Origin of the sequence: Tenacibaculum soleae, assembly GCF_001693415.1 — a bacterium.
Lineage (GTDB): Bacteria > Bacteroidota > Bacteroidia > Flavobacteriales > Flavobacteriaceae > Polaribacter > Polaribacter soleae.
In genome coordinates, this window is record NZ_MAKX01000001.1 from 807158 (window position 1) to 864828 (window position 57671).

Below are 57671 nucleotides of genomic sequence, written 5' to 3' on the forward strand. Positions count from 1 at the left end.
TCATTGGTTAATTGCCCAATCCAAACATTATCTTTTAGTGTTAAAAAATGTTTTGAGTTTAAATAGTTTTCCCAAATTTGCTCAGGAGAACTCCCTAAGGCTGAAACCGAAGCAAAAGAGGTTATAGAAATTGGTTCTTTCATAATTGAGCTATGTTATTCTAAACTTATTTTAGCATCATCTTAAAATGATTGATAATATCTCAGCAAAAATAATAGTTAAATCAACGATTACGAAGAAAATAAAATAATTATATTGTCATTAAAATTTTTAAATGATGCGTGAACAAAAACAAAAAAGTTGGTTTGGTAGAAATTGGGGATGGGTAGTGCCTGTTGGTGGTTGTGGCTGCGGATGTATTGGACTTATTTTATTATTTGTTTTTGGTATTGGTGCTGCGTTTTTTGGTATATCTGAAATAATTACAAATGCCACACCGGTAGAGCATGCTATTAAACAAGCTGAAAAAAACAAGAAAGTACGTAGTTTTTTAGGGGAGCCAATTGAAAAATATGGAATCCCATCAGGAAATATATCAATAAATAATAATGATGGAGATGTTGATTTTTCCATTCCGATTTCGGGACCAAACGGAAAAGGAACATTAATTGTTCGTGGTATAAGAACTAATGGCGAGTGGATTTATGAAGATTTATACGTGCGAATTAAAGAAACACACGAAGAAATTAATTTATTAGCACAAGAAAAGGTTTTAGAAGATATCTAAAACCTTTTCGATTGTTGTGTATACTTTTTGTAACTGCTCTTTTGTAATTACATAAGGTGGTTGAATATAAATGGTGTTTCCTAATGGTCTTAAAAACACGCCATCATTCATAAAGTGTTTTAATAATTGATCACGTAAAGTACCGTAACGACCAGAGTTACTTTTTAAATCGATTGCTAAAATTACACCTTTACACCTTGTTGTGGTTACTTTTGGATGCTTTTTAATACGCTCTTCAAATGTTTTATGAGAAGTTATAATAGTTTTAATACTTTCTTGAATCGCTGTAGTTTGTAGTAATTCTATACTTGCTAAAGCAGCGCTACAGGCAATAGGATTAGCAGAGTAGGTATGGCAATGAAAAAAACCTTTTGCAATATCATTGCTTAAAAAATTACTGTAAATTTCTTCGGTACAAGAAGTAATTGCCATCGGAACTAAACCAGCAGTTAAAGCTTTACTTAAGCAGATAATATCTGGTTTTGTAGTAACTTCATCTGATGCAAAATGATTACCTGTTTTACCGAAACCTGTCATTACTTCATCAGCAATCATTAAAATATTATTCCCTTTGCAAAACTTTAAAATCTCGTTTAAATCTGCTGCTTCATGAATTTTCATTCCGGCTGCTCCTTGCACTAACGGTTCGTAAATAAAACCTGCAATATCATTTTCTGCAACGATTTTTTCTAACTGATTTAAAATTTGTTGATTATTTTTCCCGTTCGGGACAGGAATACGCTCAATTTTCATTAAAAAATCTTCAAAAGGCCCGTTGTAAGCTGATAAGCCAGAAACCGACATCGCGCCGAAAGTATCACCATGAAAACCATCTTCAAAAGCAATAAAAGTAGTTCGTTTTTCGCCTTTATTAAAATAGTATTGCAAAGCCATTTTAATAGCTGCTTCAACAGCAGTTGAACCATTATCGTTAAAAAAGATTCGGTTTTGATTTTCTGGAAGAATTTTAATTAATTCTTCGGATAATTTTACGGCAGGTTCGTGTGTAAAATCACTAAACATTATTTGATCTAATGTTTGCATTTGTTGGTAAACACGATTGGTAATAAAATCATTACAGTGTCCAAACATACAGGTGTACCAAGACGAAATAGCATCGATATACTCATTGCCATTTTCATCGGTTAAAATACATCCTTTAGCTTTTACAATTCCTAAACTATCAGGATGCGTTTGGTGTTGTTTTAACGGATGCCATAAATGTTTTTTATCTCTTTCTTGAAGTGTCATACTTTTATTTTTTTCGTTTTACTGATAAAAAGTTCAGTTAGGCGTTTATAAATTTAGTAGCTTTTCTTTAAAAAGTTCAGCATATTCTTTTACTACATTTTTATCAAAGTAAGGTTCTTCATCAATACGACCAATTACTGTAACGTTAGTCATTTTTTTGATGATTTCTTCTGTGGTTTTATGTTCATCTCCAGAGAAAATAATAGCAATATCAAAGCCTTTTTCTTGTAATAATTTTACGGTTAACAAAGTATGATTAATGCTGCCTAAATAATGACGAGAAACAACAATTACTTTATAGTTGAGTTTGATAATGTCTAAAATTGTATCGGAATTATTTAACGGAACCAGTAATCCGCCGGCGCCTTCTATAACTAAATTGTTGTTAGTTTTTGGTTCGTTAATTTTTGATAATTCAACTGTAACTCCGTCTATTTCTGCAGCAGCATGCGGACTCATAGGTGTTTTTAAAGCATAGGAGTTTGGATGAATTACTGTTTTTTTATTAGAAATAAACTTTTTAATTTTATGAGAATCGGAATCCTCTAATTCACCAGCCTGTATAGGTTTCCAGTAATCGGCTTGTAAAGCTTCGGTTACAATTGCTGAAGCGACAGTTTTTCCTACCTCAGTAGAAATTCCAGTAATAAAATATTTTTTCATTTAAAAGATTGTTTTGCAATCGTTACAAATTAATTTTCTGCTTTCAAAAAAAGGAAACAACATGTAAAAAAAACTTTTTCGTTGTGTTGGGGCAACTAACGTTTTAGAAGAATTGCAGTTTTTACAGTAAATAGCTTCTCCGTTTTCATTTTTTTCATAAGTTCTAATTTCATTGTAAATAGTCAACGCTTTTTCTAAATCATCATTATGTACTAATAGTTTTACACCTCCAATTGCTTGACTTATTAAAGGGTCAGAATCAATTGTTTTTTCATCCATCAATAAAGTTCTGATATCATCAGAATCTAGTCTAGACTTAACAAGATGAGCTTCGGTAGAATATTCAAAAACGGTTAAAATAGTGTAATTATCGCGCATTGTATTTTTAAACAAAAATAGCAAGATGTTCTAAAATATTGGTAATTTCTTGTCTAGAATTGTATGAGTGTAAACAAAAACGTAATCGTTCTTCTCCTTTTTTAACGGTTGGCGATAAAATTGGTTTTACATTAAATCCTTTTTCTGAAAGCTGCTTTGCGATTAATTTTACGTTTTTATTACCAGAAATAATGCAGCAATGAATAGCAGAATTACTGATAATAAAATTTAGGTTTAGTCTTTTTACTTCTGATGTAAAATGCAGTATGTTTTGTTGTAGTTTTTTAAATTTTTCAATACCTGTTGAACCTCTAAATTCTGTATAAACACACTTTATAGTGGCTAATGCGTGTGGAGATAATCCTGTGGTATATATAAAACTACGGGCAAAATTTATTAAATACTGTTGTAGTTCTTTGCTTCCTAAAATTGCAGCACCATGGCATCCAAAGGCTTTACCAAAGGTTACTATTCTTGCAAAAACATCCGTTTGTAAATTTAATTCTTGAATCAATCCGAAGTTAAAAACTCCTAAAGCATGTGCTTCATCAACAATTAAATAGGCATTGTTTTTTTTACAAATCGCTACTAAATTAATTAAGTCAGGAGAATCACCATCCATTGAAAAAACCGATTCTGTAACTACATAAATATGCGCGTCTTTTTGTTGAACTCTTTTTAGAATTTCCTTTAAATGAGTTAAATCATTATGTTTAAATTTATAGGCTTTTGCATTTGATAATTTTATACCGTCGCGAATAGAGGCATGAATAAATTCATCATACAAAATGATATCGCCACGTTGTGGTACAGCTGAAAAAAAACCAATATTAGCATCGTAACCAGAATTAAAAATTAATGCTTTTTCTGTTTGATGAAAAGTTGCTATATCTACCTCAAGAGTATTATATAATTGACTATTCCCAGAAAGTAATCTTGATCCAGATGCGCCATTAATAGTTAAGTGATTGTCAATTAAAAACTGATGTGTTTTGTTAAATAGTATTTCATTTTTTGAAAACCCTAAATAATCATTCGAAGAAAAATCAATTACATTGTTTTCTTTACCAAGTAAACGCAGTGCTTGATTTTTTTTACGCGCTAGTATTTTTTGAGTAAGTTTTTTGGGAAATTGCATAGTGTAAAAATACAAAAAGACCTACATGAATGTAAGTCTTTTTTGCTCCTCTTCAAGGACTCGAACCTTGGACCCTCTGATTAACAGTCAGATGCTCTAACCAACTGAGCTAAAGAGGAATGTTCATATAGAACAAATATGTAAAATGTAGCAATTATCGGCTGCTACGTTGCCTTTAGCATTTTAGCTCCTCCTCTTGGACTCGAACCAAGGACCCTCTGATTAACAGTCAGATGCTCTAACCAACTGAGCTAAGGAGGAATTTAAAACGTAATTGTTTTAAAATGCGAGTGCAAATTTAAGGGCTTTTTTTGTATCTGCAAATTTTTTTTGATAAAAAATTAAATTAAAAACGTTTTCTGCTGATTTATAAAGCTTTATTTTGATAAAAAAATAAAAATAAAAAAAGTTATACCTATTAATATCATAACTTGATGCTTTAAAATAAGCATGAAAAAAAGTTTTATTTTTGGTAAAAGTTGTATTTTTGTATCTATTATTCTTATTGATAGAAAAGCATAACAAGATATATGGACAAGTTTTCGTTCTTAAACGCAGTACATACCAGTTTTATAGGTGATTTATACGAACAGTATCAAAAAAATCCTGATGCAGTAGAACCAAGTTGGAGAAGTTTTTTTCAGGGATATGATTTAGCAAACGAAAATTATTCGTTGACTGATGAAGAAATTTCTGTTGAAATACCTGAAGAAGTACGTAAAGAATTTTTAGTAATTGATTTAATAAATGGTTACCGTACAAGAGGACACCTTTTTACAGAAACAAATCCAGTTCGTGAGCGTAGAAAATATACGCCTTCATTAGAGGTTGAAAATTTTGGGTTAACAAAATCAGATTTAACAACCGTTTTTAACGCAGGTGAAGTTTTAGGAATCGGTGCAAAAACATTAGCCGAAATAATTAAACACTTAAAAGCTATTTTTTGTGATAGTATTGGTGTTGAATATATGTATTTGCGTAGCCCAGAAGAATTAAAATGGTGGCAAAACCGTTTGAATAAAAATGGAAATCAACCAAAATATGATGTTGAAGCTAAAAAATATATTCTCACCAAGTTAAACCAAGCATCAACTTTCGAAAGTTTTTTACAAACAAAATACGTAGGTCAAAAACGATTTTCAGTTGAAGGAGGAGAAACGTTAATTCCAGGAATGAGTGTTGCACTTCGTGATGCTGCCGAAAAATATGGTGTGGAGGAATGTGTGTTAGGAATGGCACACCGTGGTCGTTTAAACACTTTGGTAAATATCTTTAAAAAACCTGTTCGCGATTTATTTAGCGAGTTTGAAGGAAAAGATTTTGAAGATCAAGATATTGATGGAGATGTAAAATATCACTTAGGGTTAACCTTAAGTAAAGCCTATAAGGGCGGACAAAAAATGAAGATGAATTTGGTGCCAAATCCATCACATTTAGAAACTGTAGATGCAGTTGCTGAAGGTATTGTTCGTGCAAAGGTAGATTTAGATTATAAGGGCGATAACGCAAAAATAATGCCTATTTTAGTGCATGGTGATGCGGCTATTGCTGGTCAGGGAATTGTGTATGAAATGGCACAAATGATGACCTTAAACGGATATAAAACAGGAGGAACCATTCATGTGGTGGTAAATAACCAAGTTGGTTTTACAACCAATTACTTAGATGCACGTTCAAGTACTTATTGTACTGATGTAGCTAAAGTAACATTGTCGCCAGTATTACACGTAAATGCAGATGATGCAGAAGCGGTTTGTCATGCAATGGAAATGGCTGTTGAGTATCGAATGAAATTTAAAAAAGACATTTATATTGATTTATTAGGATATCGTAAATACGGGCATAACGAAGGTGATGAGCCTCGTTTTACGCAACCTAAATTATATAAAGCAATTTCTAAGCATAAAAATGCGAAAGAATTATATGCTGCTAAATTAATTGAAGAGGGAAGCATTTCAGCAGATTATGTAACGGAAATTACCGCAGAGTTTAAAGCGCATTTAGAAGCTGAATTTACAGAATCTAAAAAGAAAACGACTTCTAAAATTCAAGAATTCATGCCAGAAGTTTGGGATGGGTTTATAAGAAAGCAATTACAAGACATGCTGCAACCAGTAGATACAACATACTCGGTTGAAGCGTTAAAAGATATAGCAAAAGTAATTTCAACAACCCCTGAAGGATACAAATTTGTACGTAAAGCAGAACGTATTTTACAAGGACGTAAAAAAATGGTTTTTGATCAGAACTCTTTAGATTGGGGAACTGCCGAAAATTTAGCATACGGTACCTTGTTAGAAGAAGGTTTTAATGTACGTATTTCAGGTGAAGATGTAGAAAGAGGAACTTTCTCGCACCGTCATGCAATTATGCGGGATGAGGAAACCTTAGAGCGTGTAAATTTATTAAACACCAACCCGAAAAATAAAGGTGAAATGACTATTTTCAATTCACACTTATCTGAATATGGAGTTTTAGGATTTGATTATGGGTATGCCATGGCTGCACCAAATACGTTAACTATTTGGGAAGCACAGTTTGGTGATTTTGCCAACGGAGCACAAATTGTATTTGATCAATACATTTCATCGGCAGAAGCTAAATGGAAATTGCAAAATGGATTGGTAATGTTATTGCCTCATGGATATGAAGGGCAAGGGCCTGAGCATTCATCAGGAAGGATAGAGCGTTTTTTACAGTCGTCAGCAGTTGATAACTGGACGATAGCAAATTGTTCTACACCTGCAAATATGTATCACATATTACGTCGTCAGATGAAACGTGATTTTAGAAAACCTTTAGTGGTTTTTACACCAAAAAGTTTATTGCGTTTACCAAAAGCGGTAAATCCGATTGAAGATTTAGCAAACGGATCTTTCCAAGAAGTTATAAACGATACTGTTGATGCTTCTAAAGTTAAAAAAATGGTTTTTTGTACTGGTAAGTTTTACTACGATATGTTAGAAGAACGTGAAAAACTAGGAAGAGAAGATGTTGCTTTAATTAGAATAGAACAATTATTTCCATTACATTTAGATAAAATTAAGGAAGTAATGGATCTATATCCAAATGTAGCACGCTATGTTTGGGCACAAGAAGAGCCTAAAAATATGGGGTCTTGGAGTTATGTGTTAGAGCGTTTTGAATTGGCAAAGTTAGAATGTGCGTCGAGAGATTATAAATCGGCACCAGCAGCTGGTTCAAGTACAAGATATAAGCAAAGACATCAGCAAGTATTAGACAAGGTCTTTGATTAATACGATAAAAAGTAAGTGCATGCGTTAGGGATTGAAACGGCATCCTTTTTTGCAGCCAATTCGAGTGAATTTGTGAAGAATGAACAAATTTGTATCGAGAATGCAGCAAAAAAGATATAGTGAAAAGCCCGCCCGAACGCCCAAATAAAAGAAATAAAATATTTCAGAATAAAAAAAAAGAAACATGAGTGTTTTAGAAATGAAAGTTCCTTCTCCGGGAGAATCGATTACAGAAGTAGAAATAGCAACTTGGTTAGTGGAAGATGGTGATTATGTTGAAAAAGATCAGCCAATTGCCGAAGTAGATTCTGACAAAGCAACGTTAGAATTGCCTGCGGAAGAAAGCGGAATTATCACTTTAAAGGCTGAGGAAGGCGATGCTGTTGAGGTGGGCGCTGTAGTTTGTTTGATTGATATGAGCGCAGCAAAACCTGAAGGTGGCGCATCAGCTGAAACCAAAAAAGCAGAAGCTCCAAAAGCTGAAGCTCCTAAAAAAGAAGAAGCTAAACCTGCAACGTATGCAACCGGAACAGCATCACCTGCAGCTAAGAAAGTTTTAGCTGAAAAAGGAATGGATGCTGCAAGCGTGAAAGGAACAGGAAAAGATGGGCGTGTAACGAAAGAAGATGCTGTAAAAGCGGTACCTTCTATGGGAACGCAACCTGCAAATGGTTCGCGTGGTACGGAGCGTAAAAAAATGTCAATGTTACGTCGTAAGGTAGCACAACGTTTAGTTGCTGTAAAAAGCGAAACAGCTATGTTAACTACGTTTAACGAAGTAAACATGCAGCCAATTTTTGATTTACGTAAGGAGTATAAAGAAGATTTTAAAGCGAAGCACGGTGTTGGGTTAGGATTTATGTCTTTCTTTACTTTAGCTGTTGTTAGAGCGTTAAAAATGTATCCTGATGTAAACTCTATGATTGATGGAGATTTTCAAATAAAACACGATTTTCAAGATATATCTATCGCAGTTTCTGGTCCTAAAGGATTAATGGTACCTGTAATTAGAAATGCCGAAAATTTATCGTTTAGAGGTGTTGAAAGTGAAGTAAAACGTTTGGCTTTACGTGCTCGTGATGGTCAAATTACAGTTGATGAAATGACTGGAGGTACGTTTACTATTACGAACGGTGGTGTATTTGGATCAATGTTATCTACACCGATTATTAACCCTCCACAAAGTGGAATTTTAGGAATGCATAATATTGTTAATCGTCCGATGGCAGTAAATGGAGAAGTCGTTATTCAGCCAATTATGTATGTTGCCTTATCTTATGATCATCGTATTATTGATGGTCGTGAGTCTGTTGGATTTTTAGTGGCTGTAAAAGAAGCTTTAGAGAACCCGATGGAATTGTTAATGGACAACAATCCTAAAAAAGCATTAGAAATGTAGTTTTCTATTAATAAAGTATAAATTGGAAAGCCTACGCATTTTTGTGTAGGCTTTTTTATTAAAAAAAATAAAGAAAAATGAATTTGTCTAAAGATTTTTGGGAGAATAAGTATAAGGCTAATAAAACGGGTTGGGACTTAGGAGAAGTTTCACCGCCTTTAAAAGCTTATTTTGATCAGTTAGAAGATAAGGAATTAAAAATATTATTTCCAGGAGGCGGTAATTCCTATGAAGCGGAATACCTTTTTAACAAAGGTTTTAAGAATGTTTTTGTGGTAGACTTAGCTGTAACTGCGTTAAATAACATAAAAAAAAGAGTGCCGCTTTTTCCTGAAAATCAACTAATTTTAGGTAACTTTTTTGATTTAGATACAACTTTTGATTTGACAATTGAGCAAACTTTTTTTTGTGCATTAAATCCTGATTTGAGAAAGAAATATGCTCAAAAAATGAATGAAATATTAAAAGAAAACGGAAAATTAGTGGGACTTCTTTTTAATGCCAAATTAAATGAAGATCACCCTCCTTTTGGTGGGGATAAAGCAGCGTATATAACATATTTTAAACCGTATTTTACTTTTAATGTTTTTGAAAAGTGTTATAATTCATACCATAACAGGCAAGAAATGGAATTTTTTATAAAGTTTATAAAACGTAAATAACAATTCGTTTAACTTAGTTATAGATTGAAGAATAATCTAATTACCTTTTAATCGTTCCCATAAATCAGATACTAATTTTTTACCATCACGTTTATCTTTTGGTTCTTCAGTGAATAGTATATCTCCTGAATTATCAACTGTTATTTTATATTTAAAAACGAAATTTTCGGCTTTTGGTTTCATACTTAAAAGACCAAATCGTAAATCGTTAAAATAAAGCTGATCGTCCTTTTTATTGATGGTAAACCAACCTTCAGAAATTGAGATCATACGCTTAACATTTTTGTCTTCAGTAAGACTTTCTAATAAATTATGATTCTTTGAGTATTTTGTAAAAGTAATAGGCTGCGTATCAAAAAATGAATAATTACCCAATAAAAAAGAATCTTCAGTCTGTACGTTAGCACTCCAAAGTATAGTATTTAAAGGTGAAGGTCTCGTATCAATTTCTGAGTAAGCAATATTTTGATTTTTTAAAGCTGTTTCAAATTGATTAAAGGCTATCCATTTTAATAGTAGTGTAAGTACTAAGTAAGAGGAACTAATTATTAATCCCATTTTATTATAAAAACGACGTTTTTCAGAAGTGCGTTTTTGTGTCATTGCAAAAATTAAAAACACTAAAAAAGGCAAAGTATAAAGAGGATCGATAACAAAAATGTTTTTAAAAGCTAACCGTATATCAAAAGGCCAAAATAATTGCGTTCCCCAAGTGGTATGTGCATCTAAAATAGGATGTGTTACAAATGATAAGAAAAATAGTAATGTCCAATTTTTAAAATCTTTATACTTTTCATAACGTGAAACAATCCAAGCAAAAATGGGTGCAAAAAGTACTGAAAACACAATAGAATGAGTAAATCCTCTATGTATATAAAGTGCCGTTACTTTGTCTGTGAAAAATGATGCAAGAACATCTAAATCGGGAATAGTACCTGCAATAGCACCATATAACATTGCTTTGTTTCCAATTTTTTTGCCTAAAACGGCTTCGCCAACGGCAGCTCCTAGTACAATTTGAGTTAATGAATCCATAGGTTACAAAAATAAACGAAGCAGGTTAAATAGTGTATAGAAGTTCAGCTAAGTTTTTTGTTAAACTTTATGACAATGGGGACTTTTACTCAAATAATCTTTATAGAAAGCAAATCAGATGGTAACAAATGTTACTAACAATTATTTATTATGCAGCTAAGTTTGCAGTAACTTAATTGAACTGTAGCATGAATAATAAAGTATTAATACTGTTTTTTATATTATTTACTCTTTTAGCAAAAGCACAAGAGATAATAGTTATTACTAAAGAAGATGTTATATCTAAAGTAAAAGAGAATAACGAGGCTATTAAAATGTCTCAACAAGATTTTTTAGGAGCAAAAGCAGATTTTAACCAAACAAATGCGGTGTTTTTACCAAATATTACAGCAAGTCATACAGGTATTTCAACTACAAACCCATTAATGGCATTTGGCTCTAAATTGAATCAAGAAATTTTAACACAGAATGATTTTAATCCAGTTTTGTTAAATGATCCTAAAAGAACTCAAAATTTTGCAACAAAATTAGAAATTCAACAACCATTAATAAATTTAGATGGTCTTTATCAAAGAAAAGCTGCCAAATCTAAAATGGAAGCAATGTCTTTAAAAACTGAACGCACGAAAGATTATTTGTTATTAGAGGTAGAGAAATCTTACATGCAATTACAACTAGCATATAAAGCAGTTGGCGTGTTAGAGAAAGCTTTAAAAACTACAATGACTAATAAAAAAATGGCTGATAACCGTTATGAACAAGGTTTTTTACAACGTACAGATGTTTTAAATATAGAAGTACGAGTTACAGAGGTTAAAAACCAGTTGCAAGGGGCAAAAAGTAATGTACAAAATGTATCAAACTACATTTCATTTTTAATGAACGATAAGAGTTATGTTGTGTATAAACCTACTGATAATTTATTAGTTACTAGTTTTAATATTGATGAAAGAGTCATTTCAGAAAATAGGGCAGACATAAAAGCGATGCAGCTAGCTTTAAAAGGATACGAGGCAATGAATAAGGCTGATAAAATGACTTTTTTACCACGTTTAAATGCTTTTGGAAGTTATGAAATGTACGATGATAAGGTGTTTAGAGGTAGTGCAAATGGTTATCTGGTTGGAGCACAATTAAGCTGGGATATTTTTAAAGGGGCAAAACGTTTTGGAAAAATACAAAAGAGTAAAGCTGAATTAGAGAAATCTAAGTTAGCGTACAATCAATATGTGTCTAAAAGTAACTTAGAACTAAATAAAGTAAAACGTCAATTAGTAGATGCTAAAAATAAATTAACATTAACAGCTTTAGCAGTTGAGCAGTCTAAAGAGTCTTTAAGAATTAGAAAAAACAGGTTTAAAGAAGGTTTAGAAAAAACAGCTGATTTGTTACTAGCAGAAACTCAGTTTTTGCAAAAAGAATTAGCGTATAATCAAACTGTTTTCGAATACAATTTTACACAAGTGTATTTAGAATTTTTAACTAAAGAATGAAAATAGTTGACAGTAAGCAGTTGCAGTTTTTAGTAAAATAATCTTAAAAAAAAATGTCTGGTTGAGCGCAGTCGAAACCTAAAATTATAAACAAACTATAAAATGAAATATATATATACAATTCTAATTTTATCTGTTGCATTAACATTTGCAAATTGTGGTAAAGAGCATAAAGAAGAAGCTGTAGATAATTCTCCACCGATTAAAGTTCAAGTGAGTAAGATTACCGAAAGCAATAATGGTCAATTTTTATCAGTAAGTGGAAAAATACAAGCTGTAAATAGTGCCGATTTAAGTACTAGAATTATGGGGTACGTTAAAAAAGTACATGTAAATGTTGGTGATAAGGTTAAAAAGGGGCAGTTGTTAGTTTCTATTAATAATACTGATTTACAGGCTAAAAAAGCACAGATAAAAGCAGGGATTTCACAAGCTAAAACTGCTTTTAATAATGCTGAAAAGAATTACAATCGTTTTAAAAATTTATTCGCAAGTACGAGTGTTAGTCAGAAAGAAATGGATGATATGACTGCTAATTACGAAATGGCAAAAGCGGGTTTAGAAGCTGCAAAACAGCAAAGGAACGAAATTAATGCTCAGTTTGCTTATTCGAATATTAGAGCTCCTTTTACAGGTGTTATTACAAGTAAGAATATAGAAAATGGTGATATGGCAACTCCTGGTGTTCCTTTAATTAGTTTAGAAACGCCTAAGTATTTTGAGGTAATAGCAATGGTTCCTGAAACAGAGATATCACAAATTAAAAAAGGATTAGCAGTTACTGTTTTAGTTAAGTCAATTGCTAAAACTGTTAAAGGAAAAGTAAGCGAAGTAAGTATTTCTGCTAAAAATACAGGAGGTCAGTATTTAGTAAAAATAGCGTTAGAGAAAACAGCTGTGAATATTTTATCGGGTATGTTTTCTACGATTCAGTTTCCTGTAAAAAGGAAAGTAAAAACGTCATTGGTATTAATTCCTAAAAAAGCAATTGTTAAAAACGGTCAATTGTCTGGTGTTTATACAGTAAGTCAGCGTAATACAGCGTTGTTGCGTTGGTTGCGTTTGGGAAGAGTTTATGGTAATAAAGTTGAGGTTTTATCAGGTTTAAATTCTAGTGAATCGTACATAGTTTCTGCTGAAGGAAAATTATTTAATGGAGTTAAAATAAGTGTTCAGTAGACGGTAGACATTGAACAGTAAGTTGATCGTCTTGAAGGAATAGATTAAGAATAGTAAAGAATTGCGTTAGGGATAGTAGTGAAAATCCTTTTTATGTCAGTTCGAGTGAATTTGCCTAAGCAAATTTGTATCGAGAACTGCGTAAAAAGATTGAAACGGATAGCCTGTTAAAACGCCCAAAAAAATATAAAAAAATGAAAGAAGGTTTAGCAGGGAAAATTGCAAAAGTCTTTATTGGGTCTAAGCTTACGGTGCTTTTAATGATCGTTTTTATGGTTATTGGAGTGTACAGTTCGTTTTTAATACCAAGAGAAGAAGAGCCACAGATTGATGTGCCAATGGCGGATATTTTTGTTGGATATCCAGGAGCGAGCCCTACAGAAGTTGAGTCTAGAGTTGTAAAGCCTTTAGAAAAATTAATTTCTAATATTAAAGGTGTTGAGTACGTGTATTCTACATCGATGAACGAAAAGGCAATGGTTATTGTGCAGTTTTATGTGGGTGAAGATATTGAGCGTTCGTTTGTAAAATTGTACAATGAAATTAATAAACATATGGATCAAATGCCAAAAGGTGTTACGTTTCCATTAGTGAAAACACGTGCGATTGATGATGTACCAATGTTGGGGTTAACTTTGTGGAGCGAGCATTATGATGATTTTCAGTTAAATCAAATGGCGCAAGAACTAGAGTCGGAAATTAAAAAGATAAATGATGTTTCTATTACGCATAAAATTGGAGGAAGAAATCGTCAGTTAAGAGTAGTTTTAGACAAGGATAAATTGGCTGCAAGCGGATTAGATTTCTTATCAGTTTCAGAAATGATAAAAGCCAACAACACCCAGTTAAGATCGGGAAGTTTTGATAAAAACGATACGGAGTTTTTAGTAAATACAGGTAAGTTTTTAACTTCTGTTACTGATGTTGAAAATTTAGTGGTTGGTGTGCAGCAAAATCAACCAATTTATTTAAAACAAATCGCTACAATTGTTGATGGCCCTGAAATACCTCAAAATTATGTGTCTTTAGGTTTTGGAAAAGGAAGTGTAAAATCATCCGATTACGAATCGGAATATCCTGCAGTTACTTTATCTGTAGCGAAAAGAAAAGGGGCAGATGCAATGAAAATTGCAGAATCGATTTTAGCAAAAGTAACACGTTTACGTACTACTTTAATTCCTGACGATGTACATGTAGAAGTTACTAGAAACTACGGAGAAACTGCATCACACAAAGTATCTGAATTATTATTGCACCTTATTGAGTCAATCATAGCGGTTACTTTAGTCGTTATGTTGGCAATGGGCTGGCGTGGTGGATTGGTTGTGTTTTTATCAGTGCCAATTACGTTTGCTTTAACATTGTTAAGTTACTACATGTTAGATTATACGTTAAACCGAATTACGCTTTTCGCCTTGGTTTTTGTAACAGGTATTGTGGTAGATGATTCCATTATTATAGCCGAAAACATGCACCGACATTTTAAAATGAAACGTTTGCCTTTTAAACAAGCAGCTTTATATGCGATAAATGAAGTTGGGAACCCAACAATTTTAGCAACATTTACAGTAATTGCTTCTGTTTTACCAATGGCTTTTGTATCTGGTTTAATGGGGCCTTACATGGCGCCAATGCCTATTGGAGCCTCGATAGCAATGATTTTGTCATTATTTGTTGCTTTAACGATTACACCTTATTTAGGATACATTTTTTTACGTGAAAAAGATAAAAAGAGTAGTGTAGAAAAGGTTGAGAAACCATTAGAAGAAACATTTATTTACAGAATTTACAATAAGTTTGAAAGGCCTTTATTAGAGAATAAAATAAAAAGGTGGTTGTTTTTAGGAGGAACATTTGTTGTGTTAATGGTAACAATGTTATTGTTTTTTACAAATTCGGTTGCAGTTAAAATGTTACCTTTTGATAATAAAAACGAGTTTCAAGTAGTAATTGATATGCCAGAGGGTACAACTTTAGAACGTACAGCGGTTGTTACACAAGAAATTGCTCAGTATTTGGCAACAAGACCAGAAGTGGTGAATTATCAAAATTATATTGGTACTTCTGCTCCGATAACTTTTAACGGATTGGTTCGTCATTACGATTTGCGTGGTGGATCTAACATGGCTGATATTCAAGTAAATTTGGTTGATAAAGGAAAACGAACGATTCAAAGTCATGGTATTGCAAAATTACTACGTCCTGAAATGCAAAAAATTGCAGCAAAATACAATGCAAATGTAAAATTGGTTGAGGTACCACCAGGACCACCGGTTTTATCAACAATTGTTGCTGAGGTTTATGGACCTGATTATAAAGAGCAAATTAAAATAGCGAATAGCGTTCAGAATATTTTAAAAAACACAGCAGATGTTGTGGATATTGATTGGATGGTTGAAGATGATCAAACTGAATATCAATTTGAAATAAACAAAGAAAAAGCAATGTTGTATGGAGTTGCACCACAACAAATAGCATATACCATGAATATGGCATTGGCTAACAGCCCAATTACGAGTTTGTATGATGAAAATGCTGTAAGTCAGGTTGGGTTGATTTTGAGCTTGGATGAAAAAGAAAAATCGACCATTTCTGATATTTCACAATTAAAAATAAAATCGAAACAGGGTAACATGATTTCTATTGGAGATTTAGTAGATATTACTGAAACTGTAAATGCAAAAAGTATTTTTCGTAAAAATCAAAAGCGAGTTGTGTATGTAATGGCTGATATGGCAGGTGAATTAGAGAGTCCAGCCTATGCAATTTTAGGAATGGAAGCGAAGTTGAAAGAAATTAAACTTCCTGAAGGTTATAAATTGAACGAAATGTATTTAGGGCAACCAGATTTTGAGGATGATTATACCGTAAAATGGGATGGTGAATGGCAAATTACACTAGAGGTTTTTAGAGATTTAGGAATCGCTTTTTTAGGAGCAATTATCTTGATTTATATTTTAATTGTTGGTTGGTTTCAAAATTTTAAAGCACCAATTGTAATGATGGTAGCAATACCGTTATCGTTAATAGGAATTATTTTAGGGCATTGGATGATGGGCGCATTTTTTACAGCAACTTCATTTATCGGTATGATTGCTTTAGCAGGAATTATGGTGCGGAATTCCGTTTTATTAATAGACTTTATCAATTTACGATTAGCTGAAGGAATTCCGTTAAAACAAGCGGCAATTGAAGCAGGTGCAGTACGTACAACGCCTATTTTATTAACTGCTGGTACTGTTGTAATTGGTGCTTTTGTAATATTATTTGATCCGATTTTTCAAGGTTTAGCAATTTCGTTAATGGGCGGAACTATTGTGTCAACGGTATTAACATTATTGGTTGTGCCATTGGTGTATTATATGATTGAAAAGAAAAATTATAAATAGTGTTGATTATAAATTAAAAACTAAATAAGATGTTAAATAAATATTTTAGAATTATCGTTGGTTCTTTTGTTTTACTAAGTGTAATATTAACGGTTTATGTAAATCCTAATTGGATGTGGTTTACTGTGTTTATTGGCTTGAATTTAATTCAGTCAGCATTTACAAAATGGTGTTTGTTAGAAACCATTTTGATGAAAGTGTTTAAGATCCAGAAATAGGTTTCTGTTAAAAGGATTTTTTATAAACAATACCCCTATGCGTTTTGTATAGTGGGTATTTTACAAAGTTACTTTTAGTTAACTTCGTCGCATTGAATTTTATTAAAAGTTAATATATAATGAAAAATTCCTTAACTTTAATAATACTTTTTTTTTCGAATCAATTGATTGGACAAGAAATTGTCAGAATGAAAGATACTTATATTGACGGAAACCTTGTTTATAAAGTGGTTAATGATAGTCTTTTTAACGGGATTTCTAACCATAAACGAAAAAATGGGGATCTTGTTTATGAAGAAGAATTTAAAAATGGAGTTATTCTATTAAGTAGAATGTATTTTAATGGGAAAAAGAAAAGAGTTTCTAATGAAATAATTTACAATTCAACTAAACCATATGTTATTTCAAAAGAAAATTTATATAATTTAGAGAGTGAAGTTTTTAGAATTATAACTTATAATAATGATGGAGTGAAAATTCTTGTAGAGCAATTTAAGAAAGGTAAATTAATTTATAGTTGTCAATATTCAGGAAAAAAGAAGCACGGAATTGAACTTGGTTATAGTGAGAGCGGTGAGCTATTAATTCATAGTTGTGAATATAAAAAGGGAAAAAAAGATGGAGAAGAACTATGTACTGATAAAGAAGGGAAAAAGATAATACGTAAATATAAAAAAGGTAGGAGAATAAAATAATTATTTCTATTGTTTAAAAATCATATCGATCACTCTTAATTTTAGCAACATGTTATGCTAAAAAAAGTACTTTTACATTTATTAGTAAAAAATTGTAGTAACCTTTTGTGATGATAGAAAATAGAGAATTAGACCTTGCCATTCAGTTTATAGAAAAAACAGATAGAAACCTTTTTATTACGGGAAAGGCAGGTACAGGAAAAACTACTTTCTTACATAAAATAAAAAATGAATCCTTAAAAAGATTAGTTATTGTTGCACCAACAGGTGTAGCAGCAATTAATGCAAAAGGAGTTACTATTCATTCTTTTTTTCAAATGCCATTTGGCCCAATTTTACCCAATCAATTAACCAATAATTCTAATCAACAACGTAAATTTAATAAAACTAAAATTGACATTATTAGATCGTTAGATTTAGTGATTATTGATGAAATTAGTATGGTTAGAGCCGACTTGTTAGACGGTATTGATCAAGTTTTACGAAAATATAAAAACCGAAACAAAGTTTTTGGAGGCGCACAAGTTTTAATGATTGGTGATTTACAACAATTATCGCCCGTTGTAAAACCAAACGAATGGAGTTTACTACAACAACACTATAATTCGGTTTATTTTTTTAGTAGTAAAGCATTTCAAGAATCTAATACGTTAAGTATTGAATTGAAGAAAATTTATAGGCAAGATAACGAAGAATTTATAACTATTTTAAATGAAATTAGAAATGATTCTTTATCAGAAAAGTCAGCTTCAATTTTAAATAAAAGATACAATCCAACTTTCGAACCTAAAAAAAACGAAGGCTATATTACCTTAACAACTCATAATAAAAGAGCCGACACTATTAATACTTCTGAATTAAAAAAATTAAAGAAAAAAAGTGTTTTTTTTAAGGCTGATGTTTCGGGTAAATTCAATGAAAACGCATATCCGAATAATGAAAAATTAGAATTAAAAGAAGGAGCACAAGTAATGTTTATTAAAAACGACAGTTCTCCTGAAAAACGATATTTTAATGGTAAAATAGGAAAAATCACCTTAATCGATGAGGATACTATTTATGTTAAATGCCCGAATGATGATGATGAAATTGAAACAACAAAAGAAACTTGGGAAAACATAAATTATTCTATTAATGAAGAAACTAAAGAAATAAAAGAAGATATTACAGGTTCTTTTTCACAAATTCCATTACGATTGGCATGGGCAATTACCATTCATAAAAGTCAAGGTTTAACTTTTGAAAAAGCTATAATTGATGCCGAAGCTTCTTTTGCGCACGGACAGACTTATGTTGCCTTAAGTAGGTGCACAAGTTTAGAAGGGATTGTTTTAAAAACACAAATTAGTAGTAGTTCGATTATTAATGATAGGACGATAGATTCATTTACTAAAAATGTAAGTGAAAACGAACCAGATGAAAATGTTTTAAGTTTTTCAGAAAAAAAATACCAACTTAATTTAATAGCCGAATTATTTGATTTTAACTCTTTTTTATACCCAACAACAAGGGCAATCGACTTATATTACAAAAATAAAACAAGCTTAAATGGTATTATGATTAACCATTTAGAAATGATAAAGGATAACGGAATAATACCATTATTAAGAGTAGCAAATAGTTTTAAAATACAATTGCTACAACTTTCAGAAAATGCTGATTTGGTTGAAGATAATGAGGCTATAAACGATCGTTTTTTAAAAGCAATTGACTACTTTACAAAACAAACAGAAGAGTTTATTAAAAAACCATTAAGTGGCGTTTCATTTTCAACAGATAACAAAGCACTACAAAAAGATTTAGAGAAGCAAATTTATGCGTTACAAGATTTAGTAACCATAAAATTATTTTGCTTTCTAAAAATGAAAAATGGATTTGAGGTTAAAGATTACTTAAAAGTTAGAGCTGATGCTGTTTTACAGAATGTAGTGAAGCCAAGTAAAAAGAAAATAAATTCATCTAGAGATCCTGTTTTAGCAATTAGTTTACGTGAATTGAGAGATGAAATTCATAAAAAAGAAAAAATTCCTCATTTTCAAATTTTTACCCAAAAAACACTCTATGCTATTTGTGATGCAGTTCCAAAAACGGCACAACAATTATTAAAAGTTGAAGGGATGGGGAAAATTAGAGTACAAAAATATGGTGGTAGAATTTTAGATACTATAAGTAATTATATTAAAAAACAAGGAATTAACGACACAAAAAAAGTAGTTAAAGAAGATAAAATACCAACACGGCAAATAACCTTTAATTTATTTAAAGAAGGATTTTCAGCCAAAGAAATAGCCAGTAAAAGAGGCTTAACAATTAATACGATTGAAAGTCATTTAGCGAGTTTTATTCCTGAAGGAGATATTGATGTTCTTGAAATTATTCCATTAAAAAGATATAACAAAATAGTAAAAGCTGTTGAAAATATTGAGTTTAAAAGCTTGACAGATTTAAAAGAAAAAGTAGCAAAAGATTATAGTTATATGGAGTTGCGAATGGTATTAATGTCTTTAGAAATTTAAATATTATATGAAAAAACGTAAAAACAAGTATTTGTTTTTACGTTAATAATATAAGGATTATAGATAGAGGAGCTTTATAATCCGTTTAAATTCCAGTCATATTCTAAATATGATACTGCAGCATTATCATTTACTTTAACCATTGAGTACTTGTTAATATAATCAACCAACGAAGTTTTAATTGTAAAATCTTCTTGATACCATTCAAACATCTTTGATACCTCAATTTTATTTAATGTTATTTTGTTTTTACTAGGGTCGTTAATAAATTTTTTCATTAATAATTCTAAAGAGCTATTGATGTTTTTAGAAGTGAAAGCAAAGTTTGCAAAGCACGGTCCTGATTTTGAGGCTGCGTTTATAGCAACATGAATTCTTGGGTCGTCATGCCAACGACGTAATATTTTATGTTCAATATAGTCTAACGAATATGTTTTTTTACCAATGACTGCAAAAGGTATTTTCCATGCATTTCTACCTTTACGTTTAATATCAGTAATCTTTTTTAAAGGGAAACTATCTAATATTAGTTTAATCGTATAAGCATTATAAGCGTTAATCCAAAAAGCTTTAGCTTTTGATGCTGACCAATTTTTACCAGGAACTGTTTTTTCTAAATGATTTAAATATAAATCTAATAAAGCACGATTTTTTCGTAATCCTTTATAATCTACATTTCCTTGTTTTGTTACATACGTTTTTAGGAGTGCATTAAAAACATCGGTTTGTGATTGCGATTGAATGCTAATAAATAATAAGCAGAATAGAGTAATTGTTTTTCGCATCTTTTTCTAGTTTTAAATTTTAATTATTTCACTAGTTTTGACGAAGCAGTTTTTAAATCATTACAAAACTTAAGTTTTTTTTAAAAAAATAAAGCTCATTCTATATAGAATGAGCTTTATTTTTAAAGATTTAATAAAAACAGATATTATAAGTCAAATCCGATATTAACGCCTAGTTTATTGGCAATTAATTTATTAATTAGTTTTTTAACTTCTGGTATTTTTACGCTTTCTAAAACAGTATTTGCAAAGGCATACATTAATAAAGCTTTTGCTTCTTTTTGAGGGATACCTCGTTGTTGCATGTAAAATAACGCATCTTCATCTAATTGACCAATAGTGCAACCGTGCGAACATTTTACATCGTCTGCAAAAATCTCTAATTGTGGTTTTGCATTAATTGTAGCTTTATCACTTACTAAAACATTGTTGTTTTGCTGATAAGCATTTGTTTTCTGCGCCTCTTTTTCAACAATAACCTTACCATTAAAAACAGCAGTAGAACGCTCATCATAAATTCCTTTATAATCTTGATGAGACTCACAGTTAGGTTCAATATGATGTACTAAAGTATGATGATCTACGTGTTGTTTTCCTTCAGTAATTGTAATTCCTTTTAAGATAGAATCGATATGTTCTCCTCTTTGATAAAAGTTTAAGTTGTTACGTGTAATATTCCCTCCGAAAGAAAAAGTATGTACAGAAACAATACTGTTTGATTTTTGCTCTATGTAAGAGTTATCTACCAAAGAGGCATTTTTATCATCATTCTGAATTTTATAAATATCTACTGTTGCATCTTTTGCAGCATATACTTCAGTTACCGCGTTTGTTAAAACTGGATTAGAAGTTAAGCTTTGATGACGTTCGATAATTTGTACATGTGCATTTTGCTCGGCAACAATTAAGTTACGAGGTTGTGTCATGGTAGCTTGTTCAGTACCTGTTGTAAAATAAATAATTTGTATTGGTTTTTGTACCTCTACATTTTTAGGAATGTTAATGTAGGCACCTTCATTTGCAAAAGCAGTATTTAATGAAGTTAAATTATCTTGCTCGGCTATTTTATTGAAATAGTTTTCAATAACCGCCTTGTATTTCGGTTTTGTTAATGCTGATGACATTAAACAAACATCAATCGTATCATGTGTAGTTTCTGATAAAAAAGAGCTGTATTTTCCATCAATAAATACAATTTTATAGGTATCTATATCATGGATAAAATATTTTTTTACATCTGCTAACTCGATAGCATTTTCCGAGCTAGGAAAAATACTGTAATCTTGTTTTAATACTGATTTTAAAGAGGTGTATTTCCATGCTTCTAATTTCTTAGTAGGAAATCCTAATTCTTCAAAATTTTGTAGCGCTTTGGTTCTAATATCATGTATATCAGAGTTTACATCTACACCATTTTCAAAAGCTACGTATGATGCAGCTAGTTTATCTTTTAATTCCATTTGTTTTAGTTTTAAAGTTGTAAGTTTTTAAAGTTTTACTTTTTAAACTTTATAACTAAACTAATTCGTTTTTAATCCAATCATATCCTTTTGCCTCTAACTCTAACGCTAATGAAGCATCTCCTGTTTTTACAATTTTACCATCGTGTAAAACGTGTACAAAATCAGGAACAATATAATCTAATAAACGTTGGTAGTGCGTAATTACAATTACTGCGTTATCTTTAGATTTTAATTTATTTACACCGTTAGCAACAATGCGTAAAGCATCAATATCTAAACCAGAATCGGTTTCATCTAAAATTGCTAACTTAGGCTCTAACATTGCCATTTGAAAAATTTCATTACGTTTCTTTTCTCCTCCAGAAAACCCTTCGTTTAAAGAACGTGATAAAAATTTACGATCTATTTCTAATAATTCAGATTTTTCACGAATCATTTTAAGCATATCTTTAGCAGGCATTTCTTCTAAACCTTGTGCTTTGCGCGATTCGTTAATTGCTGTTTTAATAAAGTTAGTTACCGTAACTCCAGGAATTTCAACCGGATATTGAAATGATAAAAACACACCGTTATGGGCTCTCTCTTCTGGCGCCAATTCGCTAATATCTTCCCCATTTAATTCGATAGTTCCGTTTGTAACTTCGTATTCTTCTTTTCCTGCAATAACAGAAGCCATTGTACTTTTACCAGCTCCGTTAGGACCCATTATTGCATGAATTTCTCCTGCTTTAACTTCTAAATTCAATCCTTTTAAAATTGACTTATCTTCTATATTAGCGTGTAAGTTTTCTATTTTTAACATTACTGGTTACTTTTTTAATAGATTTTGTAATTTTTTGAAAGCTATTGGTGAATGTTGAATGATCACCTCAGCATTTTTTTCTTTAGCAAAAGCTTCAAATTTTTGCATGCTTGCTAAAGTTTGTTCAACATTATAGTTGAATGAAGGAACCCTTTTGTTGGCTCTGTTTTCTTCAAAATGATATAAATCTCCTGTTAATAAAATTGGTTTTTCAACTCCAGAAGCTTCAATATATAATACTTGATGACCAATAGTATGACCTGGCATGTATTTTATAACAACAGTACCGTCACCAAAAACATCATAATCACCGTTTAATTTTTGTACATTTTTTAAGGCTGCTATCGCAGGATTTTTTTTAGCTAAAGAATCTCCTGCAACCGAATTGTATTCGTTTTCTTGTATCAACCAAGTAGCGTCTTTCATATAGTTTGCATGCCCAGTATGATCAAAATGCGAGTGAGACATTGCAAAATACTTGAAATCTTCAATTTTAAAACCAATCGATTTTAATTGATTTGCTAAAGAATCGGGTCTTTGTACAGTAAAGGTTCCGTCGCCAGGAGTAACCGCTTCAGGTAATACCAAGTTTTCAGGTAAACCAGCATCCCACATTAAGTTCCCTTTTGGGTGCGATATTACATAATAGGCATCGGTAAACTGTTTTGTTTGACCGGTGTACGTTGTATCTTGCGAAAAAACCTCTAACTTATTTACTAAAATTGATCCACCAACTAATTGAAATAATTTTACTTGGGGCTTTTTAACTTTGTTAGGTACTTCTTTCTTTTCGGTTTTTTTACAACCAATAATAAGGATAGAAAGAGCTATAAATATTATTTTTTTCATTTCGTATCTTTATTAATTATCCTACTGAACCTTCTAAACTAATTTCTAATAATTTTTGAGCTTCAACAGCAAATTCCATTGGTAATTTATTTAGTACTTCTTTACTAAATCCGTTTACAATTAAAGCAATGGCTTTTTCGGTATCAATACCACGTTGGTTACAGTAAAATAATTGATCTTCACCAATTTTACTTGTTGTTGCTTCGTGTTCTATTTGTGCCGATTTATTTTTTGTTTCGATGTACGGAAATGTGTGTGCGCCACATTCATTACCCATTAATAAAGAATCACATTGCGAGAAATTACGGGCATTTTCTGCTCTTGAATTTATCTGAACTAATCCTCTATAAGAGTTTTGTGATTTTCCGGCTGATATCCCTTTTGATATAATAGTTGACTTGGTATTTTTACCCAAGTGAATCATTTTAGTTCCGGTATCAGCTTGCTGATGATTGTTTGTTACGGCGATTGAATAAAATTCACCAACCGAATTGTCACCTTTTAATACACATGAAGGGTATTTCCAAGTAACTGCTGAACCTGTTTCAACTTGTGTCCAAGAAATTTTAGCATTCGTTTCGCATAAACCTCTTTTGGTTACAAAGTTATAAACACCACCTTTTCCTTCAGCATTTCCAGGATACCAGTTTTGAACTGTTGAGTATTTAATTTCAGCATCGTCCATGGCTATTAGTTCAACAACAGCCGCGTGTAATTGATTTTCATCTCTACTTGGTGCTGTACATCCTTCTAAATAAGAAACATAACTACTTTCGTCGGCAACAACTAAGGTTCTTTCAAATTGCCCTGTTCCACCTTCGTTAATTCTAAAGTATGTTGATAATTCCATCGGACAACGAACGCCTTTTGGAATGTAACAGAAAGATCCATCAGAAAATACTGCCGAATTTAAAGCTGCATAAAAGTTATCAGTTGTTGGTACAACGGTTCCTAAATATTTTTTTACCAATTCAGGATGTTCTTGAATTGCTTCTGAAATAGGCATAAAAATAATTCCTTTTTCAGCTAAAGTTTCTTTAAATGTAGTTGCAACAGATACAGAATCCATTACTATATCAACAGCTACATTTGCTAATTTTTTTTGCTCGTCTATAGAAATCCCTAAACGCTTAAAAGTATCTAATAACTCAGGGTCAACTTCATCTAAACTATTTAATTTTGGTTTTTCTTTTGGTGCCGAATAATAAGCAATGTCTTGAAATTTTGGTTTTTCATAGTGAACATTTGCCCACTCAGGCTCTTCCATTTTTTCCCAAACTCTAAAGGCTTCTAAACGCCACTCGGTCATCCATTCTGGTTCGTTTTTCTTTTTAGAAATTGCACGAACTACATCTTCATTTAACCCTTTTGCAAAGGTTTCACTTTCTATATCAGTATAAAAACCATATTCATATTCTTTGGTTTTTAACTCTTCTCTTAAATCGTCTTCGGTATACTTGCTCATAATTGAGTTGTAATTTTATAAACTAAAAGATTCTCCGCAACCGCATGTACGGTTTGCGTTTGGATTGTTAAATACAAATCCTTTTCCGTTTAAACCTCCTGAATACTCTAAGGTAGTTCCTACGAGGTATAAAAAACTTTTTTTGTCAACAACAATTTTTACATTGTTTTCTTCAAAAATTTTATCGTTTTCTCGGGTGTTTTTATCAAAGGTTAAGTCGTATGATAATCCTGAACAACCTCCGCTTTTTACACCAACACGAACGAAATCTGTGGTAGCATCAAAGCCGTCATCAGTCATTAACTCGATAACTTTCCTTTTTGCTGTGTCTGAAACTTTTATCATTGTTTTAAGTGGATTAACGCTAAATAGTTTGCAAATATACAATATAAGTCTCAGTTAATTACATAACTCATCATTGTGTTTTTTGATGGGTTTATTAGAATTTTTGATTATTCTTGAAAATCTAAATTTGTAACAAAATCATTGTCGGTAAGTGAAAATAAAAAGGCTTTTAAGTCGGCTTTGTCTTTTTCAGAAAGATGTACACCGCCTTGATTTACTTTTTTCATTAAAGGATCAATGGTTGAAGAGTTTTTTAATCCGGTAGAATAATGATTGATAACTTCTTCTAAAGTTGCAAAACGACCATCGTGCATGTAGGGTGCGGTGAATTTTAAATTCCTGATTGATGGGGTTTTAAATTTGCCGTTATCGTTAGGGTCGCCTGTAAAAGCGCCTAAACCTAAATCAGTAAAAACAACATCTAAACCGTTATTGTGAAATTGATTGTTTGTCCATAGTGGATTGTTGTCGCTACCATGGCAGTGAAAACAATCACCACGAGTTTCATCCATAAAAACATTAAATCCGTTTTGTTCTTCTGCTGTAAGAGTCGCTTTACCTAATAAGAATTTATCAAATTTTGAGTTACCTGAAATTAAAGTTCTTTCGAATTGAGCTAAGGCTTTGGTAATTAATATAGAATCGATTTTCACATTTCCGAAAGCTTGTTTAAATAGTGTTGGATATTCTGAATGGTCTTGTATTTTTTTAGCAACATTTGTCCATTCACTATGCATTTCTATCGGATTTCGAACAGGTTCGAATGCTTGTCGTTCGAGACTTAATTCTTTACCATCCCAAGCAAAGCGTTCGTCAAAATTCCATGCTAAATTGAATAGAGGCATTGAGTTGCGACTACCTAATAATCCGTCAACACCTTTGCTAAATTGAGCGTTATCGGTAAAAGCTTTTGAAGGATTATGACACGTTGCACATGATTGGGTATTGTTTTTAGATAAGATTTTATCAAAAAACAATTTTTTTCCTAAAGTAATTCCTTCTTTTGTTAAAGGGTTGTTTGTTGGAATTACGGGAGCAATTATTCTTTGTTGAAATAATTCGGGTATTTTTAAAGTTACTGGTACAGGAGTATATAGGTCATTTTTTTCTTCTGTTGATGAACAGCTCATTAAAAGAAAGAACGACAACAGGTATATACTTTTTTTAATCATTTGTGTTTTATTGAGAGATTTTACCTAAACTAAAAACCCCGCTTTTACCATTTTCATACATTGTTTCTTGTGCTTCAAAATCCATCATCAAATCGATGCTTTTTTTATTTAAGTCCCAATCGTTTGGAGATTTAAACCAACCAGCTACATTCATTTTAATTTCAATAGTTGCATCGTTTTTTAGCAATATGAAAGGGGTTATTACTGGTATTGAAGTATCTATAATAGAATCTTTTTCTTTGTCATAGGCTTTAATAGTGTGAAAGTTATATGGTTTTTCGGCTCCTAAGGTATCTTTAAATTTACCATCTAATTGCATAAAATGATAACCGCCACCCATCATATCAGGAACGATCCAGTCAGCTGAATTTAATTTAGGGTGAATGCCACTGATATTATCTTCATTTTTAAACCCGAAAGTAAATAATAATTTATAGCTACCTTCAGATATTTTTTTAGAAAGCGTATGTGTTAAACTATCAGGTTTACTGATGTCTAATAGTTTGTAATTGTTAAACTTTGTGGTGTCTCCAGCACCATCAACAAGGCTAATGCGAGAAATTAAATAACGCAACCTACTTAATGTTAATTTACTTCCTGTTTTATTTAGAAATTCAGTATTTCCGATGTCTGACTTTTCAATTTTAGTACCATCCCAATTTTGGGTAAAATTGATTTTTACACTAACTTCTTTAATTAACTCATCGTTGTCTGAACTACAAGAAAAAAGAAATACGCTTAAAAAAAATACAATATACTGTTTCATTTTTATTTTAATTTGATAATTAGTAGGTCTGAAAAACCTTTGTTTGTTGTTATATCTTGATTGTTGCTACTACTTTCGCCAACGGCAATAATTTCGCCATTTGTTAATTCAATGGCATCGTAGCAAAAATCTATTTCGGTGCCACCCACGGTTTTTTGCCAAAGTAAGTTTCCGTTAGCATCAATTTTAAGAATTAAAGCATCATTTTGCCCTTTGTTTGTAAATCCATTATCTGCACTTCTTGAACTTCCTGAGATTAGAAAGCCACCATATAAGGTTTTATGAATAGAACGACCAACATCAAAACTATTACCACCGTAATTTTTTTGCCAAAGTAAATTACCTTCAATATCTATTTTGATAGCCCAAAGATCTGCCCCTCCATTATTTTGAGTCACATCTTTATTGGTGCTACGAGTGTCGCCAATAATTATAAAATTACCATCGTTGGTTGGTGTAATTGCTCTTGCTTCGTCAATTTCATCACCACCAAATGATTTTTCCCAAAGTAAGGTTCCTGTTTTGTTGATTTTTACAATCCAAAAATCGTAGCTTCCTTTGTTGTTGTTAATATCTACGTCGTTACTATCAGATGAACCAACCATAAAATAACCATCAGTAGTTTCTGTTACTCCGTAGCAAGTATCGGTATTGGTTCCTCCAAAATATTTTCGCCAAATGATATTTCCATTAGTGTCTAATTTAATTCCCCAATAATCACCACCAGCATGTCTTGCTGCTGAGCGGGCATTCCCTAATCCTCCAGATGCGGTTACGTCTAAAATACTACCAATAAAATATCCGTTATCACTTGTTTGAATTAAACAGAGACCTTGATCCGTTCCAGAAAAACCTGTAGTTGTTTTCCATAAAATGTTTCCTGTAATATCGGTTTTTAAAATCCAAACATCTTCAAACCCGTTATTAGAATTTAGATCGCCGTCGTTACTTTTACTTTGCCCGATAATTGCATATCCGTTATCATTGGTTTTAATAATTTTGTGTGCCTTTTCATCTTTTGAACCTCCGTATGTTTTTTGCCATTGTAATTGGTCGTTAGCGTCAAATTTTAACAACCAAAAATCGTATTGAATTGCTGTTTTTGTTGTGGTAACATCTCCATCAATACTTTGTGTAGATCCTAAAACAAGGTATCCATTATCAGAAGTTTTAAGGATGCTTTTTCCGCTTTCATTTTTTGTGCCTCCAAAAGTTTTTACAAAGTTAACTTCGGGTACTTTTGCTAATGCCGGAAACTCTATTGTATCTTTATTACAATTAAAAAATGTTACTAAAACTAAAGTAGCTAAAAGTTTTTTAAGCATTTATTGTTTTTTAAGGATAAATAAGCCTTTGTTAATATCGCTTACTACTATTTTACCGCTATTAAAATATGGATAAACGTTCCAAACACCATTAAAATTAGCGCCATCGTTATTTGTATAAGTATCGAAGTAACCTATTTCTGAAATGTTTTTACTTTCAATACTTGAAATATCAATAAAACGTACACCTGCTGTGTAGTTTGCTAAATAAAAAATGTCGTCTTTTATATAGCCGTTATGATCTATTGCATCAGTAGGGCCTGTATAAATGAAGTGTTCTTTCGGGTTGTCTAAATCAGTAAAATCAAAAATAACGGTTCTTGTTTTGTTACCAAAATTTTGTTCGTCTAATTCATCACCTAAAATAAAATATTTTTTGTTTTCGGTAAACCAACCTTGATGGGTGTAGCCAACGTTAGCATATGTAATTTTAGCAATTGTTGTAGGGGTTGCTTTATTGCTAATATCTACAATTACTACTTCGTTTTCATTACTACCTATTAAAATTTCTTTACCGGTGTAGTCTGTGTCTGGTCCATTGTAGTTAATTACTTGTGCGTCATGGCTGTAATTGTCGGTACCCCAACCACCTTCGCTTACTGGATTTTTAGGGTCTTGAATGTTTATAAATAAAGGACCTCCGTTATTTAATGGTGTTCCGTTTAATTTTGTTCCTACGGGATATGCGTACCCTGATTCTTTGTTGATAACAATGTTGTGAGCACGTCCAAAATCGGTGAAATGAGTATCGGCAGTAAAAGTTTCGGGAGGATTTGCAACATTTCTTAATTTGGTTAAATCAAAAACTTGCATTCCATGATTAGCAGCTTCGCTTACAATAAAGGCATGGTCTTTATAAACTTTTATGTCGTGCCAAGAGCTGTTTACGGTTGCGGTAGGTAGTTTACCTAAATATATAGGTTTTTCGGTATCGCTAATATCAACAAAAACGGTTCCGTTTTCTACCCCCATTATTGCGTATTCTTTGTTGGTGGTAGGGTCTGTCCATCCCCAAGAGTCATTTCCTTCGGTAGCATCAAAAGTACTTAAAGGAATGTTTAAAAGTAAATCGTAGTTATTACACGGGTATATGCCTGCTTTACCGTCTTTACATTCAATTTTGTTTTTACTATCTTTTACAGGTTCTTGATTTTCAATTTCGTTATTAGAATCACAAGAGATAAAAAGTGATATGAAAAAAAAAGCAAGTAAAATTTTATGTTTTATCATAACAAGGAGGTTTTAAAAGTACTAAATTAAGGAATAACTAATTATAAAACATTTAAAAATGCTTAAACCCTATGTTTATTTCAGTTAGAGTTAGTTATTTATACTATTTTTTAGCTACTTGTTGTTATCTTTGCAGCATGTTAGCAAATAAAAATCAAGAAAGAACTTCATTAGCTAAATTGGGAGAGTTTGGCTTAATAAATCATTTAACAGAACATTTTAAAATATATTGCAGTTCAACTCAAAAAGGAATTGGAGATGATGCTGCCGTTATAAGTTCGTCAGATAAAGAGCTATTAATAACGACTGATTTGTTAATAGAAGGTGTGCATTTTGATTTAAGTTATATGCCTTTAAAACATTTGGGATATAAAGCTGTAATGGTAAATTTATCGGATGTGTATGCAATGAATGGTGCTGCTGAGCAAATTACGGTATCAATAGCAGTTTCAAATAGATTTCCGTTAGAAGCTTTAGAGGAGTTGTATGCAGGTATTCAATTAGCATGTGATACTTATAAGGTTGATTTGATAGGAGGAGATACAACATCATCAACTAAGGGAATGTTAATTTCTGTTACCGCGATAGGTAAGGCAAAGAAAGAGGATGTTGTGTATAGAAACGGGGCAAAAGCAACTGATTTAATTGTTGTTTCGGGAGATCTAGGAGCAGCTTATCTTGGTTTACAAGTTTTAGAAAGAGAAAAACAGGTGTTTCAGGTAGATCCTAAAAATCAACCAGATTTAGATGCTTATACTTATTTGATAGAGCGTCAATTAAAGCCAGAAGCACGTAAAGATGTTACCGAATTATTAAAAGAATTAGAGGTGAAACCTACTTCAATGATTGATATTTCAGATGGATTATCATCTGAAATTATGCATATATGCTCACAAAGTAAGTTAGGTTGTAAAATTTATGAAGAAAAATTACCATTAGATCCACAAGTGATAGCTACTTCAGAAGAATTTAATATGGATAGTACGATGATTGCTTTAAGTGGTGGTGAAGATTATGAGTTGTTATTTACCGTACCAATTGCCGATTTTGATAAGATAAAGGCAAATCCGCATTTATCTATTATCGGGCACATGGTTGAAGAAAATCAAGGAATGAATTTGGTAACTAGAGCAAATCAAGAAATGGAATTAAAAGCTCAAGGTTGGAACTCTTTTGAAGAGTAAATGATATCTTTAATCTAAAATTAAATTAATAAAAATTTAAACGTGGTATAAAAATTGTATATTAGTAATCAGTAAACAATATTATTAATCAACAAAAAATTAAAAAGGAATGGGAATTTTTTCATTTATTAAAGATGCTGGAGCCAAAGTGTTTGGTGTTGGTAAAACTACAGCTGAAGAAGCAGCTGAAAAATCAGCTAAATTAGTAAACGCTGTAAATACGCTTGAATTATCGGTGGCAGATTTAGCAATAACAATTGATGATGATAAAGCTACAGTTTCAGGTGAAGCAGTAGATTTAGCGACAAAAGAAAAGGTTGTTTTAGTAGTAGGTAATACAAACGGTATTGCATCTGTAGAAGATAATATGACTGTTGCTGAGGTTGAAGAAATTGAAGTTGCAGCAATGGCACAATTTCATACAGTAGTTAGCGGAGATACTTTAGGTAAAATAGCAAAAGAATTTTATGGAGATGCGATGAAATATCCTGTGATTTTTGAGGCAAACAAGCCAATGTTATCACATCCAGATAAAATTTATCCAGGGCAATTATTAAGAGTTCCGCCTTTGGTAGATTAATTAAAATAGTATACTATTTAGTAAAAAAAGTACTGCATTTGCAGTGCTTTTTTTTGATTAAAGTTCAACATTATTCTTCATCTTTGCGCTTTAATTAAAAGAGTAAAATGAATCAAAGAACGCTAGCTTTAATTGCTACATCAATAGCAACACTTATTTATGGAGTAACTTTTACAGTTGCCAAAGAAGTAATGCCTATGTATATAAAACCATTTGGATTTATATTACTGAGAGTGGGTGGAGCGGCAATTGTTTTTTGGATATTAGGTCTTTTTGTAAAAGCAGCATCTATAGAAAAGGCAGATTATAAAAAAATTATAATAGCAGCTTTTTTTGGGGTGGGGTTAAATATGCTTACCTTTTTTAAAGGTTTAAGTTATACAACACCAATTAGCGCTTCGGTAATAATGGTTACAGCGCCTATTTTAGTACTAATTTTTGCAAGTATTCTTTTAAAAGAAAAACTGATTTTAAGAAAAATTATTGGTATTGTTATAGGATTAATAGGGGCCATTGTTTTAATAATTTATGGAAGTTCGTCAACTACAAATGCAGAAAATGTAATGCTAGGAAACTTGTTAGTATTTGTAAACGCAGCTTCGTATGCCATGTATTTAGTACAAGTTAAAAAATTAATAGCAAAATACAATCCAATAGTATTTGTAAAATGGTTGTATTTATTTGGTTTTTTATTCGTTGTTCCTTTCGGATTATCAGAATTAGTAGAAGTTCAATGGCATTTAATGCCAATATCAATTTATTTAAAAGCAGCATTTGTAGTATTGTTTACTACATGTATCACCTATCTATTTAATCTATTTGCGCTTTCAAGATTAAAACCAACAACTGTGAGCGTTTTTATTTATTTGCAACCTGTTATCGCATCTATATATGCTTTATTTGTAGGTAGTGATAGCTTAAATGCCATAAAAATAGCAGCAACATTATTGATCTTTTTAGGTGTGTTTTTGGTTACCAAGCAAGTGGCTACTAAAAATAAATAAATGTATCTTTGCGCTTTATTAAAATGAGGATATGATACAGTCTATGACGGGTTACGGTAAATCCGTATTACATTTACCATCTAAAAAAGTAACCATTGAAATTAAGTCGCTTAACAGTAAAAATTTAGACTTAAATACAAGAATACCATCTTATTATAAAGAAAAAGAATTAGCGGTTCGTAAAAAGCTAGCTAGTAACTTGGTAAGAGGTAAAATAGATTTTTCTATTTGGATAGAAACGACTGCAGAAGAAACTTCTACAAAGGTTAATAAAAATGTTGTTTTAGAGTATGTTCAGCAATTAAAAAATACACTTTTTACAGGTTCTGATAATGATGTAGAACTTTTAAAGATGGCAATAAAAATGCCAGATGCTTTAAAAACTGAGCGTGAGGAATTAGATGAAAACGAATGGGCTCAAATAGATATTCATATTGACGAAGCTTTAAAAGAAATAGTAGCTTATAGAACCGATGAAGCAAAATCTTTAGAAATAGATTTTAAAGAAAGAATAGCAAATATTCAAGCAGCTTTAAAAGAAGTTAGAGTTCTTGACGGAGAAAGAGTTGAAAACGTAAAAAAACGTTTGCAAAAAGCTTTAACAGAATTAAAAGTTGAGGTAGACGAAAACCGATTTGAACAAGAGTTAATTTATTACTTAGAAAAGTTAGATATTAACGAAGAAAAAGTCCGTTTAGCAAATCACTTAGTATACTTTTTAGAACAATTAGATACAGCTGATTCTAACGGAAAAAAATTAGGATTTATCGTTCAAGAAATAGGTAGAGAAATAAATACTACAGGATCTAAAGCTAATTTTGCACCAATGCAAAAAATAGTAATCCAAATGAAAGACGAATTAGAAAAGATAAAAGAACAAATTTTAAACGTTTTATAGAATGTCTGAAGATTTTAAAGGAAAATTATTTGTGTTTTCTGCTCCCTCAGGATCAGGGAAAACAACCATTGTTCGCCACTTATTAAAGCAAGAAAAGTTTAATTTAGAATTTTCTATTTCAGCAACTTCAAGAGCTGCAAGAGGGGAAGAAGTAAACGGAAAAGACTACTACTTTATTTCGGCAGATGATTTTAAGAAAAAAATTAAAGCGGATGAGTTTTTAGAGTGGGAAGAGGTGTATCGTGATAATTTTTACGGAACTCTAAAAACAGAAGTTGAACGTATTTGGGCTTTAGGAAAACACGTTATTTTTGATATTGACGTGGTTGGTGGATTACGTATAAAAAGGAAATTTCCAGAAGAAACTTTGGCAGTTTTTGTAAAGCCACCAAGTGTTGATGAGCTTAAAATACGCTTAAAGAAAAGAAGCACCGAAAGCGAAGATAAAATTAACATGCGTATTGCAAAAGCGTCGGTAGAATTGGCTACGGCTCCGCAGTTTGATAAAATTATTAAAAACTACGATTTGCAAGTAGCTTTACAAGAAACTGAAAATTTGGTTAGCGAATTTTTAAACTTAGATTAAGTAAGGTTAAGAATAAAAGAAGTTTTAATTATGAAAAAAATCGGATTGTATTTTGGTACTTTTAATCCTATTCATGTTGGTCATTTAATAATAGCCAATCAGATGGTTGAAAATTCTGATTTAGATGAAATTTGGATGGTTGTTACGCCACACAATCCGTTTAAAAATAAAACTTCTTTGTTAGATAATCATCATCGGTTAGAAATGGTGTATTTGGCAACAAAAAACTACGATAAAATTAAACCGTCTGACATTGAGTTTAATTTACCACAACCAAATTACACAATAAACACTTTAGCACATATATCAGAAAAATATCCGAAGTATAATTTTAGTTTAATTATGGGAGAAGATAATTTAAAGAGTTTTCATAAGTGGAAAAATTATGAAGCTATTTTAGATGATTACAGCATATATGTATACCCAAGAGTGTCAGAAGGAATTGTAGAAAATCAATTTAAAAATCACGAAAAAATACATCGAGTTGCTGCACCAATTGTGCAAATATCATCAACCATGATTCGTAATGGAATTAAAGCACAAAAAAACATTCAGCCATTACTCTCAACAAAAGTTTGGCATTATATAGACGAAATGAACTTTTATAAAAAATAGTTGCGAAAATTTTTCGTTGTATATTTGAAATCCAAATTAGTATACACGTGACAAAAATTCATAAAAAACGTAAGTTTAAACAAAAACTTGTTGACAAATATCGATTAGTAATTTTAAATGAAGCTACTTTTCAAGAAAAGTTTTCTTTAAAATTATCACGCTTAAACGTATTTGTTTTTGGCGGATTGTTTTCTATACTCCTCATCGTGCTAACTTCTTTATTAATAGCATTTACAGGCTTAAGAGAATATATACCGGGATATTCATCAACCTCTTTAAAAAAGAAAGCAACCCGATTGGTATATGAAGCTGATTCTTTAAAAACAAGATTGGCGGTTATGGAGCGTTTTACCCAAGCTTTAAAGCCTGTTTTAACAGGTGACATTGCCCCAGATAAAATAGATTCTATAAAAACAGAAGTTCAAAGTACTTCAATTAACGAGAGTAAATTATTAGCCACAAAGCAAGATTCATTATTTAGAGCAAAAGTAGAAGGCAAAGATAGATATCCGCTGTTAGAAGGAGCTGAAGGGAGGGCTAAAATAGTTTTCTTTTCGCCTTTAACAGGAAGCCTTTCACAAGGTTTTAATATGAATGAAAAACACTATGCACTCGATATTGTTGCTCAAACCGGTACACCTGTAAAAACAATTGCTGACGGTACTGTAATTTTAGCTGAATGGACAGCTGAAACAGGGTATGTAATTACGATACAACACCCTAATGAATTTATATCGGTATATAAACACAACGGAACTTTATTAAAGCAACAAGGAGATATTGTAAAGTCGGGCGAAGCAATTGCAAACGTTGGCTCTACAGGTGAGTTAACAACAGGACCACATTTACATTTTGAATTATGGAACAATGGATTTCCTGTTAATCCTACTGATTATATAGATTTTCAATAATAAAATGCATCAAATTTTTTTGATTCTAAAATAGCTAAAAATGAGTATTAAATCGATGCTGGCAATACCATTTGCCAAACAAGTACGAAAACAAGTTTATAAATGGGCTAATAATCCTCATAAAACACAAGAAAAAGTATTTCAATATTTAGTTTCTGAGGGATGTAAAACAGCTTTTGGTAAAGATCACGATTTTATATCTATTAATAATTATGAAGATTTTAAAAAGCGAGTAAAAGTACAAGACTACGAGGGTTTAAGGTCATATGTTGATAGAATTGTAGCGGGTGAAGAAAATGTATTATGGAAAGGTAAACCATTGTATTTTGCAAAAACATCAGGTACTACATCGGGTGCAAAATATATTCCAATAACTAAAGAATCGATGCCAACGCATATAACTGCGGCAAGAAATGCATTGTTATTTTATGTGGCAGAAACAAATGATGCTAGTTTTGTAAATGGAAAAATGATTTTTTTACAAGGAAGTCCTGTTTTAGAAGATGTAAATGGAGTTAAATTAGGGCGTTTAAGTGGAATAGCAGCACATTATGTGCCTAATTATCTATTAAAAAATCGTTTACCAAGTTGGGAAACCAATTGTATTGAAGATTGGGATACTAAGGTTGATAAGGTGGTTGAAGAAACTATTAACGAAAACATGTCGGTAATCAGCGGAATACCATCTTGGGTGCAAATGTATTTCGAAAAATTGATTGATAAAACAGGTAAAACCATTTCAGAAATTTTTCCAAACTTTAATTTTTTCGTGTACGGAGGTGTAAATTTTGAACCTTATAAAAACAAGTTTGAAGCTTTAATAGGGAAGAAAATTGACTACGTTGAGTTGTATCCAGCTTCTGAGGGATTTATCGCTTATCAAGATTCTCAAACCGAAAAAGGAATGTTATTGCAGTTAAATTCAGGAATTTTTTATGAGTTTATTCCTGCAACTGATTTTTTTGACGAAAATCCAACTCGTATTTCTTTAAAAGATGTGCAATTAGGAGTTAATTATGTAATTATTTTAAATACTTCGGCAGGTCTTTGGGGGTATAATATTGGCGATACGGTAGAGTTTACTTCATTAAAACCGTACAGAATAAAAGTTACTGGTAGAATAAAACATTTTATATCCGCCTTTGGCGAACATGTTATTGGTAAAGAGGTAGAAAAAGCATTGAATGATGCAATTATAGGAACTTCTATAAATGTAAGTGAGTTTACAGTAGCACCACAAGTAAACCCAGAAAATGGGTTGCCATACCACGAATGGTTTATTGAGTTTGAAAATGAACCTGAAAATTTAGAAGAATTAGCTACTAAAATTGATACTTCTATGCAAAATCAGAATGTATATTATTTCGATTTAATTGAAGGTAAAATATTACAACCGTTAATTATTAGAAGAGTTAAAAAAGGAGGATTTCATGAATATATGAAATCGATAGGTAAGTTTGGTGGGCAAAATAAAATTCCACAATTATCTGACAATCGTAAAATTGCAGATGTATTACAAAATTTTTTGATGTAAGTGTTTTATACAAGCTAATTTTATTTTATGATATTAGTTAATTAGTTTTTTTTGATTGTAAAAAAGTATTTTTATAATAGAAGACTTTAAGAAGAGTTATTTTTATTGTAGATTTAACACACTAACCAATAAATAAACAACATGAGTACAACGATTAATGGAGTAACATTAAATTTAGTGCAATTTTTAGAATTTGACACTAATATCCCCGCAGCAAACAAACCATCTGGACCATTAGTAAACATTTCAGGTGTTGAAGGGGGTAATAGCACACCATATACGCTAACTGTATTAGCCTACTTGCCCAGTAATACATTAGATCCAGTAGAAAATACAACTGGTTTAGCTTTAAAAGAGAATTTAATTTATTTAGACTATTATGGTATTACAGCTGTTAATGTTCTGGATAAAAACGGAAATTCAAATACGATTCAATGTAGAGATTTTCGTGTAGAGTTTAATTGTAAAGAAGAAGCAACAGTGTATGATTTATATTATGTGCAGTTTACGTATCAAATAAATGATGGAAGTTCTGCTGATGCAACTTTAGTAAGAGATGAAGATGAAGACCCTGAGACAGATAGGGGGACTGTTACTATGCCTGAAGACCCAGCTCCAACAATGAAAAGCTAAAGAATAAAAGCATGAAATTTTTTATATTCTTTAATTTGCTATTTCTTTTTTCATATAGTTTATTCTCACAAACATTTAAAAAGCAATCCTTTTTAGATGAAAAAGGAAAGCAGGTTTGTGAAAAGTATACAGGTATGATTCCATGTAAAACTTATGTTTTTTATGAAAATAAAGAATATGATTCATGTTATGTGTTTAGTGAGAAGTCATTGTCTGTAGTAAAAGATAAAGAAAGTAAAGATTTTTTTCTTTTTTTAAGAAGTTTTAGTGCATATAAAAAAGGCTTATATAAAAATGCATTACAAACTGTAAATAGATTAAATAATAAAAAATTAAATGCCCAAAAAGAATATCTTTTAGGTTTGGTTCATTTTAGGCTAAAAGAATATGATAACGCGATAACTAATATAGAAAAATGGATAATATTAGATACTCTAGCTAGTCCACTTTATAAAAAAGCAATGCTACATAATTTAGCATCATGTTATCTCCATAAAAAAAATTATAAAAAAGCGAAATATTTTTTTGATGAAAAGTTTAAACTTCTAAATTCAAGCGACACAAGTTCTGTGATTAAATTTAAGACAGATATTGCAAATGTTTATTACAATCAATATTTGGATGATAAAGCAATTCCATTATTTAAAGAAGCTTATGATTTATCAAAGGTGTTTTCAGATTTAGAGTTAAAACAAAATACAGCTAAAAATATGGCTGTAGTAGAGAAAAATAGAAAACAATTTAAAGAGAGTGTCGATTATTATATTGAATATGGTAAATGGAAAGATTCTATTTGGAGTAGAGACCGTATTTGGCAATTGACTGAAAAAGATAAAAAAATAGCGGTTGCACAAAAACAACAAGAAATAGCAGTACAAGATGAGCAAATAAAACGCCAAAGAGTAGTTCAAAAAGGGTTAATTTTAGGTGCTTCTGGTTTGTTAGTTTTTTTAGGCGGATTGACTTTTTTTTATAGAAAATTAAAAAGTAAAAATAAACTTATTAACGAGCAAAAAGAGGCTTTAAATACAGCTAATAAAACAAAAGATTATTTATTTTCTGTAGTATCTCACGATTTACGTTCGCCTATAAATAGTATAAAAAGGCAGCATCAAAAATTAGCAAAGCATATTGCTAATAACGATTTACCAGCAATTAAAGAAGCTACAAAATCGGCTATTGCAGTTACCGAAAGCACGAGTCATTTACTAAATAATGTATTACATTGGTCGTTAGAACAAAGTAATATGTTAAGTTTTTCAGAAGAAAAACACGCCTTACAACCAGTTATAGAGCAAGTGTTGTTCGATTATGAGAATTTAGCGGAGGCAAAAAATATTTCGATTTCTACTAATCTAGAAAGTGATATAGTTGTGCTTGTAGACAAAGAATCGTTGAAAATCGTAATTCGGAATTTAATTGATAATTCGATAAAATATATGGATGGTTCTGGAAGTATCTCTGTAAAAACAGAAAAACATTCAGAAACTCAAGCACGTATTAAAATTAAAGATTCAGGTATTGGAATACCTGAAGAAAAACTTCAAAAAATTAATGCTTTAAAAGACTTATCTATCGATAAAATAAACCGATCTAAAGGAATCGGATTAGGTTTGCTTTTATGTCAAACACTAATTAAAAAAAACAACGGAGCTTTATTTTTTGAAAGCCAAGAAGGTGTAAGTACAACAGCCATTATTTTATTACCTTTAGCGTAAATAATATTAGCTTATAAGCTAGTTAAAGTTTAAAAATAAAAAAATGAATAATTTACGAGTACTTCTTTTAGAGGATTTAGACGAAGAGGCCATAGAAGTTATTGAGCTTTTAGAAGATAATAGTTATGAAGTTATTCGAGTTAAAAACTCTGCTGAAGCTGAAAAAGAAATCAAAAATCGTTTCTTCGATATCATTTTACTTGATATTATGATTGACGGAAAACCAGAAGGTATTTCGTTAGCACATCGTTTAAATAAACAAAATATAGAAGCCCCTTTTTTGTTTTTAACAAGCATGCAAAGCAAAGTTATTTTTGATGAAGCTAAGCTTACAAAACCCTATACATATTTATTAAAGCCATTTAATAAGTTAGAATTATTGTATTCGTTAGAGTTAGCTTTAGAAAAATTTCATGAACAATCAAGTAGTATCAGTTTAAGTGCTAAAAATGCAATTGTAAGTCCGTCTTTTTTGTTTGTAAAAAAGAAACGAAGCATTATGAAAGTAGATACAGCAGCTATTATTTATGTAGAAGTTAAAGAAAAGTATTGTAGTTTAATTTGTGATGAAGGGGATTATTTAATAAAATTATCGCTAACAAAAATAAAAGAATTATTAGGGAGTACAGGTTTTACACAAACTCACAGGAATTATTTAGTAAACTTAACGAAAATTAAAGAAATTTATTTTGAAGATAATTTATTAATATTAGAAAAGAAATATAAAGTTCCGTTTAGCGAACGATTTAAAAATCAGTTTATAAAAAACAATCCTATTTTTAGATAAAAAAGCAGTAAAAAACATACTATCCCCCCCCGAAGCTAGCGATGTTAATTACTACCTTTTAGTAAAAAAAACAATTTAAAATATTGTTTTAAATTTAACTTTTTCAAAAGTAAAGTTCTATCTTATTATATAATGCAATGAAGCTTTAAGTGAAGTGAATTTAAGTATAAGTGTAAGAAAAAACAGTATAAGCGTTTTCTGTTTGGCATAAAAAAGGAGATATAAAATACAATCACCCCTCAATGAATTATATTTTAATAGCTCCCTCTTTTTGAACGTTTTAATAATGAGTACTACCCCATAGTATGTTCATTATTAATAAAAATTAGTTAAAATAACCCCCTACTTTATTTTAACTATTGTAAATATAACTTATGTTTATTCTTTTATTAAAAAGTATTTCTTGAGTGTGTGAAAATAAGTAAAAAGCGTACTTGAGATAAGTTTAAGTGCTTGTTTTATAGTTTTTAAGTAAAAAAAAGATAAATGAAAATTGTATCTACGAATATTGGTAGTCGAAAAGATGTTAATTGGAAAGGTGAAATTATTGTTACTGGGATTTTTAAGTACTCAGTACAAACACCTGTTTTTTTAGAGATAGAAGATGTTGTTGGAGATGTTGTGTGTGATAGAGAAAATCATGGTGGAATTGACCAAGCAGTGTATGCATATTCTTTAAAGCATTACGAATACTGGAAAACGTTGTATCCAAATTTAGATTGGCAACTTGGTATGTTTGGTGAAAACTTAACAATTGATGATTTAGATGAGTCAAAAATTCATGTAGGAGATACTTATAAAGTAGGAGAGGCAATAGTTGAAGTTACAAAACCACGATTGCCTTGTTTAAAACTGGGGATTCGTTTTAATAATATGAAAATTGTAAAGCAGTTTTGGAAGCAAAATTTACCAGGAACATATTTTAAAATAATACAAACAGGTTTTGTAAAAAAAGGAGATGAGTTTAAGTTGATAAAATCTTGTCCTGAAAACCCAACGATTACTGAGGTTTATAAATTAAAAAGAGTAGAAAAAAAACATAGTTTATAAGCGTAATAATGTTTTACAATTGAAATGAAAAAGCTGAACAACATTAATGTTGTTCAGCTTTTAAAATATAATTTCGAGGTTCTTTACAAAAAGTTTTATTCGAAAAAAGGATCGTTAAATTGTTCATACGTTGTTGCTGAACAGCCTCCTTCAGATTGAACAGAAGCATAAACAACATTATTGTCATTTAAATATGTTACACTAAAGTTTGCTGTACCTAGTTGTGTAGAAACTGTTATTTTATCTTTGCTACTTGATGTCCAGCTCCAAGAACCCTGTCTTATCGCTGTTCCGCCTTTAGATGTTTTAGCATAATAATCTCCGTTAGGATAAAAAGCAAAATAGCCACTATTTTTTATTTCGCTATCGTCACCACATTCTTCACGATTTATGGTTGCAGATGAAATAACATGCGTCCACCATTTTTGAGATGAGGTATCTGTATTTCTAGGTGCGTTTAAATCATCAGACCCTGTTAAGGTTATGTTTCTTAAGGCTAATTCAACAATTTCTCCTTTTGGTACACCTGCTAAATCTCCTGCAATATCATCGTCGCTAGAACAAGAAACTACAAAAAAAGAAACTACAAGTAGCGTAAGTAATTTTTTCAAATTCATCATATTTAAAGTTTTAGGTTATTTAAAGTACCGTAAATATATGATTGTATTTCTATCAAAAAAATACCCAAAAATGAGTATTTATAAAGTGTTTTCTAGCTCAAATACTTTTTGAAGCATTTTATCATCAATTTGATTTACTTTGTATAAACCTTCATCGCTAAAAAGTTCGCGAGCAATTATTGTTTTTAAATTCTTTTTAAGCTGTGTTTTGGTTTTTGATGAAAGTTTGTAGCTTTTTAATTTTTTTAAAAAACTAGTTAATACTTCATTATTTAAATCAAACTCTTTAATAAAGTTTTCTACTGAGGTGTTTGCAAGTTTCTTACGATTTGTATCAACGTAATTAAAAGCAAAATCGTTTAAAGGTCTAAAAAATATGGTTGGTATGTAGGTTGCCGTATCAACGGCTACAAAATAATCAGGAATAATACCTCCACCGCCATATACAATTTTACCTTTAGGTGTTGTAAATTTTAAGCTATCAATGGTTTTTATACTATCTCTATTAAATAATTCTCCATTAGAAAAACGATTTCTAATATCGCTTGCATAAATAGAAGAGGGATCTTCTTTTACGTATGGTTTTTGAATAGAGCGACCAGTTGGTGTGTAGTAACGAGCTGTTGTTAAGCGAACGGCAGAGCCATCACCTAAATCCATTTCTTGTTGCACTAACCCTTTACCAAAAGAACGACGACCGATGATTATTCCTTTATCATTATCTTGTAAAGCACCCGCAACAATCTCTGAGGCAGAAGCAGAGTTTTCATCAATTAAAACATACAAGCCTCCTTTTTCAAAATCTCCTTTTTCGGTAGCAAATGATTCATTAACATCTCCTTTATTATTTTTAGTGAATACAATTAATTTATCATCTTCTAAAAACTCATCAACAATGCTATTGGCTATATCAATAAAGCCACCACCATTACCACGAAGATCAAGTACTAAATCGGTCATTCCTGTTTCTTTAAGAGCGTCTAAAGAAGCTTTAAATTCAATATAAGAGTTACGAGCGAAACGATTTAATTTTATGTATCCAATACTATCGTTTAACATATAAGCAACATCAACACTTTTAATATTTACTTTGCCTCTGTTTATGGTTACATTAAAAATACTATCAGTTGTTTTTCTATAAATTTGTACATCAACCTTTGTATTTGGTTTGCCTTTTAAGGCTTTCATTATTTGTGAAGTTTGTAGCTTTTTGTTGTATAAAGTGTCGTTGTCGGCAAGTAAAATACGATCACCAGCTTTAATGCCTGCTTTAATACTTGGGCCACCTTTTATAGGTGAAATAACGGTAATGGTATCGCCAATCATGCGGAATTGAACTCCAATACCTACAAAATTACCTTGCATGTTTTCGGTAACTAATTGTAGGTTTTCTTTAGGAATGTATACTGAGTGCGGATCTAGTTTGTCTAACATTTCTTTAATAGCTCCGTCTAATAAATCATCAGTATTTACATTATCAACATAATCACTTTGAATATAATCAATGAGTCGTTTTATTTTTTTTTCGTTAGATGAATTTTTGCTAATCAAATTAGCGGTATTTCCGTTACTGAAAAAAGTTCCGATAAGAATACCAAAAACAACTGCAATTGAAAAATATATAGGTAAATTATTCTTGTTCATAAGGTAAATAAGTAAGTTCAACACCTGCTTTTTCTAAAAAATCAATACCAGAAGAATCTTTGTAGGCTTCTGCATAAACTACCCGTTTTATGCCTGATTGGTGTATTAGTTTACTGCATTGTTGGCAAGGTGAAAGAGTAATGTATAAAGTAGCTCCGGCACATGATTGTGTTGATGCGGCAACTTTTAAGATAGCATTTGCTTCGGCATGTAAAACATACCATTTTGTATAACCTTCTTCATCTTCACAATAATTTTCAAAACCAGACGGCGTACCATTATATCCGTCAGAAATAATCATACGGTCTTTAACAATTATTGCGCCTACTTGTTTGCGTTTGCAATGTGATAGTTTACCCCATTCTTGCGCCATTTTTAAATAAGCCTTGTCGTACTTTAATTGTTTTTTGTTCAAAATTAAAAATTATGTGAGTTGCTAAGATAATTAGTTTTAAAAACTTGAGGCGTTAATTTTTTACCAAAAAACGCGGTTCATCATCATCTGAAAGGCAAACCCAATTACGATTGATGAGATAATTAAAATCCAGTCGCGACGGTTTACACCAAATATTGATTGTACTAAGGTACCTACTAATAAGATTAATAAAACGATAATAATTTGAGCAGCTTCTACACCAATGGCAAATTCTAAAAGCGGAATTAACTTATCAGAACTTTTACCAATCATCATTTTAAAATAATTAGAAAATCCAAGTCCGTGAATTAATCCGAAGAAAAGCGCGAAAAATAAGTTTTGATTTTCTTTACCAACAGATGCTTTTTTAGCGGTCAACACATTCATTAAACCAGTAATAAAAATAGTTAGCGGAATTAAAAATTCTATTAAATTGGCATTTATATTTAATATTCCGTAAGCTGATAAAGCCAAGGTTATAGAATGCCCAATAGTAAATAAGGTAATTAACCAAAGTACTTTAGTCCATTGTTTAAATTGGTAAACAACGGCTAATACGATTAAAAATAAAATGTGGTCGTAGGCTTTGATGTCTAACACATGAAATAAGCCCATTTTAAAGTAGAAAATAAATTCGTTCATTCGGGGTTTTTAAATTTTAATTTGTCGATCTATTTGTTGGTCTAAAGATATAAAAGTTTCGGTTCTTGATACTCCTTTTATGTTTTGAATATCTTTATTTAACAAATGCATTAAATCTTCGTTGTTTTTACACAGTATCTTAATGAAAATAGCGTAGTTACCAGTGGTATAATGGCTTTCAACAATTTCTGGAATTTCTTTTAAGCGTTTTATTGCTGATGAATACATGCTAGAAGAATCTAAAAACACCCCAACAAAGGCAGTGGTGTTGTACCCTAAAGCTTTGGGGTTTAATACCATCTTGTAACCATCAATTAAATTAGAAGCATCTAATTTTCGTAAACGTTGGTGTATGGCAGCGCCTGAAATTCCTACCTCACGTGCAATACTTAAAATAGGCGTACGTGCATCATTAACCAATCGTTTGATAATGATTTTATCAATCCCGTCAATCTTTAATTTTTTAGTCATACAGCAAAAATAAGAAATCTTTAATTATCAAATAAAAATAAAAAATTATTGTTTTTCGATAATTTAATTATATTTGTAGTGTAAATGATTTCAGAATCACATTCTTTTAGTAAATCATAGTTGTGATGAAAACCTGAAACAAGTTCTGGTTGATGTAACCTAAATTATTAAACATACATATAGAAACAAAAAATATAAAATGAAAACAGCAAGAATATTAAAAATTATGAAGTTCTTTTCATGGTTTGCATTTATCGGATTGATGATTAAAACAGGAACAATTTTAGTAACTTATTTGTTAAGTATTAATGATTCAGAATTTTCGAAAAATATTTATGAAGGCATGAATCTTTTTGAATATAGAGAGTATAGTTTCGTACAATATTCATTTATCATTGGTTATAAAATATTGCTTTATGCAGCCGAGGCTTATATTGCATTTTTAGTAATTAAATTGCTTAAAAAGTTAAATATAAAGCTTCCATTTAATAACGATGTTCAAAAGTTGATGCAACAAATAAGTTATGGTATTTTTTATTTATGGATTTTAGCAATTGTACATAATACACATATGCAATTGATTGGAAAAAAACACGGATTTGAAATGTATTTATTTTCAAGTGATTTTGTTTTCTTATCCATCGTTATTTTCATTTTTGCACAAATTGTAAAACGAGGGATTGAAATTCAATCAGAAAACGACTTAACAATATAAATTATGAGAAAGATAAAAGCACTTAAAAGTATAGCAGTATCGTTATTTGTGATAATTCTATTGTGGTTTATACTGGATAATTTTTTAGTAATACTTGCTTTATTATTTGAAAAAGATGTTTTGCATTTAGGGCATTTTGATGGAGATTCACCTTCAAGTTTTTTGAAAATAGTGATTTTGATAAAAATTATAGCATCAGGCTTGTTTATTTACGGCTCTTCGTTTTTGATTAGAGTTATGTTATTAAAAGATGTAATGGATTATTTTAATAATAAAGTTTCGCTTTTTCTTTTTAAAGCGGGGAAGTTTCTAATTATCTCTAACGTCGTAACTTTCTTTTTAAACTTCACGGCATTTTTTATTAATACTGAATATTTAATTTATTACAGCGGAAATTCTAAATACTTATCATTATTAATGGTGGTTTTTGGTTTGTTTTTAATGATATTTAGTAAGGTGTTAAAACAAGGAAATCAAATAAAACAAGAAAACGATTTAACAATATAACTATGCCAATAATTGTAAATTTAGATGTAATGCTTGCTAAACGCAAGATGAAAAGCAAAGACTTGGCAGAGATTGTAGGTATAACTACGGCAAATTTATCTATCTTAAAATCAGGAAAAGCCAAGGCGATTCGGTTTTCAACCTTAGAAGCAATTTGTAAAGCATTGGATTGTCAACCTGCAGATATTTTAGAATTTTTAGAAAACTAAAACCACATATGTATTACCTTTACAACTATGTATGCATTGGTAGATTGTAATAATTTTTATGCCTCTTGCGAACGGGTTTTTAATCCGAATTTGCAACACAAACCCGTCGCTATTTTAAGTAATAACGATGGTTGTGTAATTTCGATGAGCGACGAAGCTAAAAAATTACAACTTCCGTTTGGTGCACCAATTTTTAAATGGAATCAGTTTTGTAAGAATAATAATATAACCGTATTATCTTCTAACTATCCGTTATATGGCGATATGAGTGCACGTGTTATGAAAATATTGGAAGAGTTTTCGCCAGATATTGAAGTGTATTCTATTGATGAAGCTTTCCTGCAATTTAAAGGTTTTGAAAATTATAATTTAGAAGAACACGGAACGCAAATACGAAGTAGAGTTTTACAATGGACGGGAATTCCGACTTGCGTAGGTGTTGCACCAACCAAAGCATTAACCAAAATAGCTAACAAAATTGCGCGTAAATACCCGAAGGAAACAAAAGGAGTGTATGTCATCGATTCTGAAGATAAAAGAATAAAAGCGTTAAAATGGACAGCTATAGAAAATGTTTGGGGAATAGGAAACCGTTTAGCAAAAAAACTAAAAACAAAAGGTTGTGTAAAAGCCTACGATTTTACACAGTTAGATGATAATTGGGTGCGTAAAAATTTATCAATTACGGTTTGGAAATTGAAAAAAGACTTAGAAGGAAATTCTAAAATTTTGTTAGACGAGCCGGTAACCAAAAAAGCAATTGCAACGACCCGAAGTTTCGAATATACTTTTTCAGATATCGATAATATAAAAGAGCGAATTTCTACGTTTGCATCAAGTTGTGCCGAAAAATTACGTAAGCAAAACTCAAGTTGCCATATGGTTATGGTAACTTTACATAGCGATCGTCATAAAAAAAATAGTGAGCAACATAGGGCAAGCAGAACGGTAGTTTTTTCATATCCAACAAATTCAACGTTAACTATTAGCAAAAGTGCAGTAGAAGCGGTTAAAACTATTTTTAAAAAAGGGGTAAAATATAAAAGAGCAGGAGTTATTGTAACAGGGTTGGTTCCGTCGGATAATTATCAAATAAATATGTTTGCTGCTGAAAATCCGAAGCATAAACCGTTAATGCAAGCTATTGATAAAATAAATCGGACTTTTAAGTCAGATAAGGTTAAATTAGCAAATCAAGATTTACAACGAACTTGGAAAATGCGTCAAGAACGATTGTCGCCAAAGTACACTACTAATATTAACGATATTATTACGGTAAAATAAATTTATGAACACATCAGAAACATTAACTTTTTTTTCGCCCAAAGAAATGGGAAAAGTTGAGGGAACAATTTTTAAAGATATAGGTATTTCTGCCGGATTTCCTTCGCCTGCGGATGATTTTAGAGAAACACGTATTTCGTTAGATGAAGAGTTAATTCGTAATAAAGAAGCTACCTTTTTTGCCAAAGTTAGTGGGCAATCTATGATTGGTGCTGGTTTAGATGATAATGACTTACTGGTAATTGATAGAAGTATAGCGCCAGAAAATAACAAAATAGCTGTTTGCTTTTTAGATGGAGAGTTTACGGTAAAACGTTTAAGAGTAACAAAAGATGAAGTTTGGTTACAGCCTGAAAATCCAGACTATCCAATCATAAAAATTACCGAAGAAAATAATTTTGTTATCTGGGGGATTGTTACCAGTGTAATAAAAAAAGTATAAAAAAAAACCAGCAAATTTGCTGGATTTTTTTATTGTTTTTAGTGCGAATTATTATTCACAAAACTCATCGTAAGCTCCTGCTAAATTTTGAGCAATAGCTTGTGCAGAGTGTCCTTCAATATGATGACGCTCTAACATGTGTACTAAATTACCATCTTTAAATAAAGCAATAGCAGGTGACGATGGAGGAAAAGGAATCATGTGTTCTCTCGCTCTAGCAGTAGATTCTTTTTCAACACCTGCAAAAACAGTTGTTAAATTTGTTGGCGTTTTATCAGCTCCTAAAGAAGCGATTGCTCCTGGTCTTGCAGTACCAGCTGCACAACCACAAACAGAGTTTACCATTACTAATGTTGTTCCTTTTTTAGCTAAAGCATTGTCAACATCTTCAGCAGTATATAAAGCGTCAAAACCTGCGTCAATTAACTGATCGCGCATTGGTTTTACTAATTCTTCTGGGTACATAATTTCTAATTAAATAATTTAAAGCAAAGATACTTTATTTAAAACCAACAATCAAGCGAAAACAAATGCTACTTTTTGTAAAGACTTAATAGTATATTTACAGCTTTAAAATTTAAGAATGGGAAAATTTGCAAAATGGCTTGGTGCCGGGGCAGGATTTACAATGGGTGGCCCAATAGGTGCTATTATAGGGTTTGCAGTTGGTAGTTTTATAGATGGAGTTTCGATAGAAGATTTTACAAAAGAACAGCAAGAATATCAAAGGCGGTCAGAACCACAACGAAGAGGAAGAGCTACCTCTGGCGATTTTGAAATAACCTTATTGATTTTAGCTTCTGTAGTAATAAAAGCTGACGGAAAAATAGATCAGCGAGAGTTAGATTATGTGCGCATGCATTTTGTAAAAATGTATGGGAAAGAACGTGCTAATCATGCGTTTAAATTATTTAACGGAATTATTAAGAAGCAAATCTCTACACGTCAGGTGTGTTTGCAAATCCGTCAACACATGTCGCATTCTTCACGTTTGCAGCTGTTACACTTTTTATTCGGAATAGCTAAGGCGGACGGACAAGTAACAGCGTCTGAAGAAGAAGAAATTAGAAAAATTTCGAGCTATTTATATATCAACGAGTATGATTATTCATCAATAAAAGCTATGTTTTATAACGAAGTTGATGGTGCTTATAAGATGTTAGAAATAACAAAATCAGCTACCAATGATGAGTTAAAAAAGGCTTACAGAAAAATGGCTAAAAAATACCACCCTGATAAATTAGAAGGTTTAGGAGAGGAACATAAAGAGGGCGCTAAAGAAAAATTTCAAAACATTCAAGCAGCCTACGAACAAATAAAAAAAGAACGTGGACTTGCTTAATTTTTAGATGTTATTAATTATTTATAACAATCAATTGAGGCTTTGTGTTGGGGCGTCTTGTCTATTTTTTTTGATGAGTTTTATTTAAGTTTTATTTAAGCTTTATTTAAGTTGTATTGTTTAAATTTGCGCTTTAAAATTAACTTTATCCAATCAATAAAATTTAATATAAAGTATGAACTTAGAAGAGTTGTATAAAAAGACAAAATCTAAAGCTATAATTTTAATTGATAAAAATGGAGAGATTGTTAAGTCTTATAGCGATGTTAATTATGAGAAGGCTGAAGATTTTTCTGCTGTTACAATGGTGGTGTCTAATATGTTAGATAATTTTTTCACAGAAGTGTTGTTAATAAAACCACTTACAGAAATGATTATTAAAACAGAAAAACATCATTTTTATATAACAAAATGTGACGCTGATCATGTTTTGTGTGTCTTATCTGATAGTGCAATTAATACAAGTTTAATAAGTCTTTCTTTAAAAAAGATAAATTTTATAAAATAAATAATAAAAACCAATTAAAATGACAGAAATTTTAAACGAACTAGTAAAGAATATAAGTAAAAATGTTCCTGGTTATGTTGCTTTAAGTGTTACTGAAATTGAGACAGGACAAACATTAGTAGCGGACAGTTCGGACAGTAGTTTTGATGTTAATTTAGCTTCTGCTTATAATTTAGAAGTTGTAAAAGCAAAATTAAGTGCAATTGAGGTTTTAGGAATAGATGAAGAAATTAAAGACATCACCATTACCCTAACTAGTCAAATACATATTATAAATATAGCGCCAAGTGGTGGATACTTTATTTATTTAGCTATTGACTCTAGTAAAGCAAATATAGCAATTACGAAAACGTTATTGAATAAATATAAAGCTCAATTAAACGATGCCATATAAACCTGTTAATTTAGGAGGTTATGTAATTGACGCGAAACTGAAGCCTATTTTAGAATTCGCTCAAGAAGAGTATAAAAAGATAATTGGGGTACCTGTTGAAGATATAGTTGTCGATAAAAAATCTAAGGGTAAGAAGAAAAGAAAAATGTCTGAAAAGGTATTAGACTTTTTATTTGAGCCTAAATACGATAACGCTTTAAAAGTTTTTCCTAAAAAAAGTAAAAATTAAAGTTACTTTTTATTCTATATATCAAAAATAGATAAAACACTTCATTAATGAGGTGTTTTTTTATGTGGTAAACCTTACAATTACAAGAAAATACGTAATTTCGCCAATTCAATTAATACAATTACAAAATGAGTACGAAGTTTACTGAATACAAAGGGCTTAACTTGCCAAATGTTGCAGATGAAATCCTAAACTATTGGAAAGAAAACAACATTTTTGAAAAAAGTATAACTACGCGTGATGAAAATAAACCGTTTATCTTTTTCGAAGGACCTCCTTCGGCAAATGGTTTACCAGGTATTCATCATGCAATGGGACGTACCATTAAAGATATTTTTTGCCGTTATAAAACTTTAAAAGGTTTTCAAGTAAAGCGTAAAGCTGGTTGGGACACTCATGGTTTACCGGTGGAACTTGGTGTTGAAAAAGAATTAGGAATTACCAAAGAAGATATCGGAACAAAAATTACGATAGAAGAATATAATATTGCTTGTAAAAAAGCAGTAATGAAATATACTGATATTTGGAATTCACTTACCGAAAAAATGGGGTATTGGGTAGACATGGAAGATCCATATGTTACCTATAAACCAAAATATATGGAAACCGTTTGGTGGTTGTTAAAACAAATCTATAATAAAGATTTGATGTACAAAGGCTATACTATTCAGCCTTATTCACCAAAAGCAGGTACCGGTTTAAGCTCTCACGAGGTAAATCAACCAGGAGCTTATCAAGATGTTACAGATACAACTGTGGTAGCACAGTTTAAAGCAGTAACAGAAACGTTACCAAGTATTTTACAAAACGGAAGCGATGTTCATATTTTAGCATGGACAACCACTCCGTGGACATTACCAAGTAATACCGCTTTAACAGTTGGGCCAAAAATTGATTATGTTTTAGTAAAAACATTCAATCAATATACTTTTGAACCTACGCAGGTAATTTTAGGAAAACCTTTAGTAGGAAAACAGTTTGGAGGTAAGAAATTTAAAGTGGTTGAAAATGAAGCAGATTTAGCATCTTATAAAGCTGAAGATAAGCAGATTACATATTTCATTTCAGAAGAATTTAAAGGGGCTGATTTAGTAGGTACAAAATACGAACAATTGTTACCTTATGTTTTACCACATGAAAATCCAGAAGAAGCTTTTAGAGTAATTCCAGGAGATTTTGTTACTACTGAAGACGGTACGGGTATTGTACATACAGCACCAACTTTTGGAGCTGATGATGCTATCGTTTGTAAAGACGCAGGCGTGCCACCAATGTTAGTTAAAGATGCAAATGATAATTTAGTACCTTTAGTTGATTTACAAGGTAAGTTTACCAAAGATGTTGGTGAGTTTGCAGGTATGTATGTTAAAAACGAATATTATGCTGATGGTGAAGCACCAGAAAAATCAGTAGATGTTCAAATAGCTATTAAGTTAAAAGAAGAAAATAAAGCCTTTAAGGTAGAAAAATATGTGCACAGTTATCCACATTGTTGGAGAACTGATAAACCTATTTTATATTATCCGTTAGATTCTTGGTTTATAAAAGTAACCGATGTTAAAGAACGCATGCACTCTTTAAACGAAGAAATTAATTGGAAACCAGAAGCAACAGGAACAGGACGTTTTGGTAATTGGTTAAAAAATGCCAATGATTGGAACTTATCACGTTCTCGTTTTTGGGGAATTCCATTACCAGTTTGGAGAACAGAAGATGGTAAGGAAGCTAAAATAATGGGTTCTGTAGCTGAGTTAAAAGAAGAAATGCAAAAGGCAGTTGCTGCTGGTGTAATGACAGAAGATATTTTTGCCGATTTTGAAATCGGAAACATGTCAGATGAAAATTACGATACCGTTGATTTACATAAAAATGTAGTTGATAAAATCACGTTAATTTCTGATTCAGGACAACCAATGCAACGTGAATCAGACTTAATTGATGTTTGGTTTGATTCTGGCTCTATGCCGTATGCACAATGGCATTACCCGTTTGAAAATAAAGAATTGGTAGAAAAAGGTTGGAAAACAGCCGATTTTATTGCTGAAGGAGTAGATCAAACTCGTGGATGGTTTTATACCTTACACGCCATTGCAACCATGGTTTTTGATGATAAAGCCTACAAAAATGTAGTGTCTAACGGATTGGTGTTAGATAAAAACGGACAAAAAATGTCGAAGCGTTTAGGTAATGGAGTAGATCCGTTTACAACGTTAGATAAATACGGGCCTGATGCCACGCGTTGGTACATGATATCAAACGCAAATCCTTGGGACAATTTAAAATTCGATTTAGACGGAATTACCGAGGTTAGTAGAAAGTTTTTTGGAACACTTTACAACACATATTCATTCTTTAGCTTATACGCAAACTTAGATAATTTCAATTACAGCGAAACTGAGGTTCCTTTAAATGAAAGACCAGAAATTGATCGTTGGATTTTATCAGAATTAAATACTTTAGTTGAAAAAGTAGATGCTTTTTATGCCGCTTATGAACCAACGAAAGCAACCAGAGCAATTTCTGATTTTGTACAAGATCATTTAAGTAACTGGTATGTGCGTTTGTGTAGAAGACGTTTTTGGAAAGGCGAATATGCACAAGATAAAATATCTGCGTATCAAACCTTATATACTTGTATGCTAACAGTTGCTAAATTGGCATCGCCAGTAGCACCTTTCTTTATGGATAAATTATATAAAGATTTAGTTAGTACAACAAATATTGAAAGTTTTGATAGTGTGCACTTGGCAGAATTTCCAAAATACAATACTGATTTAGTTGATAAATCATTAGAACGTAAAATGGAAAACGCACAAACAATATCTTCATTAGTTTTATCGTTAAGAGCTAAAGAAAAGATAAAAGTACGTCAACCATTACAAAAAATAATGATTCCGGTTTTAGATGCAACTCAAAAAGAAGAAATTTTAGCAGTTGCAGATTTAATAAAATCGGAAGTAAACGTTAAAGAAATTGAGTTGTTAGATGATGCTTCAGGTATTTTGGTAAAACAAATAAAACCAAATTTTAAAGCTTTAGGGCCAAAGTTTGGGAAAGATATGAAATTGATTGCTAGTAAGATACAGCAATTTACGCAAGAGGATATCATCAAGATAGAAAAAGAAGGTGTTATTTCTGTTCAGGTTAATGATAAAATGATTAATTTAGAAACCGCAGATGTAGAAATTTCATCGAAAGATATTGAAGGTTGGTTGGTAGCAAACGCAGAAGGTTTAACCGTTGCTTTAGATGTTACAATAAATGAAGAATTACGTAAAGAAGGTGTGGCAAGAGAATTGATTAATAGAATTCAAAATGCACGTAAAGACACTGGTTTAGAAGTAACAGATAAAATAAAATTAACCATCTTAAAAGCTGCTGATTTAGAAGAGTCGGTACTTGCAAATGAAAACTATATAAAAGCAGAAACCTTAACAAATGAGTTGGTTTTTGTTGCTGAATTAGAAAATGGTACAGAAATTGAGTTTGATGCCATAAAAAGTAGAATGTTAATAGAAAAAGCATAGCATTATGGATGATGTTACAATAAGATACTCTGATAGTGATTTACAGGAGTTCAAAGAAATTATTTTAAAGAAAATAGCGCACTCTGAAGAAGATTTAAAATTAATACAATCTTCATACAAAAACGGTGCTGATAATGGTACTGAAGATACTTCGCCAACGTTTAAATCGTTTGAAGAAGGGTCGGATACTATGGCAAAAGAAGCAAATATGCAATTAGCCATTCGTCAAGAAAAATTTATTCGTGACTTAAAAAACGCTTTAATTCGTATTGAAAATAAAACATACGGAGTTTGTAGAGTTACCGGTAAATTAATTCAAAAAGAACGCTTAAAATTAGTACCTCATGCTACTTTAAGTATTGAAGCAAAACGTAAACAATAACGTTTTGACTACGTATAATAATAGTAAAAAGCCTCTACAAAGAGGCTTTTTTTGTTTTACAATACAAGTGTTTTTTATTTTTTTGTTGATGAGTACCTCTATTTTTTCTCAAGAAAAATTATTAAAAAAGAGCCAAGTATTTGCAAAAGAAATAACAATTATTGCAGATGAATTGGATGATATTGTTATTGAAAATATTGAAGGTAATAAAATAGAGGTAATTTTATTAGACGAAAATCCTAATACACATCATGTTTTTATTGAAGAAGAAAATAATACTCTAAAAGTGGGTTTTAAACTTGAGTTTGACGTCTATGAAGAACCCGTTTTTAGAAAATATATTACTAAAAGATTGCAGAGAGCTACCGCTATTGTTAAAATTCCAAAAAATAAAGAGGTAACCGTTTACGGAAAAACAATAGGCGTTGTTTCTAAAAATTATGATGGAGATATTAAGGTTTTTATTGATAAGGGAAATGTTAAATTACACGAAGTTCAAAGAAGCGCAACTGTAGCCTTATTTTTAGGTAATGTATCAGCAAAATTAAAAAACAAATGTGCTATAAATATTAAAACCAATAAAGGAGAAATAGTTGTAAATGATACAATATTTAAAGAAAAATCATCTATCAACACGGCTAAAAAAACAAGCTGCAATTTTACCGTAAAGTCTATGAATGCTAATGTTAACTTAATAACAAAATAAACCCAATACTTTTCTTATTTTAGCGGATATTAAATTATGAAAATGTCTAAAAAAAATATCGCAATTCTTACTGTAGTTTTGGCAATTTTAATTGATCAAATAAGTAAAATATATGTTAAAACACACTTTCAATTAGGAGAGGAAATAGTTGTTTTTAGTGATTGGTTTAAAATTCATTTTACTGAAAACAATGGTATGGCTTGGGGGTTTGAGTTTGGAGGTAGAGCCGGAAAGTTATTTTTAACATTGTTTAGAGTTGTAGCAGTTTCAGGTATTGTGTATTGGTTGTGGCAAACAATAAAAAGAAATACGCATACGGCTGTTGTAGTGGCAATTGCATTAATTTTAGCAGGTGCAGTGGGTAATATTATCGATTCTGTTTTTTACGGTGTAATTTTCGATAGTTCATATCACAATGTAGCTACATTATTTTCTGACAATCCTTATGGAGAATTATTTCATGGTAAAGTAGTTGATATGTTATATTTTCCGATGTATGAAGGAGAGAGTTTTACTTTTTTTAATGCCATTTTTAACGGAGCAGATTCTTGGATAACAATTGGTGTTGTGTTGTTGTTTTTATTTAACAAACAGGCATTTCCGAAAGAAGAAAAAGAGGCATAAACTATAAATTTATTGTTTCTGTTAACTTACTTTTTTATATTTATAGAAAAACAAAATGATACGTTTTCTTAAATATATAGCTATTTTTTTACTAGGTTTTTTAATAGCCAAGCTTTGGTATGATAAAAAAGAAGAAAATCACGAAAAGGAAGAGATTCAAGTGGTTTTAAACGGTGTGCAAAATCTTAGTAAGTTAGTGGTTAGTGAAGGTAACTTTTCTGAAATGTACAGCTTTTCTGATACTAAAAAATATTTTTACGATTACCTTTCTTTCGAAAAAAAAGCCATAATTGCGGTTAATGCTAAGGTTGAGGTTGGTTACGACTTGTCTAAATTAGAAATTCAAGTAGATAGTATTGGTAAGCAAATAATTATTAATAAAATTCCGAAAGAAGAAATAGTTATTTCTCCAGATATTAAGTATTTCGATTTACAACAAAGCCAGTTTAATACTTTTAATAAAGAAGAATTGAATAAATTGAACAGAAAGGCAATTGAAAAAATACAAACGACTATTACTGTATCAAAATTAGAAAAGGAAGCTAAATTACGCTTATTTGAAGAATTATCTAAAATATATCAACTCTCTAAAATTTACAATTGGAAGGTTGTAAATAATACAGGTAATAACTTGTTTGATACTGTTTTGTTAAAAGAGTAAATTGATTATTTGTAATCTTAACTTATCATAATTACGAGTCAACTACGTTAAATTGAATTTATTTCAGATTCATATATCAATTGATTATTTATTAAGATGAGATTCTTAAATAGATTCGAAATGATGTTACATAAACTTGCTAGATACTATTTTGCTAAAAGAGTAAGCAAAATTTATAGTAAATAGGCTTAGCCCCGATTGTAGCAATTGTTTGAGCTCCTCGCAGAGAGCGAGTGCGAAAAGCGGGAAATAGCTACTAATAATTGTAATTTTTAAAAGTTAGTTAGGTAATTTTTTACTTAACATTCCGTAAATAAAAGCACCTAGCATTGCACCTAATAAAACAATGATTATTGGTAATATTCCGTGACCAATCAACACAAAAATAGGTGCAGGACAGGCACCTGCCAATGCCCAACCTAACCCGAAGATGGTACCACCAACTAAGGTTCTTATAAAGCCTTTTTTCTTTTCTTTAATGTTTATTTGATTGCCTAAATAGTCTTTGATTTTTCCGGTTTTGAAAAAATAGATGAATAGCATAGAAACTGCGACAGCTGATCCTATAATTCCATACATGTGAAAGGATTGAAATTTAAACATTTCATAGATTCTGTACCATGAAATAGCTTCAGATTTTGTCATGA

General features: G+C 31.1%; 59 protein-coding genes and 2 tRNA genes (2 of these 61 running past the window's edge). 36 read left to right on the forward strand and 25 right to left on the reverse strand.

Going from position 1 to position 57671, the window contains the following annotated elements:
- Positions 1-143: the 5' portion of a beta-ketoacyl synthase N-terminal-like domain-containing protein gene (locus BA195_RS03690; protein ID WP_068702554.1), read on the reverse strand. The gene continues 1000 nt to the left of window position 1, outside the view; 143 of the gene's 1143 nt are visible here — the first part of the coding sequence; its start codon is at positions 141-143; its stop codon lies off the left edge, out of view.
- A 131-nt stretch (positions 144-274) separates the two neighbouring features.
- Between BA195_RS03690 and BA195_RS03695 the strand changes: the two genes are divergently transcribed.
- Positions 275-727: a cytochrome c oxidase assembly factor Coa1 family protein gene (locus BA195_RS03695; protein WP_068702556.1), complete on the forward strand. Its 453-nt coding sequence runs from the start codon at positions 275-277 to the stop codon at positions 725-727.
- Here the strand turns inward: BA195_RS03695 and bioA are convergent.
- The 6 genes from bioA to BA195_RS03725 form a co-directional block, all read right to left on the reverse strand.
- Complete coding sequence (gene bioA, locus BA195_RS03700) at positions 713-1978, reverse strand: adenosylmethionine--8-amino-7-oxononanoate transaminase (protein ID WP_068702558.1); 1266 nt, start codon at positions 1976-1978, stop codon at positions 713-715. The two genes, BA195_RS03695 and bioA, sit on opposite strands and share 15 nt — an antisense overlap.
- Positions 1979-2023: 45 nt before the next feature.
- Positions 2024-2641, reverse strand: coding sequence for a dethiobiotin synthase (gene bioD / locus BA195_RS03705; RefSeq protein ID WP_068702560.1), 618 nt, complete (start codon positions 2639-2641; stop codon positions 2024-2026).
- A complete protein-coding gene (locus BA195_RS03710; RefSeq protein ID WP_068702562.1) occupies positions 2642-3019 on the reverse strand; it encodes a putative signal transducing protein in 378 nt (125 codons plus the stop codon).
- 7 nt (positions 3020-3026) lie between these two features.
- Positions 3027-4157, reverse strand: coding sequence for an aminotransferase class I/II-fold pyridoxal phosphate-dependent enzyme (locus BA195_RS03715; RefSeq protein WP_068702564.1), 1131 nt, complete (start codon positions 4155-4157; stop codon positions 3027-3029).
- A 45-nt stretch (positions 4158-4202) separates the two neighbouring features.
- Positions 4203-4276 (reverse strand) — tRNA-Asn (locus BA195_RS03720).
- A 68-nt stretch (positions 4277-4344) separates the two neighbouring features.
- Positions 4345-4418 (reverse strand) — tRNA-Asn (locus tag BA195_RS03725).
- A gap of 269 nt (positions 4419-4687) precedes the next feature.
- Here BA195_RS03725 and BA195_RS03735 point away from each other — a divergent pair.
- From BA195_RS03735 to BA195_RS03745, 3 genes are all read left to right on the forward strand, one after another.
- Positions 4688-7414, forward strand: coding sequence for a 2-oxoglutarate dehydrogenase E1 component (locus tag BA195_RS03735; protein ID WP_068702568.1), 2727 nt, complete (start codon positions 4688-4690; stop codon positions 7412-7414).
- A gap of 184 nt (positions 7415-7598) precedes the next feature.
- Entirely contained in the window at positions 7599-8813 is a 1215-nt protein-coding gene (gene odhB, locus BA195_RS03740; RefSeq protein WP_068702570.1) for a 2-oxoglutarate dehydrogenase complex dihydrolipoyllysine-residue succinyltransferase, read from the forward strand.
- A gap of 77 nt (positions 8814-8890) precedes the next feature.
- Positions 8891-9475: a methyltransferase domain-containing protein gene (locus BA195_RS03745; protein ID WP_068702572.1), complete on the forward strand. Its 585-nt coding sequence runs from the start codon at positions 8891-8893 to the stop codon at positions 9473-9475.
- Between the two features lie 36 nt (positions 9476-9511).
- Here the strand turns inward: BA195_RS03745 and BA195_RS03750 are convergent, their stop codons facing one another.
- Positions 9512-10510, reverse strand: coding sequence for a metal-dependent hydrolase (locus BA195_RS03750; RefSeq protein ID WP_068702574.1), 999 nt, complete (start codon positions 10508-10510; stop codon positions 9512-9514).
- 188 nt (positions 10511-10698) lie between these two features.
- Between BA195_RS03750 and BA195_RS03755 the strand changes: the two genes are divergently transcribed.
- The 6 genes from BA195_RS03755 to BA195_RS03780 all read left to right on the forward strand — a co-directional run bounded on the left by BA195_RS03755 (position 10699) and on the right by BA195_RS03780 (position 20000).
- On the forward strand, positions 10699-12003 hold the full coding sequence (locus BA195_RS03755; protein WP_068702576.1) for a TolC family protein: 1305 nt from the start codon (positions 10699-10701) through the stop codon (positions 12001-12003).
- Positions 12004-12105: 102 nt separating this feature from the next.
- Positions 12106-13182, forward strand: a complete 1077-nt coding sequence (locus BA195_RS03760; protein WP_068702578.1) for an efflux RND transporter periplasmic adaptor subunit — start codon at positions 12106-12108, stop codon at positions 13180-13182.
- Positions 13183-13376: 194 nt separating this feature from the next.
- Complete coding sequence (locus tag BA195_RS03765; protein WP_068703917.1) at positions 13377-16571, forward strand: efflux RND transporter permease subunit; 3195 nt, start codon at positions 13377-13379, stop codon at positions 16569-16571.
- A gap of 29 nt (positions 16572-16600) precedes the next feature.
- Positions 16601-16789, forward strand: a complete 189-nt coding sequence (locus tag BA195_RS03770) for a YgaP family membrane protein (RefSeq protein ID WP_068702580.1) — start codon at positions 16601-16603, stop codon at positions 16787-16789.
- A gap of 188 nt (positions 16790-16977) precedes the next feature.
- Positions 16978-17484, forward strand: coding sequence for a toxin-antitoxin system YwqK family antitoxin (locus BA195_RS03775; RefSeq protein ID WP_176714949.1), 507 nt, complete (start codon positions 16978-16980; stop codon positions 17482-17484).
- 110 nt (positions 17485-17594) lie between these two features.
- Positions 17595-20000, forward strand: coding sequence for a helix-turn-helix domain-containing protein (locus BA195_RS03780; RefSeq protein ID WP_068702584.1), 2406 nt, complete (start codon positions 17595-17597; stop codon positions 19998-20000).
- A 74-nt stretch (positions 20001-20074) separates the two neighbouring features.
- On the opposite strand, the gene BA195_RS03785 is transcribed toward BA195_RS03780, so the two are convergent.
- The 10 genes from BA195_RS03785 to BA195_RS03830 form a co-directional block, all read right to left on the reverse strand.
- Complete coding sequence (locus tag BA195_RS03785) at positions 20075-20785, reverse strand: DUF547 domain-containing protein (RefSeq protein WP_068702594.1); 711 nt, start codon at positions 20783-20785, stop codon at positions 20075-20077.
- Between the two features lie 146 nt (positions 20786-20931).
- Positions 20932-22245 carry a Fe-S cluster assembly protein SufD gene (sufD, locus tag BA195_RS03790; RefSeq protein ID WP_068702596.1) on the reverse strand — a complete coding sequence of 438 codons (1314 nt, stop codon included), beginning with the start codon at positions 22243-22245 and terminating at the stop codon, positions 20932-20934.
- Between the two features lie 55 nt (positions 22246-22300).
- On the reverse strand, positions 22301-23050 hold the full coding sequence (gene sufC, locus BA195_RS03795) for a Fe-S cluster assembly ATPase SufC (protein ID WP_068702598.1): 750 nt from the start codon (positions 23048-23050) through the stop codon (positions 22301-22303).
- Positions 23051-23056: 6 nt separating this feature from the next.
- Positions 23057-23899 (reverse strand): N-acyl homoserine lactonase family protein, encoded by an 843-nt coding sequence (locus BA195_RS03800; protein WP_068702600.1) that lies wholly within the window; start codon positions 23897-23899, stop codon positions 23057-23059.
- A gap of 16 nt (positions 23900-23915) precedes the next feature.
- Complete coding sequence (gene sufB, locus BA195_RS03805) at positions 23916-25364, reverse strand: Fe-S cluster assembly protein SufB (RefSeq protein ID WP_068702602.1); 1449 nt, start codon at positions 25362-25364, stop codon at positions 23916-23918.
- 15 nt (positions 25365-25379) lie between these two features.
- A complete protein-coding gene (locus BA195_RS03810) occupies positions 25380-25709 on the reverse strand; it encodes a HesB/IscA family protein (protein ID WP_068702603.1) in 330 nt (109 codons plus the stop codon).
- Between the two features lie 107 nt (positions 25710-25816).
- Positions 25817-26881 carry a cytochrome-c peroxidase gene (locus BA195_RS03815; RefSeq protein ID WP_245662312.1) on the reverse strand — a complete coding sequence of 355 codons (1065 nt, stop codon included), beginning with the start codon at positions 26879-26881 and terminating at the stop codon, positions 25817-25819.
- A gap of 7 nt (positions 26882-26888) precedes the next feature.
- The gene (locus BA195_RS03820) at positions 26889-27647 is read right to left on the reverse strand and encodes an MbnP family protein (RefSeq protein ID WP_068702607.1); all 759 of its coding nucleotides are present in this window, start codon (positions 27645-27647) and stop codon (positions 26889-26891) included.
- A 2-nt stretch (positions 27648-27649) separates the two neighbouring features.
- Positions 27650-28972, reverse strand: a complete 1323-nt coding sequence (locus tag BA195_RS03825) for a hypothetical protein (protein ID WP_068702609.1) — start codon at positions 28970-28972, stop codon at positions 27650-27652.
- The gene (locus tag BA195_RS03830; RefSeq protein WP_068702611.1) at positions 28973-30202 is read right to left on the reverse strand and encodes a choice-of-anchor B family protein; all 1230 of its coding nucleotides are present in this window, start codon (positions 30200-30202) and stop codon (positions 28973-28975) included.
- A gap of 137 nt (positions 30203-30339) precedes the next feature.
- Here BA195_RS03830 and thiL point away from each other — a divergent pair, with 137 nt between their 5' ends.
- The 12 genes from thiL to BA195_RS03890 all read left to right on the forward strand — a co-directional run bounded on the left by thiL (position 30340) and on the right by BA195_RS03890 (position 41702).
- Entirely contained in the window at positions 30340-31386 is a 1047-nt protein-coding gene (gene thiL, locus BA195_RS03835) for a thiamine-phosphate kinase (RefSeq protein ID WP_068702613.1), read from the forward strand.
- Positions 31387-31495: 109 nt separating this feature from the next.
- Positions 31496-31966: a peptidoglycan-binding protein LysM gene (lysM, locus tag BA195_RS03840; protein ID WP_068702615.1), complete on the forward strand. Its 471-nt coding sequence runs from the start codon at positions 31496-31498 to the stop codon at positions 31964-31966.
- 107 nt (positions 31967-32073) lie between these two features.
- Positions 32074-32970, forward strand: coding sequence for a DMT family transporter (locus BA195_RS03845; protein WP_068702617.1), 897 nt, complete (start codon positions 32074-32076; stop codon positions 32968-32970).
- Between the two features lie 31 nt (positions 32971-33001).
- On the forward strand, positions 33002-33868 hold the full coding sequence (locus BA195_RS03850; RefSeq protein WP_245662313.1) for a YicC/YloC family endoribonuclease: 867 nt from the start codon (positions 33002-33004) through the stop codon (positions 33866-33868).
- A 1-nt stretch (position 33869) separates the two neighbouring features.
- Entirely contained in the window at positions 33870-34454 is a 585-nt protein-coding gene (gene gmk, locus BA195_RS03855) for a guanylate kinase (protein WP_068702621.1), read from the forward strand.
- Positions 34455-34484: 30 nt separating this feature from the next.
- Positions 34485-35069 (forward strand): nicotinate (nicotinamide) nucleotide adenylyltransferase, encoded by a 585-nt coding sequence (gene nadD / locus BA195_RS03860; RefSeq protein ID WP_068702624.1) that lies wholly within the window; start codon positions 34485-34487, stop codon positions 35067-35069.
- Positions 35070-35116: 47 nt separating this feature from the next.
- Positions 35117-35980 (forward strand): M23 family metallopeptidase, encoded by an 864-nt coding sequence (locus tag BA195_RS03865; protein WP_068702626.1) that lies wholly within the window; start codon positions 35117-35119, stop codon positions 35978-35980.
- 40 nt (positions 35981-36020) lie between these two features.
- Positions 36021-37514, forward strand: coding sequence for a GH3 family acyl-acid amido synthetase (locus BA195_RS03870; RefSeq protein WP_068702629.1), 1494 nt, complete (start codon positions 36021-36023; stop codon positions 37512-37514).
- Positions 37515-37655: 141 nt separating this feature from the next.
- Positions 37656-38147, forward strand: coding sequence for a hypothetical protein (locus tag BA195_RS03875; RefSeq protein ID WP_068702631.1), 492 nt, complete (start codon positions 37656-37658; stop codon positions 38145-38147).
- Positions 38148-38158: 11 nt separating this feature from the next.
- Positions 38159-39865, forward strand: a complete 1707-nt coding sequence (locus BA195_RS03880; protein WP_084443046.1) for a tetratricopeptide repeat-containing sensor histidine kinase — start codon at positions 38159-38161, stop codon at positions 39863-39865.
- 43 nt (positions 39866-39908) lie between these two features.
- A complete protein-coding gene (locus BA195_RS03885) occupies positions 39909-40652 on the forward strand; it encodes a LytR/AlgR family response regulator transcription factor (protein ID WP_068702636.1) in 744 nt (247 codons plus the stop codon).
- 486 nt (positions 40653-41138) lie between these two features.
- Complete coding sequence (locus BA195_RS03890; protein ID WP_068702638.1) at positions 41139-41702, forward strand: MOSC domain-containing protein; 564 nt, start codon at positions 41139-41141, stop codon at positions 41700-41702.
- Between the two features lie 95 nt (positions 41703-41797).
- On the opposite strand, the gene BA195_RS03895 is transcribed toward BA195_RS03890, so the two are convergent.
- From BA195_RS03895 to BA195_RS03915, 5 genes are all read right to left on the reverse strand, one after another.
- Positions 41798-42322, reverse strand: coding sequence for a hypothetical protein (locus tag BA195_RS03895; RefSeq protein WP_141677645.1), 525 nt, complete (start codon positions 42320-42322; stop codon positions 41798-41800).
- Between the two features lie 78 nt (positions 42323-42400).
- Positions 42401-43966 carry a S41 family peptidase gene (locus tag BA195_RS03900; protein WP_068702642.1) on the reverse strand — a complete coding sequence of 522 codons (1566 nt, stop codon included), beginning with the start codon at positions 43964-43966 and terminating at the stop codon, positions 42401-42403.
- Positions 43953-44384 (reverse strand): deoxycytidylate deaminase, encoded by a 432-nt coding sequence (locus BA195_RS03905; protein WP_084443048.1) that lies wholly within the window; start codon positions 44382-44384, stop codon positions 43953-43955. Before BA195_RS03905 ends, BA195_RS03900 begins: the two co-directional genes overlap by 14 nt.
- A gap of 57 nt (positions 44385-44441) precedes the next feature.
- On the reverse strand, positions 44442-45023 hold the full coding sequence (locus BA195_RS03910; protein WP_068702644.1) for a HupE/UreJ family protein: 582 nt from the start codon (positions 45021-45023) through the stop codon (positions 44442-44444).
- A gap of 9 nt (positions 45024-45032) precedes the next feature.
- Positions 45033-45494: an Lrp/AsnC ligand binding domain-containing protein gene (locus tag BA195_RS03915; protein ID WP_068702646.1), complete on the reverse strand. Its 462-nt coding sequence runs from the start codon at positions 45492-45494 to the stop codon at positions 45033-45035.
- Positions 45495-45693: 199 nt separating this feature from the next.
- Here BA195_RS03915 and BA195_RS03920 point away from each other — a divergent pair, with 199 nt between their 5' ends.
- From BA195_RS03920 to BA195_RS03940, 5 genes are read left to right on the forward strand one after another with little or no spacing between them, the layout of a single operon-like run.
- Positions 45694-46209: a DUF2975 domain-containing protein gene (locus BA195_RS03920; RefSeq protein WP_084443050.1), complete on the forward strand. Its 516-nt coding sequence runs from the start codon at positions 45694-45696 to the stop codon at positions 46207-46209.
- A 3-nt stretch (positions 46210-46212) separates the two neighbouring features.
- Entirely contained in the window at positions 46213-46716 is a 504-nt protein-coding gene (locus tag BA195_RS03925; RefSeq protein ID WP_068702649.1) for a DUF2975 domain-containing protein, read from the forward strand.
- Between the two features lie 2 nt (positions 46717-46718).
- Entirely contained in the window at positions 46719-46925 is a 207-nt protein-coding gene (locus tag BA195_RS03930) for a helix-turn-helix domain-containing protein (RefSeq protein WP_068702651.1), read from the forward strand.
- A gap of 27 nt (positions 46926-46952) precedes the next feature.
- Complete coding sequence (locus BA195_RS03935; RefSeq protein ID WP_068702653.1) at positions 46953-48209, forward strand: Y-family DNA polymerase; 1257 nt, start codon at positions 46953-46955, stop codon at positions 48207-48209.
- Between the two features lie 4 nt (positions 48210-48213).
- Positions 48214-48651 carry a LexA family protein gene (locus tag BA195_RS03940; RefSeq protein ID WP_068702655.1) on the forward strand — a complete coding sequence of 146 codons (438 nt, stop codon included), beginning with the start codon at positions 48214-48216 and terminating at the stop codon, positions 48649-48651.
- Between the two features lie 51 nt (positions 48652-48702).
- On the opposite strand, the gene BA195_RS03945 is transcribed toward BA195_RS03940, so the two are convergent.
- Entirely contained in the window at positions 48703-49116 is a 414-nt protein-coding gene (locus tag BA195_RS03945; RefSeq protein WP_068702657.1) for a BrxA/BrxB family bacilliredoxin, read from the reverse strand.
- Between the two features lie 118 nt (positions 49117-49234).
- Here BA195_RS03945 and BA195_RS03950 point away from each other — a divergent pair, with 118 nt between their 5' ends.
- The 9 genes from BA195_RS03950 to BA195_RS03990 all read left to right on the forward strand — a co-directional run bounded on the left by BA195_RS03950 (position 49235) and on the right by BA195_RS03990 (position 57024).
- Positions 49235-49993, forward strand: coding sequence for a TerB family tellurite resistance protein (locus tag BA195_RS03950; RefSeq protein WP_068702660.1), 759 nt, complete (start codon positions 49235-49237; stop codon positions 49991-49993).
- A 175-nt stretch (positions 49994-50168) separates the two neighbouring features.
- On the forward strand, positions 50169-50501 hold the full coding sequence (locus BA195_RS03955) for a roadblock/LC7 domain-containing protein (RefSeq protein ID WP_068702662.1): 333 nt from the start codon (positions 50169-50171) through the stop codon (positions 50499-50501).
- A gap of 19 nt (positions 50502-50520) precedes the next feature.
- A complete protein-coding gene (locus tag BA195_RS03960) occupies positions 50521-50895 on the forward strand; it encodes a hypothetical protein (protein WP_068702664.1) in 375 nt (124 codons plus the stop codon).
- Positions 50885-51124 (forward strand): hypothetical protein, encoded by a 240-nt coding sequence (locus BA195_RS03965; RefSeq protein WP_068702666.1) that lies wholly within the window; start codon positions 50885-50887, stop codon positions 51122-51124. The genes BA195_RS03960 and BA195_RS03965 overlap by 11 nt, the downstream gene beginning before the upstream one ends.
- A gap of 128 nt (positions 51125-51252) precedes the next feature.
- A complete protein-coding gene (ileS, locus tag BA195_RS03970) occupies positions 51253-54651 on the forward strand; it encodes an isoleucine--tRNA ligase (protein WP_068702668.1) in 3399 nt (1132 codons plus the stop codon).
- A 4-nt stretch (positions 54652-54655) separates the two neighbouring features.
- Entirely contained in the window at positions 54656-55033 is a 378-nt protein-coding gene (locus BA195_RS03975) for a TraR/DksA family transcriptional regulator (RefSeq protein WP_068702670.1), read from the forward strand.
- A gap of 88 nt (positions 55034-55121) precedes the next feature.
- Complete coding sequence (locus BA195_RS03980) at positions 55122-55739, forward strand: hypothetical protein (protein ID WP_068702673.1); 618 nt, start codon at positions 55122-55124, stop codon at positions 55737-55739.
- 42 nt (positions 55740-55781) lie between these two features.
- Complete coding sequence (locus BA195_RS03985) at positions 55782-56363, forward strand: lipoprotein signal peptidase (protein WP_068703921.1); 582 nt, start codon at positions 55782-55784, stop codon at positions 56361-56363.
- Positions 56364-56418: 55 nt separating this feature from the next.
- Entirely contained in the window at positions 56419-57024 is a 606-nt protein-coding gene (locus BA195_RS03990) for a DUF4230 domain-containing protein (RefSeq protein WP_068702675.1), read from the forward strand.
- Positions 57025-57303: 279 nt separating this feature from the next.
- Here BA195_RS03990 and BA195_RS03995 read toward each other — a convergent pair whose 3' ends face one another.
- Positions 57304-57671, reverse strand: partial view of a DUF6691 family protein gene (locus BA195_RS03995; RefSeq protein ID WP_068702677.1) — the 3' portion only. 46 nt of this gene lie beyond the right edge of the window; the window shows 368 of its 414 coding nt (coding positions 47-414); its start codon lies off the right edge, out of view; the stop codon is at positions 57304-57306.

What these genes read in the sequence shown, in the direction of transcription:
- BA195_RS03745 (WP_068702572.1), top strand. Translation starts at nt 8,891, where the DNA reads ATGAATTTGTCTAAAGATTTTTGGGAGAATAAGTATAAGGCTAATAAA.
- BA195_RS03815 (WP_245662312.1), bottom strand. Translation starts at nt 26,881, where the DNA reads ATGATTAAAAAAAGTATATACCTGTTGTCGTTCTTTCTTTTAATGAGC.
- BA195_RS03695 (WP_068702556.1), top strand. Translation starts at nt 275, where the DNA reads ATGATGCGTGAACAAAAACAAAAAAGTTGGTTTGGTAGAAATTGGGGA.
- BA195_RS03850 (WP_245662313.1), top strand. Translation starts at nt 33,002, where the DNA reads ATGATACAGTCTATGACGGGTTACGGTAAATCCGTATTACATTTACCA.
- ileS (WP_068702668.1), top strand. Translation starts at nt 51,253, where the DNA reads ATGAGTACGAAGTTTACTGAATACAAAGGGCTTAACTTGCCAAATGTT.
- BA195_RS03955 (WP_068702662.1), top strand. Translation starts at nt 50,169, where the DNA reads ATGAACTTAGAAGAGTTGTATAAAAAGACAAAATCTAAAGCTATAATT.
- BA195_RS03965 (WP_068702666.1), top strand. Translation starts at nt 50,885, where the DNA reads ATGCCATATAAACCTGTTAATTTAGGAGGTTATGTAATTGACGCGAAA.
- BA195_RS03985 (WP_068703921.1), top strand. Translation starts at nt 55,782, where the DNA reads ATGTCTAAAAAAAATATCGCAATTCTTACTGTAGTTTTGGCAATTTTA.
- BA195_RS03880 (WP_084443046.1), top strand. Translation starts at nt 38,159, where the DNA reads ATGAAATTTTTTATATTCTTTAATTTGCTATTTCTTTTTTCATATAGT.
- BA195_RS03920 (WP_084443050.1), top strand. Translation starts at nt 45,694, where the DNA reads ATGAAAACAGCAAGAATATTAAAAATTATGAAGTTCTTTTCATGGTTT.
- gmk (WP_068702621.1), top strand. Translation starts at nt 33,870, where the DNA reads ATGTCTGAAGATTTTAAAGGAAAATTATTTGTGTTTTCTGCTCCCTCA.
- sufC (WP_068702598.1), bottom strand. Translation starts at nt 23,050, where the DNA reads ATGTTAAAAATAGAAAACTTACACGCTAATATAGAAGATAAGTCAATT.
- BA195_RS03895 (WP_141677645.1), bottom strand. Translation starts at nt 42,322, where the DNA reads ATGATGAATTTGAAAAAATTACTTACGCTACTTGTAGTTTCTTTTTTT.
- BA195_RS03710 (WP_068702562.1), bottom strand. Translation starts at nt 3,019, where the DNA reads ATGCGCGATAATTACACTATTTTAACCGTTTTTGAATATTCTACCGAA.
- BA195_RS03770 (WP_068702580.1), top strand. Translation starts at nt 16,601, where the DNA reads ATGTTAAATAAATATTTTAGAATTATCGTTGGTTCTTTTGTTTTACTA.
- BA195_RS03760 (WP_068702578.1), top strand. Translation starts at nt 12,106, where the DNA reads ATGAAATATATATATACAATTCTAATTTTATCTGTTGCATTAACATTT.
- BA195_RS03945 (WP_068702657.1), bottom strand. Translation starts at nt 49,116, where the DNA reads ATGTACCCAGAAGAATTAGTAAAACCAATGCGCGATCAGTTAATTGAC.
- BA195_RS03875 (WP_068702631.1), top strand. Translation starts at nt 37,656, where the DNA reads ATGAGTACAACGATTAATGGAGTAACATTAAATTTAGTGCAATTTTTA.
- lysM (WP_068702615.1), top strand. Translation starts at nt 31,496, where the DNA reads ATGGGAATTTTTTCATTTATTAAAGATGCTGGAGCCAAAGTGTTTGGT.
- sufB (WP_068702602.1), bottom strand. Translation starts at nt 25,364, where the DNA reads ATGAGCAAGTATACCGAAGACGATTTAAGAGAAGAGTTAAAAACCAAA.
- odhB (WP_068702570.1), top strand. Translation starts at nt 7,599, where the DNA reads ATGAGTGTTTTAGAAATGAAAGTTCCTTCTCCGGGAGAATCGATTACA.
- BA195_RS03845 (WP_068702617.1), top strand. Translation starts at nt 32,074, where the DNA reads ATGAATCAAAGAACGCTAGCTTTAATTGCTACATCAATAGCAACACTT.
- BA195_RS03820 (WP_068702607.1), bottom strand. Translation starts at nt 27,647, where the DNA reads ATGAAACAGTATATTGTATTTTTTTTAAGCGTATTTCTTTTTTCTTGT.
- BA195_RS03935 (WP_068702653.1), top strand. Translation starts at nt 46,953, where the DNA reads ATGTATGCATTGGTAGATTGTAATAATTTTTATGCCTCTTGCGAACGG.
- BA195_RS03715 (WP_068702564.1), bottom strand. Translation starts at nt 4,157, where the DNA reads ATGCAATTTCCCAAAAAACTTACTCAAAAAATACTAGCGCGTAAAAAA.
- BA195_RS03755 (WP_068702576.1), top strand. Translation starts at nt 10,699, where the DNA reads ATGAATAATAAAGTATTAATACTGTTTTTTATATTATTTACTCTTTTA.
- bioA (WP_068702558.1), bottom strand. Translation starts at nt 1,978, where the DNA reads ATGACACTTCAAGAAAGAGATAAAAAACATTTATGGCATCCGTTAAAA.
- BA195_RS03765 (WP_068703917.1), top strand. Translation starts at nt 13,377, where the DNA reads ATGAAAGAAGGTTTAGCAGGGAAAATTGCAAAAGTCTTTATTGGGTCT.
- BA195_RS03915 (WP_068702646.1), bottom strand. Translation starts at nt 45,494, where the DNA reads ATGACTAAAAAATTAAAGATTGACGGGATTGATAAAATCATTATCAAA.
- BA195_RS03910 (WP_068702644.1), bottom strand. Translation starts at nt 45,023, where the DNA reads ATGAACGAATTTATTTTCTACTTTAAAATGGGCTTATTTCATGTGTTA.
- BA195_RS03735 (WP_068702568.1), top strand. Translation starts at nt 4,688, where the DNA reads ATGGACAAGTTTTCGTTCTTAAACGCAGTACATACCAGTTTTATAGGT.
- BA195_RS03750 (WP_068702574.1), bottom strand. Translation starts at nt 10,510, where the DNA reads ATGGATTCATTAACTCAAATTGTACTAGGAGCTGCCGTTGGCGAAGCC.
- BA195_RS03800 (WP_068702600.1), bottom strand. Translation starts at nt 23,899, where the DNA reads ATGAAAAAAATAATATTTATAGCTCTTTCTATCCTTATTATTGGTTGT.
- BA195_RS03785 (WP_068702594.1), bottom strand. Translation starts at nt 20,785, where the DNA reads ATGCGAAAAACAATTACTCTATTCTGCTTATTATTTATTAGCATTCAA.
- BA195_RS03950 (WP_068702660.1), top strand. Translation starts at nt 49,235, where the DNA reads ATGGGAAAATTTGCAAAATGGCTTGGTGCCGGGGCAGGATTTACAATG.
- BA195_RS03980 (WP_068702673.1), top strand. Translation starts at nt 55,122, where the DNA reads ATGAGTACCTCTATTTTTTCTCAAGAAAAATTATTAAAAAAGAGCCAA.
- thiL (WP_068702613.1), top strand. Translation starts at nt 30,340, where the DNA reads ATGTTAGCAAATAAAAATCAAGAAAGAACTTCATTAGCTAAATTGGGA.
- BA195_RS03885 (WP_068702636.1), top strand. Translation starts at nt 39,909, where the DNA reads ATGAATAATTTACGAGTACTTCTTTTAGAGGATTTAGACGAAGAGGCC.
- BA195_RS03925 (WP_068702649.1), top strand. Translation starts at nt 46,213, where the DNA reads ATGAGAAAGATAAAAGCACTTAAAAGTATAGCAGTATCGTTATTTGTG.
- bioD (WP_068702560.1), bottom strand. Translation starts at nt 2,641, where the DNA reads ATGAAAAAATATTTTATTACTGGAATTTCTACTGAGGTAGGAAAAACT.
- BA195_RS03940 (WP_068702655.1), top strand. Translation starts at nt 48,214, where the DNA reads ATGAACACATCAGAAACATTAACTTTTTTTTCGCCCAAAGAAATGGGA.
- BA195_RS03975 (WP_068702670.1), top strand. Translation starts at nt 54,656, where the DNA reads ATGGATGATGTTACAATAAGATACTCTGATAGTGATTTACAGGAGTTC.
- BA195_RS03900 (WP_068702642.1), bottom strand. Translation starts at nt 43,966, where the DNA reads ATGAACAAGAATAATTTACCTATATATTTTTCAATTGCAGTTGTTTTT.
- nadD (WP_068702624.1), top strand. Translation starts at nt 34,485, where the DNA reads ATGAAAAAAATCGGATTGTATTTTGGTACTTTTAATCCTATTCATGTT.
- BA195_RS03890 (WP_068702638.1), top strand. Translation starts at nt 41,139, where the DNA reads ATGAAAATTGTATCTACGAATATTGGTAGTCGAAAAGATGTTAATTGG.
- BA195_RS03780 (WP_068702584.1), top strand. Translation starts at nt 17,595, where the DNA reads ATGATAGAAAATAGAGAATTAGACCTTGCCATTCAGTTTATAGAAAAA.
- BA195_RS03960 (WP_068702664.1), top strand. Translation starts at nt 50,521, where the DNA reads ATGACAGAAATTTTAAACGAACTAGTAAAGAATATAAGTAAAAATGTT.
- sufD (WP_068702596.1), bottom strand. Translation starts at nt 22,245, where the DNA reads ATGGAATTAAAAGATAAACTAGCTGCATCATACGTAGCTTTTGAAAAT.
- BA195_RS03830 (WP_068702611.1), bottom strand. Translation starts at nt 30,202, where the DNA reads ATGATAAAACATAAAATTTTACTTGCTTTTTTTTTCATATCACTTTTT.
- BA195_RS03870 (WP_068702629.1), top strand. Translation starts at nt 36,021, where the DNA reads ATGAGTATTAAATCGATGCTGGCAATACCATTTGCCAAACAAGTACGA.
- BA195_RS03775 (WP_176714949.1), top strand. Translation starts at nt 16,978, where the DNA reads ATGAAAGATACTTATATTGACGGAAACCTTGTTTATAAAGTGGTTAAT.
- BA195_RS03825 (WP_068702609.1), bottom strand. Translation starts at nt 28,972, where the DNA reads ATGCTTAAAAAACTTTTAGCTACTTTAGTTTTAGTAACATTTTTTAAT.
- BA195_RS03810 (WP_068702603.1), bottom strand. Translation starts at nt 25,709, where the DNA reads ATGATAAAAGTTTCAGACACAGCAAAAAGGAAAGTTATCGAGTTAATG.
- BA195_RS03930 (WP_068702651.1), top strand. Translation starts at nt 46,719, where the DNA reads ATGCCAATAATTGTAAATTTAGATGTAATGCTTGCTAAACGCAAGATG.
- BA195_RS03990 (WP_068702675.1), top strand. Translation starts at nt 56,419, where the DNA reads ATGATACGTTTTCTTAAATATATAGCTATTTTTTTACTAGGTTTTTTA.